This window comes from Campylobacter estrildidarum (genome assembly GCF_005406205.1).
Taxonomy (GTDB): Bacteria; Campylobacterota; Campylobacteria; order Campylobacterales; family Campylobacteraceae; genus Campylobacter_D; species Campylobacter_D estrildidarum.
The window spans coordinates 57,672-107,904 of record NZ_NXLZ01000005.1; the positions used below are offsets into that span (position 1 = coordinate 57,672).

64 protein-coding genes, 5 tRNA genes and 6 pseudogenes (1 of these 75 running past the window's edge) are annotated in these 50,233 nt (G+C 29.7%); 61 read left to right on the forward strand and 14 right to left on the reverse strand.

Annotated elements, in window-relative coordinates:
- On the reverse strand, nucleotides 1–1,051 hold the 5' portion of the coding sequence (gene rlmN / locus CQA69_RS03895) for a 23S rRNA (adenine(2503)-C(2))-methyltransferase RlmN (protein ID WP_137620516.1). The gene continues 20 nt to the left of window position 1, outside the view; 1,051 of the gene's 1,071 nt are visible here — the first part of the coding sequence; the start codon lies at nucleotides 1,049–1,051; the stop codon falls past the left edge of the window.
- Between the two features lie 13 nt (nucleotides 1,052–1,064).
- On the reverse strand, nucleotides 1,065–1,610 hold the full coding sequence (locus CQA69_RS03900) for a phosphorylase family protein (protein ID WP_137620517.1): 546 nt from the start codon (nucleotides 1,608–1,610) through the stop codon (nucleotides 1,065–1,067).
- 87 nt (nucleotides 1,611–1,697) lie between these two features.
- On the opposite strand from CQA69_RS03900, the gene rsmA reads away from it, so the two are divergent.
- From rsmA to CQA69_RS03915, 3 genes are read left to right on the forward strand one after another with little or no spacing between them, the layout of a single operon-like run.
- Nucleotides 1,698–2,486: a 16S rRNA (adenine(1518)-N(6)/adenine(1519)-N(6))-dimethyltransferase RsmA gene (gene rsmA, locus CQA69_RS03905; RefSeq protein WP_137620518.1), complete on the forward strand. Its 789-nt coding sequence runs from the start codon at nucleotides 1,698–1,700 to the stop codon at nucleotides 2,484–2,486.
- On the forward strand, nucleotides 2,467–4,479 hold the full coding sequence (locus tag CQA69_RS03910) for a ribonuclease J (RefSeq protein ID WP_137620519.1): 2,013 nt from the start codon (nucleotides 2,467–2,469) through the stop codon (nucleotides 4,477–4,479). The genes rsmA and CQA69_RS03910 overlap by 20 nt, the downstream gene beginning before the upstream one ends.
- 3 nt (nucleotides 4,480–4,482) lie before the next feature.
- Nucleotides 4,483–5,244 carry a pseudouridine synthase gene (locus CQA69_RS03915; RefSeq protein ID WP_137620520.1) on the forward strand — a complete coding sequence of 254 codons (762 nt, stop codon included), beginning with the start codon at nucleotides 4,483–4,485 and terminating at the stop codon, nucleotides 5,242–5,244.
- A gap of 27 nt (nucleotides 5,245–5,271) precedes the next feature.
- On the opposite strand, the pseudogene CQA69_RS03920 reads toward CQA69_RS03915, so the two are convergent.
- Nucleotides 5,272–5,504: pseudogene (locus CQA69_RS03920) on the reverse strand (L-asparaginase); the annotation flags it as partial.
- A gap of 276 nt (nucleotides 5,505–5,780) precedes the next feature.
- Here CQA69_RS03920 and CQA69_RS03925 point away from each other — a divergent pair.
- Nucleotides 5,781–7,043, forward strand: a complete 1,263-nt coding sequence (locus tag CQA69_RS03925) for a dicarboxylate/amino acid:cation symporter (protein WP_171000313.1) — start codon at nucleotides 5,781–5,783, stop codon at nucleotides 7,041–7,043.
- Between the two features lie 147 nt (nucleotides 7,044–7,190).
- The gene (gene dcuC / locus CQA69_RS03930) at nucleotides 7,191–8,588 is read left to right on the forward strand and encodes a C4-dicarboxylate transporter DcuC (RefSeq protein WP_137620522.1); all 1,398 of its coding nucleotides are present in this window, start codon (nucleotides 7,191–7,193) and stop codon (nucleotides 8,586–8,588) included.
- 487 nt (nucleotides 8,589–9,075) lie between these two features.
- Here the strand turns inward: dcuC and CQA69_RS03935 are convergent, their stop codons facing one another.
- Complete coding sequence (locus tag CQA69_RS03935; protein WP_137620523.1) at nucleotides 9,076–9,609, reverse strand: phosphatase PAP2 family protein; 534 nt, start codon at nucleotides 9,607–9,609, stop codon at nucleotides 9,076–9,078.
- Nucleotides 9,610–9,861: 252 nt separating this feature from the next.
- Between CQA69_RS03935 and rpsJ the strand changes: the two genes are divergently transcribed.
- The 21 genes from rpsJ to secY all read left to right on the forward strand — a co-directional run bounded on the left by rpsJ (nucleotide 9,862) and on the right by secY (nucleotide 19,631).
- The gene (rpsJ, locus tag CQA69_RS03940) at nucleotides 9,862–10,173 is read left to right on the forward strand and encodes a 30S ribosomal protein S10 (RefSeq protein WP_066779250.1); all 312 of its coding nucleotides are present in this window, start codon (nucleotides 9,862–9,864) and stop codon (nucleotides 10,171–10,173) included.
- Nucleotides 10,174–10,183: 10 nt separating this feature from the next.
- On the forward strand, nucleotides 10,184–10,759 hold the full coding sequence (rplC, locus tag CQA69_RS03945) for a 50S ribosomal protein L3 (RefSeq protein ID WP_137620524.1): 576 nt from the start codon (nucleotides 10,184–10,186) through the stop codon (nucleotides 10,757–10,759).
- Nucleotides 10,756–11,370 carry a 50S ribosomal protein L4 gene (rplD, locus tag CQA69_RS03950; protein WP_137620525.1) on the forward strand — a complete coding sequence of 205 codons (615 nt, stop codon included), beginning with the start codon at nucleotides 10,756–10,758 and terminating at the stop codon, nucleotides 11,368–11,370. Before rplC ends, rplD begins: the two co-directional genes overlap by 4 nt.
- Nucleotides 11,371–11,372: 2 nt before the next feature.
- The gene (locus tag CQA69_RS03955; protein WP_137620526.1) at nucleotides 11,373–11,654 is read left to right on the forward strand and encodes a 50S ribosomal protein L23; all 282 of its coding nucleotides are present in this window, start codon (nucleotides 11,373–11,375) and stop codon (nucleotides 11,652–11,654) included.
- Between the two features lies 1 nt (nucleotide 11,655).
- Nucleotides 11,656–12,486: a 50S ribosomal protein L2 gene (rplB, locus tag CQA69_RS03960; RefSeq protein ID WP_137620527.1), complete on the forward strand. Its 831-nt coding sequence runs from the start codon at nucleotides 11,656–11,658 to the stop codon at nucleotides 12,484–12,486.
- Between the two features lies 1 nt (nucleotide 12,487).
- Nucleotides 12,488–12,769, forward strand: a complete 282-nt coding sequence (gene rpsS / locus CQA69_RS03965) for a 30S ribosomal protein S19 (protein WP_002779444.1) — start codon at nucleotides 12,488–12,490, stop codon at nucleotides 12,767–12,769.
- A gap of 14 nt (nucleotides 12,770–12,783) precedes the next feature.
- Nucleotides 12,784–13,227, forward strand: coding sequence for a 50S ribosomal protein L22 (gene rplV / locus CQA69_RS03970; RefSeq protein WP_137620528.1), 444 nt, complete (start codon nucleotides 12,784–12,786; stop codon nucleotides 13,225–13,227).
- The gene (gene rpsC, locus CQA69_RS03975) at nucleotides 13,227–13,928 is read left to right on the forward strand and encodes a 30S ribosomal protein S3 (protein WP_137620529.1); all 702 of its coding nucleotides are present in this window, start codon (nucleotides 13,227–13,229) and stop codon (nucleotides 13,926–13,928) included. Before rplV ends, rpsC begins: the two co-directional genes overlap by 1 nt.
- A 2-nt stretch (nucleotides 13,929–13,930) precedes the next feature.
- Nucleotides 13,931–14,356, forward strand: coding sequence for a 50S ribosomal protein L16 (rplP, locus tag CQA69_RS03980; RefSeq protein ID WP_002779441.1), 426 nt, complete (start codon nucleotides 13,931–13,933; stop codon nucleotides 14,354–14,356).
- Nucleotides 14,343–14,528, forward strand: a complete 186-nt coding sequence (gene rpmC, locus CQA69_RS03985; protein WP_137620530.1) for a 50S ribosomal protein L29 — start codon at nucleotides 14,343–14,345, stop codon at nucleotides 14,526–14,528. Before rplP ends, rpmC begins: the two co-directional genes overlap by 14 nt.
- 10 nt (nucleotides 14,529–14,538) lie before the next feature.
- Nucleotides 14,539–14,790: a 30S ribosomal protein S17 gene (gene rpsQ / locus CQA69_RS03990; RefSeq protein WP_137620531.1), complete on the forward strand. Its 252-nt coding sequence runs from the start codon at nucleotides 14,539–14,541 to the stop codon at nucleotides 14,788–14,790.
- Entirely contained in the window at nucleotides 14,790–15,158 is a 369-nt protein-coding gene (gene rplN, locus CQA69_RS03995) for a 50S ribosomal protein L14 (protein WP_042965401.1), read from the forward strand. Before rpsQ ends, rplN begins: the two co-directional genes overlap by 1 nt.
- Complete coding sequence (gene rplX / locus CQA69_RS04000) at nucleotides 15,158–15,391, forward strand: 50S ribosomal protein L24 (protein WP_137620532.1); 234 nt, start codon at nucleotides 15,158–15,160, stop codon at nucleotides 15,389–15,391. Before rplN ends, rplX begins: the two co-directional genes overlap by 1 nt.
- A gap of 3 nt (nucleotides 15,392–15,394) precedes the next feature.
- Nucleotides 15,395–15,949 carry a 50S ribosomal protein L5 gene (rplE, locus tag CQA69_RS04005; RefSeq protein ID WP_137620533.1) on the forward strand — a complete coding sequence of 185 codons (555 nt, stop codon included), beginning with the start codon at nucleotides 15,395–15,397 and terminating at the stop codon, nucleotides 15,947–15,949.
- Nucleotides 15,942–16,127, forward strand: a complete 186-nt coding sequence (locus tag CQA69_RS04010) for a type Z 30S ribosomal protein S14 (protein ID WP_002779433.1) — start codon at nucleotides 15,942–15,944, stop codon at nucleotides 16,125–16,127. Before rplE ends, CQA69_RS04010 begins: the two co-directional genes overlap by 8 nt.
- A 9-nt stretch (nucleotides 16,128–16,136) precedes the next feature.
- Nucleotides 16,137–16,532 (forward strand): 30S ribosomal protein S8, encoded by a 396-nt coding sequence (gene rpsH / locus CQA69_RS04015; protein WP_137620534.1) that lies wholly within the window; start codon nucleotides 16,137–16,139, stop codon nucleotides 16,530–16,532.
- Between the two features lie 79 nt (nucleotides 16,533–16,611).
- Nucleotides 16,612–17,148 carry a 50S ribosomal protein L6 gene (gene rplF, locus CQA69_RS04020; RefSeq protein WP_137620535.1) on the forward strand — a complete coding sequence of 179 codons (537 nt, stop codon included), beginning with the start codon at nucleotides 16,612–16,614 and terminating at the stop codon, nucleotides 17,146–17,148.
- Nucleotides 17,149–17,158: 10 nt separating this feature from the next.
- On the forward strand, nucleotides 17,159–17,515 hold the full coding sequence (rplR, locus tag CQA69_RS04025; protein ID WP_137620536.1) for a 50S ribosomal protein L18: 357 nt from the start codon (nucleotides 17,159–17,161) through the stop codon (nucleotides 17,513–17,515).
- Nucleotides 17,516–17,526: 11 nt separating this feature from the next.
- Nucleotides 17,527–17,970, forward strand: coding sequence for a 30S ribosomal protein S5 (gene rpsE / locus CQA69_RS04030; RefSeq protein ID WP_004275672.1), 444 nt, complete (start codon nucleotides 17,527–17,529; stop codon nucleotides 17,968–17,970).
- Nucleotides 17,971–17,973: 3 nt separating this feature from the next.
- Nucleotides 17,974–18,366: a 50S ribosomal protein L15 gene (gene rplO, locus CQA69_RS04035; protein ID WP_137620537.1), complete on the forward strand. Its 393-nt coding sequence runs from the start codon at nucleotides 17,974–17,976 to the stop codon at nucleotides 18,364–18,366.
- Nucleotides 18,366–19,631: a preprotein translocase subunit SecY gene (gene secY / locus CQA69_RS04040; protein ID WP_137620538.1), complete on the forward strand. Its 1,266-nt coding sequence runs from the start codon at nucleotides 18,366–18,368 to the stop codon at nucleotides 19,629–19,631. Before rplO ends, secY begins: the two co-directional genes overlap by 1 nt.
- A gap of 33 nt (nucleotides 19,632–19,664) precedes the next feature.
- Here the strand turns inward: secY and CQA69_RS04045 are convergent, their stop codons facing one another.
- Entirely contained in the window at nucleotides 19,665–20,936 is a 1,272-nt protein-coding gene (locus tag CQA69_RS04045; RefSeq protein WP_137620539.1) for an MFS transporter, read from the reverse strand.
- A 176-nt stretch (nucleotides 20,937–21,112) separates the two neighbouring features.
- On the opposite strand from CQA69_RS04045, the gene topA reads away from it, so the two are divergent.
- The 6 genes from topA (at nucleotide 21,113) to CQA69_RS04075 (ending at nucleotide 28,269) form a co-directional block, all read left to right on the forward strand.
- Nucleotides 21,113–23,206, forward strand: coding sequence for a type I DNA topoisomerase (topA, locus tag CQA69_RS04050; RefSeq protein WP_137620540.1), 2,094 nt, complete (start codon nucleotides 21,113–21,115; stop codon nucleotides 23,204–23,206).
- Nucleotides 23,207–23,270: 64 nt separating this feature from the next.
- Nucleotides 23,271–24,107 carry a biotin synthase gene (locus CQA69_RS04055; RefSeq protein ID WP_137620541.1) on the forward strand — a complete coding sequence of 279 codons (837 nt, stop codon included), beginning with the start codon at nucleotides 23,271–23,273 and terminating at the stop codon, nucleotides 24,105–24,107.
- Nucleotides 24,088–25,263 carry a cation:proton antiporter gene (locus CQA69_RS04060; RefSeq protein WP_137620542.1) on the forward strand — a complete coding sequence of 392 codons (1,176 nt, stop codon included), beginning with the start codon at nucleotides 24,088–24,090 and terminating at the stop codon, nucleotides 25,261–25,263. The genes CQA69_RS04055 and CQA69_RS04060 overlap by 20 nt, the downstream gene beginning before the upstream one ends.
- Nucleotides 25,264–25,365: 102 nt before the next feature.
- A complete protein-coding gene (locus CQA69_RS04065) occupies nucleotides 25,366–26,631 on the forward strand; it encodes a citrate synthase (RefSeq protein ID WP_137620543.1) in 1,266 nt (421 codons plus the stop codon).
- 70 nt (nucleotides 26,632–26,701) lie between these two features.
- A complete protein-coding gene (locus CQA69_RS04070; protein WP_137620544.1) occupies nucleotides 26,702–27,466 on the forward strand; it encodes a 3'(2'),5'-bisphosphate nucleotidase CysQ in 765 nt (254 codons plus the stop codon).
- Nucleotides 27,467–27,513: 47 nt separating this feature from the next.
- Nucleotides 27,514–28,269 (forward strand): hypothetical protein, encoded by a 756-nt coding sequence (locus CQA69_RS04075; RefSeq protein WP_137620545.1) that lies wholly within the window; start codon nucleotides 27,514–27,516, stop codon nucleotides 28,267–28,269.
- 4 nt (nucleotides 28,270–28,273) lie between these two features.
- On the opposite strand, the gene CQA69_RS08940 is transcribed toward CQA69_RS04075, so the two are convergent.
- From CQA69_RS08940 to CQA69_RS04090, 4 genes are all read right to left on the reverse strand, one after another.
- On the reverse strand, nucleotides 28,274–28,447 hold the full coding sequence (locus tag CQA69_RS08940; RefSeq protein WP_171000315.1) for a hypothetical protein: 174 nt from the start codon (nucleotides 28,445–28,447) through the stop codon (nucleotides 28,274–28,276).
- Between the two features lie 67 nt (nucleotides 28,448–28,514).
- Nucleotides 28,515–29,291, reverse strand: a complete 777-nt coding sequence (locus CQA69_RS04080; protein ID WP_137620546.1) for a UDP-N-acetylmuramate dehydrogenase — start codon at nucleotides 29,289–29,291, stop codon at nucleotides 28,515–28,517.
- Nucleotides 29,288–29,557 (reverse strand): flagellar biosynthesis protein FliQ, encoded by a 270-nt coding sequence (gene fliQ / locus CQA69_RS04085; protein WP_137620547.1) that lies wholly within the window; start codon nucleotides 29,555–29,557, stop codon nucleotides 29,288–29,290. Before fliQ ends, CQA69_RS04080 begins: the two co-directional genes overlap by 4 nt.
- Before the next feature lie 9 nt (nucleotides 29,558–29,566).
- Nucleotides 29,567–30,430 carry a menaquinone biosynthesis family protein gene (locus tag CQA69_RS04090; protein ID WP_137620569.1) on the reverse strand — a complete coding sequence of 288 codons (864 nt, stop codon included), beginning with the start codon at nucleotides 30,428–30,430 and terminating at the stop codon, nucleotides 29,567–29,569.
- Between the two features lie 134 nt (nucleotides 30,431–30,564).
- Between CQA69_RS04090 and recA the strand changes: the two genes are divergently transcribed.
- The 17 genes and pseudogenes from recA to CQA69_RS04180 all read left to right on the forward strand — a co-directional run bounded on the left by recA (nucleotide 30,565) and on the right by CQA69_RS04180 (nucleotide 39,755).
- On the forward strand, nucleotides 30,565–31,587 hold the full coding sequence (gene recA, locus CQA69_RS04095; protein ID WP_137620548.1) for a recombinase RecA: 1,023 nt from the start codon (nucleotides 30,565–30,567) through the stop codon (nucleotides 31,585–31,587).
- An 8-nt stretch (nucleotides 31,588–31,595) separates the two neighbouring features.
- The gene (eno, locus tag CQA69_RS04100) at nucleotides 31,596–32,840 is read left to right on the forward strand and encodes a phosphopyruvate hydratase (RefSeq protein WP_137620549.1); all 1,245 of its coding nucleotides are present in this window, start codon (nucleotides 31,596–31,598) and stop codon (nucleotides 32,838–32,840) included.
- A 65-nt stretch (nucleotides 32,841–32,905) separates the two neighbouring features.
- Nucleotides 32,906–33,109, forward strand: coding sequence for a hypothetical protein (locus CQA69_RS04105; RefSeq protein WP_137620550.1), 204 nt, complete (start codon nucleotides 32,906–32,908; stop codon nucleotides 33,107–33,109).
- Entirely contained in the window at nucleotides 33,099–33,758 is a 660-nt protein-coding gene (gene cgpA / locus CQA69_RS04110) for a glycoprotein CgpA (RefSeq protein ID WP_137620551.1), read from the forward strand. The genes CQA69_RS04105 and cgpA overlap by 11 nt, the downstream gene beginning before the upstream one ends.
- Nucleotides 33,758–34,596, forward strand: a pseudogene (locus CQA69_RS04115) (DNA ligase). The gene cgpA and the pseudogene CQA69_RS04115 overlap by 1 nt, the downstream one beginning before the upstream one ends.
- Before the next feature lie 50 nt (nucleotides 34,597–34,646).
- Nucleotides 34,647–34,724, forward strand: a tRNA-Pro gene (locus CQA69_RS04120).
- 16 nt (nucleotides 34,725–34,740) lie between these two features.
- Nucleotides 34,741–34,817 (forward strand) — tRNA-His (locus CQA69_RS04125).
- A gap of 5 nt (nucleotides 34,818–34,822) precedes the next feature.
- Nucleotides 34,823–34,899: transfer RNA gene (locus CQA69_RS04130), tRNA-Arg, on the forward strand.
- Nucleotides 34,900–34,914: 15 nt separating this feature from the next.
- Nucleotides 34,915–34,991, forward strand: a tRNA-Arg gene (locus CQA69_RS04135).
- A 4-nt stretch (nucleotides 34,992–34,995) separates the two neighbouring features.
- Nucleotides 34,996–35,080 (forward strand) — tRNA-Leu (locus CQA69_RS04140).
- Nucleotides 35,081–35,375: 295 nt separating this feature from the next.
- Nucleotides 35,376–36,515 carry a tyrosine-type recombinase/integrase gene (locus CQA69_RS04145; RefSeq protein WP_137620552.1) on the forward strand — a complete coding sequence of 380 codons (1,140 nt, stop codon included), beginning with the start codon at nucleotides 35,376–35,378 and terminating at the stop codon, nucleotides 36,513–36,515.
- 334 nt (nucleotides 36,516–36,849) lie between these two features.
- On the forward strand, nucleotides 36,850–37,077 hold the full coding sequence (locus CQA69_RS04155) for a type II toxin-antitoxin system HicA family toxin (RefSeq protein ID WP_137620554.1): 228 nt from the start codon (nucleotides 36,850–36,852) through the stop codon (nucleotides 37,075–37,077).
- A complete protein-coding gene (locus tag CQA69_RS04160) occupies nucleotides 37,074–37,442 on the forward strand; it encodes a type II toxin-antitoxin system HicB family antitoxin (RefSeq protein ID WP_137620555.1) in 369 nt (122 codons plus the stop codon). The genes CQA69_RS04155 and CQA69_RS04160 overlap by 4 nt, the downstream gene beginning before the upstream one ends.
- A 495-nt stretch (nucleotides 37,443–37,937) precedes the next feature.
- On the forward strand, nucleotides 37,938–38,141 hold the full coding sequence (locus CQA69_RS04165) for a helix-turn-helix domain-containing protein (RefSeq protein ID WP_137620556.1): 204 nt from the start codon (nucleotides 37,938–37,940) through the stop codon (nucleotides 38,139–38,141).
- Between the two features lie 35 nt (nucleotides 38,142–38,176).
- Nucleotides 38,177–38,533: a hypothetical protein gene (locus tag CQA69_RS04170; RefSeq protein ID WP_137620557.1), complete on the forward strand. Its 357-nt coding sequence runs from the start codon at nucleotides 38,177–38,179 to the stop codon at nucleotides 38,531–38,533.
- Nucleotides 38,530–38,868, forward strand: a complete 339-nt coding sequence (locus tag CQA69_RS04175) for a hypothetical protein (protein ID WP_212741626.1) — start codon at nucleotides 38,530–38,532, stop codon at nucleotides 38,866–38,868. Before CQA69_RS04170 ends, CQA69_RS04175 begins: the two co-directional genes overlap by 4 nt.
- Nucleotides 38,865–39,755, forward strand: a complete 891-nt coding sequence (locus CQA69_RS04180; protein ID WP_137620558.1) for a hypothetical protein — start codon at nucleotides 38,865–38,867, stop codon at nucleotides 39,753–39,755. The genes CQA69_RS04175 and CQA69_RS04180 overlap by 4 nt, the downstream gene beginning before the upstream one ends.
- Before the next feature lie 127 nt (nucleotides 39,756–39,882).
- Here CQA69_RS04180 and CQA69_RS04185 read toward each other — a convergent pair whose 3' ends face one another.
- Both CQA69_RS04185 and CQA69_RS04190 read right to left on the reverse strand, forming a co-directional pair.
- A complete protein-coding gene (locus CQA69_RS04185; protein ID WP_137620559.1) occupies nucleotides 39,883–40,098 on the reverse strand; it encodes a helix-turn-helix domain-containing protein in 216 nt (71 codons plus the stop codon).
- A gap of 176 nt (nucleotides 40,099–40,274) precedes the next feature.
- The gene (locus CQA69_RS04190; RefSeq protein WP_137620560.1) at nucleotides 40,275–40,490 is read right to left on the reverse strand and encodes an XRE family transcriptional regulator; all 216 of its coding nucleotides are present in this window, start codon (nucleotides 40,488–40,490) and stop codon (nucleotides 40,275–40,277) included.
- Between the two features lie 165 nt (nucleotides 40,491–40,655).
- On the opposite strand from CQA69_RS04190, the gene CQA69_RS04195 reads away from it, so the two are divergent.
- From CQA69_RS04195 to CQA69_RS09320, 10 genes and pseudogenes are all read left to right on the forward strand, one after another.
- A complete protein-coding gene (locus tag CQA69_RS04195; protein WP_137620561.1) occupies nucleotides 40,656–40,901 on the forward strand; it encodes a hypothetical protein in 246 nt (81 codons plus the stop codon).
- Nucleotides 40,898–41,104: a helix-turn-helix transcriptional regulator gene (locus CQA69_RS04200; RefSeq protein WP_137620562.1), complete on the forward strand. Its 207-nt coding sequence runs from the start codon at nucleotides 40,898–40,900 to the stop codon at nucleotides 41,102–41,104. Before CQA69_RS04195 ends, CQA69_RS04200 begins: the two co-directional genes overlap by 4 nt.
- Before the next feature lie 502 nt (nucleotides 41,105–41,606).
- Nucleotides 41,607–41,897 (forward strand): hypothetical protein, encoded by a 291-nt coding sequence (locus CQA69_RS04205; RefSeq protein WP_137620563.1) that lies wholly within the window; start codon nucleotides 41,607–41,609, stop codon nucleotides 41,895–41,897.
- A 925-nt stretch (nucleotides 41,898–42,822) separates the two neighbouring features.
- Entirely contained in the window at nucleotides 42,823–43,902 is a 1,080-nt protein-coding gene (locus CQA69_RS04210) for a hypothetical protein (RefSeq protein ID WP_137620564.1), read from the forward strand.
- A gap of 553 nt (nucleotides 43,903–44,455) precedes the next feature.
- Nucleotides 44,456–44,659 (forward strand): annotated as a pseudogene (locus CQA69_RS09305) (ankyrin repeat domain-containing protein); the annotation flags it as partial.
- Entirely contained in the window at nucleotides 44,660–44,803 is a 144-nt protein-coding gene (locus CQA69_RS09135; RefSeq protein WP_246023112.1) for a hypothetical protein, read from the forward strand.
- Entirely contained in the window at nucleotides 44,776–44,907 is a 132-nt protein-coding gene (locus CQA69_RS09270) for a hypothetical protein (RefSeq protein ID WP_281275574.1), read from the forward strand. The genes CQA69_RS09135 and CQA69_RS09270 overlap by 28 nt, the downstream gene beginning before the upstream one ends.
- Nucleotides 44,908–45,035: 128 nt before the next feature.
- Nucleotides 45,036–45,320, forward strand: coding sequence for a hypothetical protein (locus tag CQA69_RS09310; RefSeq protein ID WP_342773385.1), 285 nt, complete (start codon nucleotides 45,036–45,038; stop codon nucleotides 45,318–45,320).
- 82 nt (nucleotides 45,321–45,402) lie between these two features.
- Nucleotides 45,403–45,939: a hypothetical protein gene (locus CQA69_RS09315; protein WP_342773386.1), complete on the forward strand. Its 537-nt coding sequence runs from the start codon at nucleotides 45,403–45,405 to the stop codon at nucleotides 45,937–45,939.
- On the forward strand, nucleotides 45,920–46,516 hold the full coding sequence (locus CQA69_RS09320) for a DUF2779 domain-containing protein (protein ID WP_342773387.1): 597 nt from the start codon (nucleotides 45,920–45,922) through the stop codon (nucleotides 46,514–46,516). The genes CQA69_RS09315 and CQA69_RS09320 overlap by 20 nt, the downstream gene beginning before the upstream one ends.
- A 10-nt stretch (nucleotides 46,517–46,526) precedes the next feature.
- Here the strand turns inward: CQA69_RS09320 and CQA69_RS04225 are convergent.
- The 3 genes and pseudogenes from CQA69_RS04225 to CQA69_RS04240 all read right to left on the reverse strand — a co-directional run bounded on the left by CQA69_RS04225 (nucleotide 46,527) and on the right by CQA69_RS04240 (nucleotide 48,608).
- Nucleotides 46,527–47,387, reverse strand: a pseudogene (locus CQA69_RS04225) (helix-turn-helix transcriptional regulator).
- Between the two features lie 470 nt (nucleotides 47,388–47,857).
- Entirely contained in the window at nucleotides 47,858–48,223 is a 366-nt protein-coding gene (locus tag CQA69_RS04235; RefSeq protein ID WP_137620565.1) for a hypothetical protein, read from the reverse strand.
- Nucleotides 48,171–48,608, reverse strand: a complete 438-nt coding sequence (locus CQA69_RS04240) for a hypothetical protein (protein ID WP_137620566.1) — start codon at nucleotides 48,606–48,608, stop codon at nucleotides 48,171–48,173. The genes CQA69_RS04235 and CQA69_RS04240 overlap by 53 nt, the downstream gene beginning before the upstream one ends.
- A gap of 725 nt (nucleotides 48,609–49,333) precedes the next feature.
- On the opposite strand from CQA69_RS04240, the pseudogene CQA69_RS09390 reads away from it, so the two are divergent.
- Nucleotides 49,334–49,753, forward strand: a pseudogene (locus CQA69_RS09390) (cache domain-containing protein); the annotation flags it as partial.
- 225 nt (nucleotides 49,754–49,978) lie between these two features.
- Nucleotides 49,979–50,233: pseudogene (locus CQA69_RS09395) on the forward strand (methyl-accepting chemotaxis protein); the annotation flags it as partial.

Consider the following 50,233-nt stretch of genomic DNA (forward strand, 5'->3'; position numbering starts at 1 on the left):
CTTTTAATTGTCCACAAGCGGCCGAAATATCAAGTCCTTTGCTCTCTCTTATGGTGCAAGTTACGCCTTTTTGGCTGAGTAAATCTTGAAATTTGATAGCATTTTCTAATTTAGGACGCTGGTATAAACTTCCTTCGTGTGGATTAAAAAGTATTAAATTGACTTTTGCTTTAATACCATTTAGAAGTTTGACTAATTCTTTAGCGTGCTCGATTTTGTCATTAATACCATCGATCAAGAGATACTCAAACATAACTCTTTTTCTTTGATCTATAGGAAATTTTCTTACAGCTTCCATTATCGTAGCTATGTTGTAAGCTTTATTGATCGGCATTAATTCTGTGCGAAGTTCATCATTTACCGCATGGAGCGATATGGCAAGAAGTACTCCTAAATTCATTTCTCCCAGCTCTTTGATTTGTTTAGCTAGACCACTTGTGCTGATGGTTTGCCTACGGGGACTGATGGCTAAGCCGTCGTTACAAGAGAGTATTTTAACAGCTTTAGCGACATTTTTAAGATTATCAAGTGGTTCTCCCATACCCATATAAACTATATTGATTCTTCTTTCATAGGGAATTTGATTGTCTTTTTTTATGTAAAGAATTTGGGCAACTATTTCACCTGCACTAAGATTTCTTTTAAGCCCTCCTTTTGCAGTTAGACAAAAACTACATCCACTTTTACAACCTACTTGAGATGAGACGCAGATTGTAAATTTTGCATGAGCTATTCTTTTACCTTTTTCGTCAAATTTTTCTTTTTTCATAGGTAGCAAAACACTTTCTATACGTAAGCCATCTTTTAATTCAAAAAGATATTTTATACTTCCATCTTTACTTTTTTCTTTGAAAATACATTTTAAGGCATCAAAATAATAGCTTTTATTCAATTCTTCTCTCAAATTTTTAGGTAAAGAACTCATTTCTAAGAAGTTATCGGCATATTTTTGATAAATCCATTGATAAATTTGTTTCACACGAAACATTGGTTGAATTTTATCTTCTAATTCTTCAGGAAGAAAATCTAAAATATTAATCAAATTTTGCAAATAGATTTCCTTGTTAAATATAATGATTTTCTTTTAGATAGCTTTCTAATTTTTCTTTAGCTTTTTTATGATTTTTTAGAAAATCTTCATGTGCGTTTTCATTGCAAAAATTTGTTGCACATAAAATACATTTTGCTGAAATATTGAATTTTTTAGCGACGCTAAAAACAGCAAAAGCTTCCATATTTTCAAAATCTAGTCCAAAATCAGCCAATTTTTTAGCAGCAGAAGAATTTTGACAAATATAATTTGAAGAGTTAATTTTATAAGATGTTTCCTGTGAAACATTTTTAATATTTGATTCAAAACTAATCTCATTAAGTGCCGGAGTATAAAAATTTTCACTGATTTGGGAATATTCTACATTGAAAACATGAGAACTTTCATAAATGCCAAAAATTTCTCCTTTATCATAAATTCCGCAGCTTCCTATAAAGATTAAATTATCTGGTTTTTCTTTAATGCAAAGTTCGGTTAAATTAATACCTGATTCTATGAGACCGACTCCTATACTGTTAGCAAAAGAAAAATTTTCATTACCACCTGCACAAACTATCATTAATTTCTATCCTTTTAAATATTTTTAGAGAATTTTATCCAAATAAGACTTAAAATTAAGAATTCTTAGGTAAAATAAAAAGTTATTATGATAAAAGCAAAAAAACATTATGGACAAAATTTTTTAAACGATAAAAGTATATTAGATAAAATCACTCAAGCCATACCCAATGGTGTGAAGAATATAATAGAAATTGGGCCTGGCTTAGGTGATTTAACGCAAGAGCTTTTGAAAATTTCTAATGTAAAAGCGTATGAGATTGATTCTGATCTTATACCTATTTTGCAAAATAGATTTCAAAAAGAATTAGAGTGCGGAAAGCTTAATTTGATTCATAAGGATGCAAATGAAATTGCATATCTTGATGAAAAAAAGTATTTTTTAGTTGCTAATTTACCTTACTATATAGCAAGTCATTTGATTTTGAAAGTTTTAGAAGATCAAAATTGCTCAGGTTTGATAGTAATGGTTCAAAAAGAAATGGCATTAAAATTTTGTGCTAAATGCGGAGAAAAAGATTTTTCGGCTTTAGGGATTTTAAGTGCTGTAATTTGTGATTGTGAAATACTTTTTGATGTTAGTCCTGAATATTTTTCTCCACCGCCAAAAGTGATGTCTGCGGTGATAAAAATGACTAAATTTAGGGAATACAAAGACTTTTGCCATATTGAAACTTTTAAGAGATTTTTAAAAGAATGTTTCAAATCTCCAAGAAAGCAACTTATAGGGAATTTAAAAAATCATAAGTTGAAATTAGAAGAGATTTTCCAAGAGTTGGAACTTAAATCAAACTCAAGACCACATGAAATTTGCGTTGATTCTTACCTTAAAATTTACGAGAAAGTAAAGGAAGAATATGAACGAGAACAACAATGAAAATAATGAAAATTTAGCAAATTCTAAGTCAAAAAAAAATAGATATTATAAATTTAAAAATCGTAAAAAAAAGACAACTGATTCTACGATAGATGAACATATCGAGAATTCTAAAAATGAAAATTCTAATATCAAAAATTCAAATGAAAATGCTAATTTTAAAAATTCTGAAAATACAGAAGAGCCAAAAGAAAAAAGAAAAAAGAAAAATCGTAATCTCCCAGCTAAGCTTATGGGAAATGAAGATTGGCAAATTGCTCTTGCAGAATGCATAGAGGCCAATCGTGTTTCACATGAAAACCGCTTACATCCTTTAAAGTATAATAACTCAAGTGATCATAAAATCCGCATTACTCCTCTTGGGGGACTTGGTGAAATCGGTGGAAATGTTAGTGTTTTTGAAACTAACAATGATGCTATTATTGTAGATCTTGGCATGAGTTTTCCAGATGGAACGATGCACGGAGTGGATATTATTATCCCTGATTTTGATTATGTTAGGAAGATTAAAGATAAAATTCGTGGTATTATCATAACACATGCACACGAAGATCATATTGGTGCTGTCCCTTATTTTTTTAAAGAATTTCAATTTCCTATTTATGCAACGCCTTTAGCACTTGGAATGATTTCAAATAAATTTGAAGAACACGGCTTAAAAGCTGAACGTAAATGGTTCCGTCCTGTAGAAAAACGCAAAGTATATGAAATAGGTGAATTTGATATAGAGTGGATACATATCACGCATTCTATTATCGATGCTTCAGCTCTAGCGATTAAAACTAAAGCTGGAACGATTATCCATACAGGAGATTTTAAAATCGATCAAACTCCAATCGATGGTTATCCAAGTGATTTAAATCGTTTGGCTTATTATGGAGAAGAAGGAGTTTTATGCCTTTTAAGTGATAGTACCAACTCTTATAAAGAAGGCTATACTAAAAGTGAAAGTTCAGTAGGTCCAACCTTTGATCAAATTTTTTCTAAAACCAAGGGTAGAGTGATTATGAGTACCTTTAGTTCAAATATTCATCGTATTTATCAAGCCATCACCTATGGTTTAAAATATGGTAGAAAAGTTTGTGTTATAGGTCGTTCTATGGAAAGAAACCTTTATACGACTATGGAATTAGGTTATATTAAGCTAGATCGTAAAATTTTTATCGATGCAGATGAAGTAAGTAAGTTTAAGGACAATGAAGTTCTCATAGTAACTACAGGCAGTCAAGGCGAGACTATGAGTGCACTTTATAGAATGGCAACCGATGAACATAAATTTATCAAGATTAAACCTACAGATCAAATCATCATTTCTGCTAAGGCGATTCCAGGTAATGAAGCTAATGTTTCGGCTGTGCTTGATTATCTTTTAAAAGCGGGAGCTAAGGTTGCGTATCAAGAATTTAGTGAAATTCATGTAAGTGGCCATGCAAGTATAGAAGAACAAAAGCTAATGCTAACTCTTACAAAACCTAAATTTTTCTTACCAGTGCATGGAGAATATAATCACATCTTAAAGCATAAAGAAACGGCTATGAAATGTGGGGTTTCAGAAAGAAATATCTATCTTATGAGTGATGGGGATCAGGTTGAAATTTGTCAAAAATACATCAAACGTGTTAAAACGGTTAAAACAGGAAAAGTATTTGTCGATAATCAAATCAATAAACAAATTGCCGATGATGTTGTAATCGATCGTCAAAATTTAGCAGATAATGGTATAGTTGTGATCATTGCTCAGCTTGATAAGGCAACAAAAACTCTTATTAATAAACCTAGAGTTTTTAGCTATGGTCTTGTAGCAGATAAACAAGATCACGCTTTTTCTAAAGAAATGGCAGATATTTTGAGTCAATTTTTTGCCAATGTCAAAGATGAGGTTTTAAACGATCCAAGATTTTTAGAAAACCAAATTCGTCAAGTGCTTAGAAAGCATATTTTTAGAAAAATTAAAAAATATCCGACTATAGTTCCTACTATTTTTGTGATGTAAGCAATGAGAATCAATAAATTTATATCGCACAATAGTCGCTATTCTCGTCGTGAAGCTGATGAGCTTATTAAACAGGGCTTAGTAAAAATCAATAATAAAATAGCCCTTTTAAGCGACGAGGTTAAATTTGATGATAAGGTTTTTTTAAAAGGAAAAAGATTACAAAAAAGAACGCAATTTAGTGTCATCATTTATCATAAACAAAAAGGTGAAATAGTCAGCAAAAAAGATGATCGCGGAAGAAAGACGATTTATGATACTTTACCAAAACAATTTAATACTTGGCTTAGTGTCGGAAGACTTGATTTTGCAAGTGAAGGTTTGCTTTTGTTAACCGATTCTCCTGTTATAGCTGATGCTTTAATGCATAGTGATTTAGAGCGTGAATATTATCTTAAAGTTAAAGGTGCGATCAGTAAGCAAGTTATAGAGGCGATGCAAAATGGCTTAGAGATAAAAAATGAAAAAAAGGGTGCTCATGTAAAAACCAAAATCACTTCTATGACTTTTTCTCCTTTTTTGGATTTTGAAATTTTTGGCTCTAGCGGAGGTTATACCAAATTAAGAGTAGTGATCAATGAAGGTAAAAATAGAGAGCTTAGAAGATTTTTTGGGCATTTTGATTTAGAAGTGATGGATCTTAAGCGTGTGGCTTTTGGAGCTTTGGATCTAGGTATTTTAAAAGCTGGAAAATATCGTTATTTGGAAAATGGAGAATATGATAAATTGCGAGATTTTTTAAAATCTAATGAAATTAAATATTAAAAAGCCCTTTCGGACTTTTTAATATTTTTAGTATTTTTCAAAATATTTTTGAATTTTAGCATTATCGCGAGTTTTTGTAAGAGCTAACATCAAAAGAACTCTTGCTTTTTGTGGATTTAAATTTTGAGCACTGATAAAACCTAAGTTTTGATCGCCTTTATTTACCGCTACAGATCCTGCAACCACTCTAGTGCTTACAACTACTTTTAATCCTTTTTTTTCATCAAATCCTTAACTTCTTTTTGATTTTCATGGATGCTTTATATTATTGTTTATATTAAAAGAAATCTTGAGTTTTGTTTTTGAACAAAATTTTGAAACTCAGATAAATAAAATTATAAATTTTTATGCTATAATTGCCTAATCTTTTAAGTTTGCAGTTTGCAAAATTACATTTTCAGGCATTTATTATGGAAAATTTTTTAATTAATTTTTTTCATCTCTCTCAAATTAAAAGCGTTATATTGCTTTTTTGTGTAATATGTCTTTTTATTTTGTTGCGATTTTTAAAACAAAAGCTCAGTTTTTATTGGATTATGAGTATCGCATTGGTGTTTGGTTTAGTTTGGGGTTATTTTTTGCTTTATTTAGCGGATTTTCCAAATGAAGGAATTGAAAAATTAAGCGTTTTGGATTCTTTACGTTGGCTTTGTGAGATTCATATTTGGATGAATTTTTTAAATTCTTTGTATATTAGCGTGTTAAAGCTTTTAGTTATTCCTTTAATCTTTATTTCTTTGATTTATGTTTTAATCAATTTAGATAAAAAAATTCAAATTAAATCTTTATTTTCTAGAGTCTTTTTTTGGTTTTTATTTTCTACAGCTATTTCAGCTTTAATTGGAATTTGTCTTGCAATTTTTGCAAACCTTGGAGGTAGCAACCAAGTGTTATCAAGTGCTAAAAATCTTAAAGAGATTAAAGGTTTGAATGAGGTAATTTTAAATTTTATTCCAAGTAATATTATCAGCGCTATGAATGCAAATAATATTTTAGGTGTGATTATTTTTGCCTTTATTTTATCCTTTGGAATTAGAAGTTTAAAGGAAAATCGTGGATTTAGAATATTTTCTTTATTGATAGATTTTTTACATCAGGTGATTATGAAAATCAGTCTTTATGTGATTAGAATTATGCCTTATTTTGTCATTACAATGATAGCGAATGCTTTAATTTTAAATGGCTATAAAGTACTTATTGATTCTATTTATTTCATATTTTTACTTTATATTGCTTTTATTTTAGTTTTCTTTGTTCATACAGCATTATTAGTTTTACATGGATTAAATCCTTTTATATATTATAAAAAAGCATTTCCAGCTTTATTGATGGCTTTTAGTTCAAGAAGTTCCGCAGGAACTTTGCCTGTAACGATTTCTGCTTTAAAAAATTTGGGTGTAAGTTCTACAAACGCCTCTTTTACGGCAAGTCTTGGCACAACTATGGGAATGAATGGTTGCGCGGGATATTACGCAGGAATGATCGCTGTTTTTATGTTTCATGCTTTAAACATTCCTATCGGTATAAATGAAATTTTAACCACTATAGTTTTATGTGTCATTGTTTCTTTTGGTATAGTTGGAATTCCTGGAATTACAATAATGATTATTTCTGTCATACTTTCAGGGCTTGGGATGCAAAGTCATTTTGCTTTATTGGTCTTTGTTCTAGCAATTGATCCTATACTCGATATGGCAAGAACTTGTAGTAATGTTTCAGGTGCTATGGTTGTAAGTCTTATAACGGATAAAGAAATGAAAAATTTAGATATAACAACATATCAAAAAAACGAAATATAAATTCTTATTAATGGAAAAATAAAATGATGTATTTTTTGCGATCTTTTATTTTTCTGTAAACAAAAAATATATTTAAAAATTAAAAATTAAATTTTTATTTTGTTTGGTGATAGTATAATGGTATGTATTGTTAGATAAGGAAAATTTATGCCAATTTTTATGATAGCATCCACCATATTAGCTGTATTTGTTGTATCTTATTATGTTCTTAAAAAATATAACCCTATATTTGTTTTTTTATTTTCAGGACTTATTTTATTAATTATATCTTATTATTTTGTAGGATCTAGTATACCAAAGGCACCTGTTAGAGAACATAATAATTTTTTGAATGTTTTACTTGATTCTTATTTTTTCTTGGTGGCTACTTTCAAATCTCAGCTTAGTGGAACTGGGCTTATAATAATGAGTGTGGCAGGTTTTGCAGCTTATATGAAATGTATTAATGCTTCAGCTAAACTAGCTTTTTTAGCAAATAAACCTTTAGGAAAGATCAAAAATAAATATCTGATTTTAAGCGGAACATTTGTAGTTGGTATGTTACTTAAAATAGTTATCTCAAGCTATACAGGACTTTTGCTTTTATTGTTAGCTTGCATTTATCCAGTGTTAGTGTCTCTTAAAATTCGTCCTGTAACCGCTGTTTGTGTTCTTTCTTTAATAGCACTTGACTATGGCCCAAAGGATGCTAATTCTATTACTATGGCTGGTATGGTTAATCAAAGTGACAATGTAGTAGGATTATTCTTAAATTATCAAATTTATTCCGTAATTGCTTATATAGTAACTATAGCCATTTTAATTCCAATTTATTTTTCATGGATAGATAAGAAAGATAAAGAAAAAAATTTACTACAAGATGAAGTTGGTGACATAGAAATAATAGATCCAAAATGCCCTACTTTTTATATATTTTTTCCTTGGCTTCCTGTAGTATTTTTATTTGGTTCTTATTTTTTAGGAATAAAACTTGATGTAGTGAGCGCAAATTTTATGAGTATAAGTATAGTATTTTTAATAGAATTTTTAAGACATAGAGATGCTAGAAAACTCGGCAATGATATGAGCGTTATTTTAAAAGGTATGGCTGAAATTTTTGTAAGCGTAGTAAGCATTTTAATAGCAGCTTCAGTCTTTGCAAAAGGGATAGAAAATTTGGGTGGATTGAGTGTTTTGGTAGATGCTATGAAAAGTCTTGGAGGAGCTAGTTGGGTAGCGATTTTATTTTGTATTGTTGTTTTAAGTTTCTTGGTATATTTTGCAGGAGTGATAATGGGTAGTGGCATAGCTGCATTTAACGCATTTGGAAAATTAGCTCCTGAAATAGCTACAAAATTAGGTATCGAGCCTATCACTTTAGTTTTGCCTTTAGAAATAGCTTCTTGTCTAGGAAGAGCAGCCTCGCCAATCTCGGGCGGTATCTTAGCATTGGCCGGTTTTGCGAAGTTAAATCCTATGGATATAATTAAACGCTCTACCCCTCTTCTAATAATAGGAATGATAGTTAATATAATGGTGGCTTTTTATTTAGCTACATTTAATTAGAATGTTAAAATTTACACTATATAATAGCTAGATTAAAAAATTAAAAAAGCCAAATAATAAAACCTCGAAATAATTAGAGTAAACTAACTTCTATCAGTTAGGATGCCTTTGCATAGGAAACAAAGGACAAATTATTATGTTAAAGAAGCAAATTAAACCAAAAAATAATATCAATACTTCTCTTTTGAATTTTAAACACGAGACAATTTGCTATAAACAAGTAAAGAGCACTATAATAAAAACTTTTAGCTTACACACTCAAAGAATTAAATATGAATTTATAAATCATACTTATAAATTTTTTAGTAAAATGTGCCTTAATATCTTTAATTGAAGACAGGTTTGTGATCGAATTTTTAAGATAGCTTATTTTGACTTAATATGTGCTTGAAAGTGTTCTCTAAATACTTTGATAGTAAATTTATAGCAAAGTTAAACATCTAAAGCTTAATTTTTAAACTAAGCTTTATATAGATGATGGTGTTGCTTAAAAATTTTTTGTGTATCTTAAGAAAAAACCATCAGTTTTTGGTTCCAATATTATATTGGGTGCATGATCTACTAAAATAAAATTCCAAAATCCAGCTATAGCAGCACCTGCTATAACATCTCTTGTATAGTGTTTATCTGCTTTTACGCGAGAATAAGCTGTATAGGTAGCTAACATATAAGGAATAATTGCTTGTTTGATTCCATATCTTTTATGAATAAAAGTTGCTCCAAAAAATGCCGCTGCGCTATGTCCACTAGGAAAAGATAAATGATCACTTTTATCCGGCCTTTCTTCTTTTACAATACGTTTGAGAACTTCTATACTCCCTTGAGTTGCAACAAAACTTAATGTGTAGGGAAAAAATCCATCTTTAAAATCATCATTGTAAAAAAGCAAACCAAAGGCATAAATTGGGACAATGATTTGAGTTATATCTCCTGCATTTTTAGCTTGTTTTTTATCATTAAAAATATTTGCATTTAAATTTAGATATAAAATAAGCAATAAAAAAATTTTAGTTAATTTCATACAAAATCCTATTAATAAAAATTAATTAAGATTTGTATTTTACCCTCCCCCTGAATTTAAGCTTAAAACTATATTTTTAAATCATTTTTCACGCTTGTAAATAAAATAATTTATAAATTATTTTCCTTTTTAAAAGGATAAAAATATAATTTTTTATCAATTTCTCTTGACTTTTGAAAGCTAAATTTACTATACTCTCATTTTTATTTTTGGTTAGTTTAAAACTAACGAGTTCTTTTTAAAGGAAATATTATGGAAAGAATTAGGCTTAAGCTAAAAGCTTATGACCATCGAGTACTAGACAGAACAGTTGCAGCAATTGTAGAAGCTGTTAAAAGAACAGGTGCGGATATTAGAGGTCCAATACCGATGCCTACAAAAATCAAACGCTATACAGTTTTAAAATCTCCACACATTAATAAAGATTCTCGTGAGCAGTTTGAAATTAGAATTCATGCTCGTATGTTAGATATTGTAGCAGCGACTCCAGATACAGTTGATTCTTTAACTAAGCTTGATTTAGCGCCAGAAGTGAACGTTGAAGTTAGAGCTATGGGTAAATAAAGGATAGAATATGGAATACATTGTAGAAAAAATTGGAATGAGTAGAACTATTAATAGTCCAAGTATTGCTGTAACTTTGCTAAGGATTGTTAATGCAAAAGTATGCGAGGTTGAAAACGGAAAAGCGATAGTGGCATATTCAAAAGGCAAAAGAAACAATAAATGTATCGCAGGACAACAAAAAAAATATAATCTTTCTGCAGAATTTAATCGTTTTGTAACTTTAGAAGTAGCCAATACTGAAGCGGGAGATTTGGATGAAACTCCATTAAGCGAAGCTAAAATTTTAAAAGTAAGTTTCAACTCTAAAGGTAGAGGTTATAGCGGTGTTATGAAAAGACACAATTTCGCAGGGGGTCCGGCAAGTCACGGTTCAAGATTTCATAGACGCCATGGTTCTATAGGTAATAGAGAATGGCCAGGTCGTGTTCAACCAGGTATGAAAATGGCGGGACATTATGGAAATACAAAAATAACCGTTAAAAATGAAGTTGTATCTTATGATAGTGAAAATAAGATTTTAGTTGTTAAAGGTGCAGTTCCAGGATATAATGGAGCTATGGGTAAAATAAGGATTGCAAAATGAGTAAAGTAACCGTTTTAAATGATAAACTAGAAAAAGCAGGTGAACTTGATTTGCCTTCAAAATATGCAGAAGTAAATCCACATAACCTTTACTTATATGTAAAATCTTACCTTGCTAGTCTTAGAGCAAATACGGCTCATACCAAAGGCAGAAGTGATGTAAGTGGTGGGGGTAAAAAACCTTGGAGACAAAAAGGTCGTGGTGGCGCTCGTGCAGGTTCAACTAGAACAAATGTTTGGGTAGGCGGTGCTGTTGCTTTTGGTCCAACAAATGAAAGAAATTATTTTCAAAAAGTAAATAAAAAACAAAAAAGATTAGCACTCGAAAGAGCTTTAGCGGATAAAGCAGCTAAGGGTGTATTATTTGCTGTAGATTCTTTAACTATAGAAAGTGGTAAGACTAAAGATGCAAATGCTGTTATTAAAAAGCTCGGCGTAAAAGATGCTTTAATTGTTAAAGATTTACTAGATGAAAAAACACTTTTAGCTTACAGAAATTTAGCAAATTGTTATGTTGTAGATGTAACTGAAGTGAATGCTTATTTAGTATCTGTATTTAATGCTGTTATTATGGAAAAATCGGCATTAGAATCTATTACAAAAGAAGGATAATTATGGCAGATATTACTGATATTAAAACAATACTTTATACTGAAAAAAGTTTGAATTTGCAAGAGCAAGGTGTCGTAGTTATTCAAACTTCTCCAAAAATGACTAAAACAGGCTTAAAAGCCGTTTTAAAAGAATATTTTGGTGTAACTCCACAAAGTATCAATTCTTTAAAAATGAGTGGAAAAGTTAAACGTTTCAGAGGTCGTTTAGGACAAAGAAACGATTATAAAAAATTCTATGTTAAGCTACCTGAAGGTGTTAGCTTAGAAAATATGGAGGCTTAAGATGGCAATTAAAACTTATAAACCATATACTCCAAGTAGAAGATATATCACAGGTTTAAGTTCTGAAGATATTACAGCAAAACCAAGTGTTCGTTCATTGCTTGTAAAACTTCCAGCACACGCAGGACGTAATAGCTATGGAAGAATTACTAGTCGTCATAAAGAAGCGGGCGCTAAAAAACTTTATAGAATTATAGATTTTAAACGTCGTAAATTTGGAATCGAAGGTAAAGTAGAAGCAATTGAGTATGATCCATACAGAAATTGTAGAATCGCTTTGATTGCTTATAGAGATGGAGAAAAAAGATATATTCTTCAACCACGCGGTTTAGGTGTAGGCGATATTGTCGCTGCAGCAGAAGGTGGACTTGATATTAAACCAGGTAATGCAATGAAGCTTAAAAATATTCCTGTAGGGACTATCGTTCATAATATTGAGTTAAAACCAGGAAAAGGTGGTCAAATGATCCGTTCAGCAGGTGCTTATGCTCAACTTATGGGTAAAGAAGAAAAATATGTTATCTTAAGACTTGCAAGTGGAGAAATGAGACAAGTTTTAGCTGAATGTATGGCAAGTATCGGTGAAGTAGGTAATGAAGAATGGTCTAATATCACCATAGGTAAAGCAGGTAGAAATCGCCATAGAGGTATCCGTCCTCAAACTCGTGGTTCTGCAATGAACCCAGTAGATCACCCACACGGGGGAGGTGAAGGTAAGAAAAATTCAGGACGTCATCCTGTAACTCCATGGGGTAAACCAACCAAAGGTGCTAAAACTCGTCGCAAAAAAGCTAGCGATAAATTAATAATTTCAAGAAGAAAAGGAAAGTAAGATGGCTAGATCACTAAAAAAAGGTCCTTTTGTTGATGATCATGTAATGAAAAAAGTCATCGCTGCTAAAAAGGCTAACGATAATAAACCTATAAAAACTTGGTCTCGTAGAAGCACTATTATTCCTGATATGATAGGTTTGACTTTTAATGTTCATAATGGTAAAAGTTTTATTCCAGTTTATATAACTGAAAATCATATAGGTTATAAATTGGGAGAATTTGCTCCAACACGCACATTTAAAGGGCATAAAGGCTCTGTGCAAAAGAAAATTGGTAAGTAAGGAGAGATGAAGTTATGAGTAAAGCATTGATTAAATTCATAAGATTATCTCCAACTAAGGCAAGATTAATTGCTAGAGAAGTTCAAGGGATGAATGCAGAACTTGCAATGGCCAGTTTAAAATTTATGCCAAATAAAGGCGCAAAATATATTGCAAATGCTATTTCAAGTGCAGTAGCAAATGGTGGATTTGAGGCAAATGAAGTGGTTGTAAAAAGTTGTCGTGTGGATGCAGGTGCGGTATTAAAAAGATTTAGACCACGTGCTAGAGGAAGTGCGAGTCGTATAAGAAAACCTACTTCTCATATTTTAGTAGAAGTGGCAAAAATTGAAAACAAGGCTGAAGAAAAAAAATCAGTAGCAAAAAAAGCTTCTGAAGCTAAAAAAACTACTACAACAAAAGCTCCAGCTAAAAAAACAGTAAGCACTAAAAAAGCAACAGCGAAAAAGGAAAGCTAATGGGACAAAAAGTAAATCCAATTGGTCTAAGACTAGGAATTAATAGAAATTGGGAATCAAGATGGTTTCCAACTAAGGCTAATTTAGTAGAAAATATTGGTGAAGATTATAAAATTAGAGCTTTCTTAAAAAGAAAACTTTACTACGCAGGAATTAGTCAGATTTTAGTAGAAAGAACTGCTAAAAAACTTCGTGTAACTGTGGTTGCAGCAAGACCTGGTATTATCATAGGCAAAAAAGGAAGTGATGTTGATAATCTAAGAAAAGAATTGCAAAATTTAATCGGCAAAGATGTAAATATCAATATTAAAGAAGAAAGAAAAGCAGGGGCTTCAGCTCAACTTGCTGCTGAAAGCGTAGCTACCCAACTTGAGAAAAGAATTGCTTTTAGAAGAGCAATGAAAAAAGTAATTCAAGCGGCACAAAAAGCAGGTGCTAAAGGAATTAAAGTTTCAGTTTCTGGCCGTTTGGGTGGTGCGGAAATGGCAAGAACAGAATGGTATCTTGAAGGACGCGTTCCGCTTCATACTTTAAGAGCAAAAATCGATTATGGTTTTGCTGAAGCTAGAACTACCTATGGAAATATAGGAGTGAAAGTTTGGATCTTTAAAGGTGAAGTGTTACAAAAAGGTTTTCAAACTGAAAAAACTGAAGAGAGTGCTCCGGCTAAAAAACCAAGACGCACAAGAAGGAGTAAGTAATCATGTTAATGCCAAAAAGAACAAAATATCGTAAAATGATGAAAGGGCGTAACAGAGGTTATGCTAATCGTGGGACTGAATTTACTTTCGGTGAATTTGCTTTAAAAGCAACCGAAGCAGGAAGAATCAATTCACGTCAAATTGAAGCAGCTCGTATTGCTTTAACTCGTTTTGTTAAAAGACAAGGTAAGACTTGGATAAGAGTTTTTCCTGATAAACCTTTAACCAAAAAACCTTTAGAAACTCGTATGGGTAAAGGTAAGGGTGCAGTAGAAGAATGGGTAATGAATATAAAGCCGGGTCGTATTATTTACGAAATGGCAGGAGTAAGCGAAGAAATGGCTAGAGAAGCTTTGACTTTGGCAATGCATAAATTACCATTTAAAACTAAGTTTGTTACAAGAGAGAGCCAAAATGAAATATACTGAGATAAAAGATAAAACAGCAGCTGAGCTTGCAACAATGCTAAAAGAAAAAAAGGTGCTTTTATTCACTTTAAAACAAAAGCTAAAAACAATGCAACTATCTAATCCAAAAGAGATTAGTGAAGTTAAAAAAGATATTGCTAGAATAAATACAGCAATTAACGCTTTAAAATAAGGATAGAAAAATGGCATTTAAAAGAGAAATTCAAGGCGTTGTTGTTAAAATTGCTGGAGAAAAAACAGCAAGTATTTTGGTTGAAAGAAAAGTGGTTCATCCAAGATATAGAAAAATCGTAAAACGCTTTAAAAAATATCTAATTCACGATGAAAGAAATGAAGTCAAAGTAGGTGACACTGTAATTGCAGTAGAGTGTAGACCGCTTTCTAAAAGAAAATCATTTCGCTTAAAATCTGTATTAGCGACAGGAGTTGAGTAATGATTCAAAGTTTTACAAGACTTGCAGTAGCTGATAATAGCGGTGCAAAAGAACTTATGTGTATTAAGGTTTTAGGTGGTAGCAAAAGAAGATATGCTACCGTAGGCGATGTAATTGTAGCATCTGTAAAAAAAGCTTTACCAAATGGTAAGGTTAAAAAAGGTCAAGTAGTAAAAGCAGTTATTGTTAGAACCAAAAAAGAAATTCATAGAGACAATGGATCTTTGATTCGTTTTGACGAAAATGCTGCAGTTATTCTTGATAGCAAAAGAGAACCTATAGGAACTCGTATATTTGGTCCAGTAGGCAGAGAAGTTAGATATGGTGGCTTTATGAAAATTGTTTCACTAGCACCGGAGGTGTTATAATGGCAGTTAAGTTAAAAATAAAAAAAGGTGATAATGTAAAAATTATCGCAGGAGATGATAAAGGTAAAACAGGTAAGGTTTTAGTGGTTTATCCAAAAACTCTTAAAGTAGTAGTTGAAGGATGTAAGATTGCTAAAAAAGCTATTAAGCCTAGTGATAAAAATCCAAATGGCGGTTTTGTTAATAAAGAAATGCCAATAGATATTTCTAATGTGGCAAAAATTCAGGAGTAAGCAATGATGAGATTGAAAGAAAAATATAATCAAAGCATCAAACCTGCTTTAGTTAAAGAATTTGATATTAAAAATCCTATGCTTATTCCCGCAATTGAAAAAGTAGTTATTAGTGTAGGTGCAGGTGAACTTGCTAAGGATCAAAAAGTTTTGCAAAATATTGCTGACACAATTTCTTTAATTGCCGGACAAAAAGCTGTTATTACTAAAGCAAAAAAATCTGTTGCTGGATTTAAAGTTCGTGAAGGATTTCCAGTTGGAGTTATGGTAACTTTAAGAAAAGAAAATATGTATGCTTTTCTTGATAAGTTAATCTCTATCGCTCTTCCAAGAGTAAAAGATTTTAGAGGTTTAAGTAGGGATGGCTTTGATGGGCGTGGAAATTATAATTTTGGTCTTGATGAACAGCTTATGTTTCCGGAAGTTGAGTATGATAAAATTTTAAGAACCCACGGTATGAATATCTCTATAGTTACAACAGCACAAAATGATAAAGAAGCACAAAAGTTATTAGAACTTATTGGTGTACCATTTGCAAAAGGAAGAAAAGATGGCTAAAAAATCAATGATTGCAAAAGCGGCGCGTAAGCCTAAATTTAAAGTAAGGGGCTACACTAGATGTCAAATCTGCGGGCGTCCACATTCGGTTTATAGAGATTTTGGAATTTGTAGAGTTTGCTTAAGAAAAATGGGCAATGAAGGTTTGATTCCGGGTCTTAAAAAAGCAAGTTGGTAAGGAAATAAAATGATAAATGATATAATTTCAGATTCATTAACAAGAATTCGCAATGCAGGAATGAGAAGACTTGAAACAACCAAACTTTTACATTCCAAAGTTGTTGAAGCTTTAGTAGGAATTTTTCAAGCTAAAGGTTATATTGAAAGTTTTAATGTTATCGAAGAGGATAAAAAGAAATTTATCAATGTGATCTTAAAATATGATGAAAAAGGTAAAAGCGTTATCAATGAACTCAAAAGAGTTTCAAAACCAGGTCGTCGTGTTTATAAAGGAAAAGATGAAATCAAACGCTTTAAAAATGGTTATGGTACTATTGTAGTAAGTACAAGCAAAGGTGTTTTAGCCAATGACGAAGCTTATAAAGCAGGCGTTGGTGGCGAAATTTTATGTACCATTTGGTAAAAATCTGCTTTTTATGGCATTGGGTATCCATTCTTTGACAAAAAGTAGAAATATCCTAGACAAATAAAAAGGAAAAAATATGTCTCGTATAGGTAAACAACCAGTAACTATTCCTAATGGAGTAGAGGTAAAATTAGAAGGAAATTTGCTTAAATTTAAAAAAGGAAATTTGGCAAAAGAGCTTGATACAAAAGCTAATGTTAATGTTGAGATTAAAGACAATGCTATTCTTTTTTCTCCAAAGGGTGAAGATAGACAAAGTAGAGCATACTGGGGAACTTATAGAGCCTTAGCTCACAATATAGTTATTGGCTTAACCCAAGGTTTTTCAAAAACTCTTGAAATTAATGGAGTTGGTTATAAGGCTGCTTTAAAAGGTAAAATTTTGGAATTAAGTTTGGGCTTTTCGCATCCTATCAATTATAATATTCCAGAGGGAATTGAAATTGTAGTCGATAAAAATAACATAATTGTTAAAGGAAGCGACAAACAAGCTGTTGGACAAGTAGCTGCTCAAATTCGTGAATTTAGACCACCTGAGCCTTATAAAGGAAAAGGCGTTAAATATTCAGATGAACGCATTATCCGCAAAGCTGGTAAGACATCTAAGAAATAAGGATTAGGTAATGAGAGCAAACATATTAAAAAGAAAACTAACTTTAAGAGTTAAAAGAAAGAAAAGAATTAGAGCAAAAATTTCTGGTTGTGAAAATTTTCCAAGGATTTCTGTATTTAAATCAAACAGAACTCTTTATATCCAAGCAATTGATGATGTTAAAGCTATTACTTTAGCTGCGGCAGATGGACACAAGTTGGGTGTTAAGGCAAATAAAGAAGGTGCTAAAAAAATCGCTGCTGAATTTGCAAAAACACTCAAAGCTAAAAAAATAGAGCAAGCTGTGTTTGATAGGAATGGTTATATATATCATGGAGTTATCGCAGCTTTGGCTGAATCTTTAAGAGAAAATGGCATTAGGCTATAAGGGGTAAATTTATGGAAAAATATAATAGAGAAGAATTTGAAGAAGTCATTGTTGATATTGGTAGAGTTACAAAGGTTGTTAAAGGTGGTAGAAGATTTAGATTTACCGCTTTAGTGATTGTTGGAAATCGTAAAGGTTTGGTTGGAGTTGGCTATGGAAAAGCTAAAGAAGTTCCAGATGCTATTCGTAAAGCAGTAGATGATGCATTTAAAAATATGGTTGAAGTTAAGACTAAAGGTTCGACTATTGCACACGATGTAGAAGTAAAATATAATGCAAGTAGAATTTTACTTAAACCAGCTAGCGAAGGTACAGGGGTTATTGCTGGTGGTTCTACACGCCCTATTGTAGAGCTTGCAGGTATTAAAGATATTTTAACTAAATCTTTAGGTTCAAATAATTCTGCTAATGTAGTTCGTGCTACAATTAAAGCTTTAACAATGTTAAAAGGATAAATAATGAATTTAACAAAAGCAGCGGGTTCAACGCATAAAACTAAAAGAATAGGTCGTGGTCAAGGCAGTGGTATGGGAAAAACTGCTACTAAAGGCGGTAAAGGTCAAACTGCTAGAAAAGGTTATAATGAAAAAAGAGGTTTTGAGGGAGGTCAGCAACCACTTCAAAGAAGATTACCAAAAGTGGGTTTTACTTCTAAAATAGAAAAACCTTATGTGATTAATGTTGAAAAAATTACAGCTGTAAAAGATCTTAGCGAAATTACAATTGAAAATATCAAGGGCGTCCATAAGCTTTCAAAATCTATTAAAAAAGTAAAACTTATTGGTGCTAGTGCTAAGAGCTTAGTGTCAAAAATTAAAGATGAGAATATAAGCGTTACTGGAATAAAATAATGAATAGAGCATTGACGAATAAGATTTTAATCACTTTAGCTTTTTTATTTGCTTATAGGGTTCTGGCTTATGTTCCAGTTCCTGGCGTCAATGCTGATGTGATTGCAGAATTTTTTAATCATAATCAAAATAATGCTTTGGGTTTGTTTAATGTTTTTAGCGGAGGAGCAGCACAACGCTTTTCTATTATTTCTTTAGGAATTATGCCTTATATTACTGCTTCTATTATAATGGAACTCTTTGCAGCAACCTTTCCAAGTATTGGCAAAATGAAAAAAGAACGTGATAGTATGCAAAAATATATGCAAATTATTCGTTATGCAACTATATTGATTACTTTAGCTCAAAGTATAGGTGTAGCCATAGGCTTACAAAGCTTACATGGTAGAGGTGGATCAAGTGCTATTATGATAGAAGATTTAAATATGTTTATCGCACTTTGTGCTATTTCAATGCTTGCTGGAACTATGCTTTTAATGTGGCTTGGCGAACAAATTACACAAAAAGGTATAGGAAATGGTATTTCTTTAATTATTTTTGCAGGTATTGTTTCGGGTATTCCAAGAGCAATTTCAGGAACTGTAGGACAGATCAATTCAGGAGAGATGAATTTCTTAACCGCTTTTGCTATTTTTGTTTTGATTTTGATTACAATAGGTGCGATTATTTATGTAGAACTTGGAGAACGTAGAATTCCTATTTCTTATTCTCGTAAAGTGGTTATGCAAAATCAAAATAAACGCATTATGAATTATATTCCAATTAAAATCAATCTTAGTGGAGTGATTCCTCCAATCTTTGCAAGTGCAATTTTGATGTTTCCAGCAACAATTTTACAAACTAGTACAAACCCTTATATACAGGCTGTTAACGATTTTTTAAACCCTAATGGATATGTGTTTCATATTTTAACTTTTATTTTTGTAATTTTCTTTGCTTATTTTTATGCCTCTATAGCTTTTAATGCTAAAGATATTGCTGAAAATCTTAAAAAACAAGGTGGTTTTATTCCTGGAATTCGTCCTGGAGAAGGAACTTCAAACTATTTAAATGAAGTGGCTTCTCGTTTGACTTTATCAGGTTCCATTTATCTAGGGATTATAGCAACTCTACCTTGGGTTTTAGTGAAATTTATGGGCGTGCCTTTCCAATTTGGTGGAACTTCAGTACTTATTGTAGTACAGGTCGCACTTGATACAATGAGAAAAATTGAAGCTCAAATTTATATGAGCAAATATCAAACCTTGAATGCGGTAGGCTTGTAAAATCAATTCTAAAATTTTTTTTGGGATTGATTTTTAGCTTATTTTCTTTTTTTGTTTTAAAAATACAAATATTATACAAACTACAAAAATAACAATAGCCCATATTAAAAAAGCATCAATAAGTCCTAATTTTCTTACTATAGGTTGAGAAATAATAGGACTTAGAAATTGTCCTAAAAAAACACAACTTGCAAGTATTCCATAAGCCCTAGCTCTTGCATCTTCAGGACATATAGAAAAAAGGTAAGCGGAGTTATTTACAAGCATTATTCCTCCACCCGTTCCTAATAGTGCTAATGCAATTAATACGGATATAAAGTTATGGATTAAAAACAATAACAAAAAAGAACATCCTACTATAAATAAGGTTAAGATATAGATTTTTTTAATGCTCAAAAAACGTATAATATATTTATAACTAAGCGAAAAAACTCCATAGCAAAGAGCAGAAACAGACATAGAAATTCCGATGTATTTAGGATCTAATCCTAAATGTTCTTCGATATAATAAGGAAGTTGCGTTGGAGAAATATAATACACCACCATAATAAAAAAACCAATGAAATAAATCGGAGTAAATTGCCAATAATTTGTTTTAGCTTCAACTTTGGTATGATTATAGAATTTAAATTTACGTGGTTCAAAGAGATAAATTATAGCTATAAGAGTGATTAATATGCCAAGACCATAAACTAAAAAAGGATAACGCCAAGAATAGCCAGAAACAAAACCCGCAATAGAAATAAAAATCGCTCCACCAAATGCACAGAAAAATCCCTGCAAGCTCAAGGCATTTTCGCGACGATTAAAACCTCCGTGACTATAATAATCCCCAAGTAAAGCTGAAGCTCCAGTCATAATAAAGGCTGTAGCCATTCCAAAAATAGCTCTTGAAATCAAAATAGCATAGATATCATTTAAAAAAAATCCACTTACTCCAGATATAGTCCATATTACCATCGCAGGAAAAACAAATTTTAATTTGCCAAATTTATCCATTAAAATTCCTGCAAAAGGAGATAAGATAACGACAAAGATCGCAGGCATGGTTAAAACTAATCTTACCAAGATATCAAGATGGGCTAAGGTAAAACTTGTTGAGCTTGTAGCACCAGCTTGTATTAAAAGATTTTCAAAATGTTTATTGATAGCAGGCAGAGCAGAGGCGATAACTACACTTCCTAGCATAGTCATTGCTGCCATAGAGAATACTGCAGTTTTAAAAGTCGACTTTTCGGTAATTTCAACAATTTTTTTATCTAATTTTGTATCATTAGGATGGAATTTATAAGTTTTTTTTCGCATTTTTAAGCCTTTTTGTTTATTATACTCCAAATTTTTGTTTAGATTTGAAATATTTTATGTTTATTTTTTTATATACTTTTTTATAAGTAAAATTTTAAAGTTTTTTAGCTAAATTCAATTTTTTATTTAATTAAGAAGATAACATTTTGCTATCTAGAAATTTGAGGTAATAACTCATGAAGAAGAATTTAATCATAGTAGAATCTCCCGCTAAAGCTAAAACCATAGGGAATTTTTTAGGGAAAAATTATGAGGTTATAGCTTCTAAAGGGCACATAAGAGATCTACCTAAAACAAGCTTTGGTATAAAAATAGAAAATGATGAATTTATACCAGAATACAGAATAACAAGTGATCATAGTAGTTTAGTTAAGGAACTTAAAGAGAAAGCAAAAAATGCCTCACAAGTATATCTTGCAACCGATGAAGATAGGGAGGGTGAAGCTATAGCATATCATATTGCAAAAGCTATAGGTAAAGATGAAAATCTTTTACCTCGCATTGTATTTCATGAGATCACCAAAAGTGCGATTGAAGATGCTTTAAAAAATCCAAGAAAACTCAATATGCATTCAGTTAATGCTCAACAAACTAGGCGTTTATTAGATCGTATCGTGGGTTATAAGCTTAGTCCTTTATTGGGACAAAAAATTCAAAGAGGCTTGAGTGCTGGACGTGTTCAAAGTGCAGCTTTAAAAATCATAGTCGATAGGGAAAAGGAAATTCGTGCTTTTGTTCCGCTAGAATATTTTAGTATTGATATGATTTTTAATTCTAATTTAGATGCTGAGTTGGTTGAATTTGATAAGGCAAAAATTGAAAAACTTACTATTACCAATAAAGATCGTGCAAAATTGATTCTTGAGACTTGTAAAAATGGTGATTATGTTATAGAAAATATAGAAAGCAAAGAAAGAAAAATCGCTCCACCGCCTCCTTTCATGACTTCAACTTTACAGCAAAGCGCAAGCAATCGCTTAGGGTTTAATCCTAAAAAAACAATGATGTTGGCTCAAAAACTTTATGAAGGGGTTAATACTCACCAAGGTATGATGGGTGTGATCACTTATATGAGAACTGATAGTTTGAATTTGGCCAAAGAAGCGGTTGATAAGGTAAGAAAATTAATCCAAAAAGATTTTGGAAAAGATTATTTGCCTAGCAAAGCTAATGTTTATGTAACAAAAGCAAAAGGAGCACAAGAAGCACATGAGGCTATCCGTCCTACAAATTTGGAATTTACACCGCAAATTGCGGCTAAATTTTTAGACAAGGATGAATTAAGGCTTTATACACTCATTTATAATCGTTTTTTGGCTTGTCAAATGAATCCTGCTATTTCTCAAACGCAAAATGTTTTTGTAAAAAATGATAGGGCTTTATTTAAGATAAGCGGCAGAAAAATTCTTTTTGATGGGTATTATAAAGTTTATGGAGATATGGATAAGGATAAAATTTTGCCTAACCTTCAAAAAGGTGAGAAATTGAAAATTCAAAAATTAGAAATGAATTCACATTTTACTGAACCTCCTTCAAGATATTCTGAAGCAGGCCTTGTAAAGAAATTGGAAAGTTTGGGTATAGGCCGTCCATCGACTTATGCTCCAACTATTTCCATACTTACAAGTCGTGATTATGTTAAAATCGATAAAAAACAACTCATTCCTAGCGATATCGCTTTTAATGTTACTGAAGTACTTGAAAAGAATTTTAGTGATATTGTGGATAGTAAATTCACTTCAAATCTTGAAAATACTTTAGATGAAATTGCTGAAGATAAAGCAGATTGGCAAAATATCTTGAAAGAATTTTATTACCCTTTTATGAGAAAAATTGAAGAAGGAAAGACTAAGATTGCAAGTCAAAAAACAGTAGTAAAACTAGGTGAAACTTGTCCTGAATGTGGCGGAGAACTTGCTATAAGAAAAGGACGTTTTGGTGAATTTGTAGCTTGTTTAAATTTTCCAAAATGTAAATATTCTAGAAATTTAAAAAATAAAACAAATGAAGAAAATAGTCCTACAAAAAAAATCAATAGCATAGGTATGATTTGTCCTAGTTGTCAAAAGGGTGAAGTTGTTGAACGTTTTTCTAAGCGCGGAAAATTTTATGGTTGTAGTGCTTACCCGAAGTGTAATTTTATTTCAAAATATAAGCCAAGTGATGAAAAATGTGAAGAGTGTGGTGAAAATTTAGTGATTAAAGAGCTTAAAAAGGGCACTTTTTTAGAATGTCTTAAATGCAAAATCAAAAAGGAAATGAAAGAATAAAAGAAATTTATTTAAGTCTCTTTTTGTTAGAATATGGGTTTTAATTGTTAAATTAGGAGAAACGATGCAAATTATGCTTTGTGCTATTTCTAATATAGCAAGCGGAAATTGCTCAGAAGATTGCAAATACTGTACTCAAAGCGCCTATGTAAAAACAGATATTCACAAATATAGACGTAAAGAAATTTCTCAAATTGTTTTAGAGGCAAAAATAGCTAAAAAAAACGAGGCTTTAGGATTTTGTTTAGTAACTGCTGGACTTGGACTTGATGATGAAAAATTAGAATATGTTTGCGAGGCTGCAAGAGCGGTTAAAAAAGAAGTTCCCGATTTACTCCTTATAGCTTGTAATGGCATAGCTAACGTGGAACAACTTAAGGAATTAAAAAAAGCAGGAATTTTTTCTTATAATCATAATCTTGAAACCTCTAAAGAATTTTTTCCTCAAATTTGCACCACTCATACTTGGGAAAGTCGTTTTCAAACCAATCTTAATGCCAAAGAAGCGGGACTTATGCTTTGCTGTGGTGGAATTTATGGTATGGGTGAAAGCTTTGAAGATAGAATAAGTTTTAGAAAATCTTTGCAAGAGTTGCAACCTTTTTCAAGCCCGATCAATTTTTTTATTGCTAATGATAATTTGAATTTAAAAGTTCCCAAATTAGATGTAGATGAAGCTTTAAAAATCATCAGCGATACCAAAGAGGCTTTACCACAAACTGTAATTATGGTTGCAGGTGGAAGGGAGGTTGTTTTAGGTAAAAGACAATATGAAATTTTTAAAGCAGGTGCCAGTGCTATTGTTATAGGAGATTATCTTACGACAAAGGGAGAAGAACCAAGTCGTGATATAGTCGAGCTAAAAAAGATGGGATTTACATTTGCATCAGAATGTCATTGATACTCAAGGTTTAATCGACTTAAAAATTCTTATAGCTATAGCGCTTTGTTTATTGTTTTCCCCGTATATTGCTAAAGTTTTACGCTTGCCAATTTCTGCGACGGAAATCATTTTAGGATCGATTGTGGCTTATTTTGGATTTATTGGTAAGAGTGAAAATTTTTCAATTTTAGCTAATGTTGGTTTTTATTATTTGATGTTTATCGCGGGTATGGAAATCAATTTAAGAACTTTTTTTAGCTTAGAAAAAGAGATCATTAAAAAAAGTTTTTTATATATTATTTTGCTTTATTTATCGTCTTTGTTTATAGTATGGATTTTTAAACTTTCTTTTGTTTTTGTTTTGATTATACCTGTTATGAGTGTAGGGCTTTTATCTTTGCTTTATAAGGATTTTGGAAAAGAGTGTTATTGGTTAAATATAGCTATGATAGTTGCAACTTTAGCTGAGGTTATTTCCATAGTTCTTCTGACAATAGCTGGAGCATTTTTAAAAGAAGGTACAAGTATAGTTGATGTAATGCAAAGTGTATTGTATCTTGGCATCTTTTTGGGTCTTTGTTTGCTTGGATTTAAAATTCTTGGAGTGCTTTTATGGTGGTATCCACAGATTAAAGTTATACTGATGCCATGGGAAGACAAAAATGAAAAAGATATCAGATTTTGCATGGCAATTTTTATTTTAATTATAGTAGCTATGATTATTGCAAAACTTGAAATTGTTTTAGGTTCTTTTATAGCGGGTTCTTTTATAGCAACTTTTTTTAGTCATAAAAAAGATTTAGAACATAAAATTTCAACCTTTGGCTATGGCTTTTTGATTCCGATTTTTTTTATTTATATAGGCTCAACTTTTGATTTTAAAATGATTTTAGAATACAAAATTGTTTTAAATGCCGTTTTATTAATGTTGGTCATGGTAGGCTTAAGAATTTTATGTGCTAGCGTTTTTGTAAAAAAAATAGGTTTTAAAAGTATGATTTTATTTGGTCTAGGGCATTCTATGCCTTTGACTTTACTTATTGCAACTGCTACGCTTGGATATTCGGCAAAGGTACTTGATCAAGAAATTTATTCAGCGTTAGTATTAACTGCTTTATTTGAAGCTATAATTGTAATGAGTGTGATTAAATTTATATCAAATATCAAATATTAAGTTACCTTTTTACCCAAATAAATTAACAAAATTGAAAAAATAAAAACAAAAAAGCTTATTCTCATTCTTTTTTTATTAGAATAAAATAAAAAAGGGGTAAAAATGTCAAATTCTGTCACTATAACCGATAATAGAAATGGCAAAAGCTATGATTTTCCTATATATGAAGGTTCTATGGGACCAAGTGTTGTTGATATGGGAAGTTTTTATAAACAAACTGGGATGTTTTGCTATGATGAAGGCTTAACCTCTACTGCAACTTGTAAATCCGAAATCACTTATATTGACGGAGAAAATGGCGTACTAATGCATCGTGGTTATCCTATAGAATGGTTAGCTGAAAACAAGCTTTTTTTGGATGTAGTGTATCTATTGCTCTATAAAGAACTTCCAAGTAAAGAAAGATTAGAATCTTTTAGATATGAACTTAAAAAACGTTCTTATATCCATGAAGGAATGCATCGTCTTTTTGATTCTTTTCCAGATGGGGCTCATCCTATGGCTGTTTTACAAGGAGCTGTTTCTTCTCTTTCAGCTTTTTATCCTGATCATTTAAATATGAACATTAAAGAAGAATATATGGAGATGGCAGCGCGTATTGTAGCTAAAATTCCAACCATAATAGCAACCGCCTATCGTTATAAGCAAGGATTTCCCATGGCTTATCCAAATTTAGATCGAGGCTTTACTGAAAATTTTTTGTATATGCTAAGAACTTATCCTTATGATCATGTAGAGTTAAAACCTATAGAAGTAAAAGCACTTGATACAGTCTTTATGCTTCATGCCGATCACGAGCAAAATGCTTCTACTTCAACAGTTCGTGCGGTTGGTTCAACTCAGGCACATCCTTACGCGTGTATCGCAGCGGGCATAGGAGCACTTTGGGGTCATGCACACGGAGGTGCTAATGAAGGTGTTATTAGAATGCTCGAACAAATCGGTAATGTAGATAGAGTGGATGAATTTATAAAAAAAGCTAAAGATAAAAATGATCCATTTCGCTTAATGGGATTTGGACATCGTGTTTATAAAAATTTTGATCCAAGGGCTAAGGTGCTTAAGAAACTAAGAGATCAGCTTATCGATGAACTAGGAATCGATACAAATTTAATCAAAGTTGCAACTCGTATTGAAGAAATTGCTTTACAAGATGATTATTTTATGACAAGAGGTCTTTATCCGAATGTAGATTTTCATAGCGGTTTAATTTTAAAGGCTCTAGGAATTCCAAATGAAATGTTCGCAACTCTTTTTGTTATTGGTCGTACTCCAGGTTGGATAGCACAATGGATAGAGCAAAAAGAACAAGAGAATTTAAAGATAGTTCGTCCAAGACAGCTTTATTGCGGAGAAACAAAAAGATAAAATTATTTTTCTTATAAGTATAAGAAAAATTCTGTTTTAAATTTTGAAAACAAAATTTTTTGGGAATAATATGCAAAATTTAGATACTTTAATGCAAATAGCTATTGATGCAGCAAATAAGGCATCAGTAGCTATAATAGAAGAACGAAAACATTTAAAAAATTGGGAAAAAGATGATGGCACCGCATTAACTTCAGCGGATTTAGCATCTAATGAAATTTTAAACGAGAGTTTAAAAAAAACAGATATTAAGGTTTTGTCCGAAGAAAAAATTCTAAGCCAAAAAGAGAGCGAGAATTTGCAAACTTTTTGGCTGATCGATCCACTTGATGGAACAAGTGGATTTTTAAAAGGTTCAAATGAATTTTGCATTATGATTTCTTTAATTGATCAAAATCGTCCTATTTTATCTCTTATTAAAAACCCTTCAAATGGCGATATTTTTTATGGACATAGTCATACAAAAGTTTATAAAAATGATCAAATTTTAAGCATAGATGAAAAAGAATTTAAAAATAATCAATTCAAAGCACTTTTAAGCGTCAATCATTTAAATAGTGAAGATTTAAAATTCGCAAAAAAATATGATCTTGAAGCCATAAATATAGGTTCAGGGCTTAAATTTTGCGTTCTTTTAGAAGGTAAAGCAGGGATTTATAGACGCCTTGAAAGATTAAATATTTGGGATATAGCAGCTGGAGATTTTTTGGTAAATCAAAATGGTGGTTTTATGGGAATGCTAGATCAAAAACCTATTTTATATAATGCTTTGGAGCATAGGTCTCAATTTTTTATTTGTGTTTCTCAAAAAAGTTTTTTAAAAGATTTTTTATAAATATTTTTTAGTTATAATTTCATTTGAGTTTTTTATGAGGATAAAGAATGAAATTTTTTATTATTATATGTTTGAGTATTTTTTTAAGTTCTAATCTTTTTTCAAATGATTTTGCGCAAAAAAAAATTGTAAAAATTCAGCAAAATGAAGATGATTTTAAACTTATTGATCTTCAGCAAAATGTTATAAATTCAAATTTAGATGAACAAGAAGCTTTATTTGATAGTTCAACTTTGATTGAAAAAAAGCCTAGTATAATTAAAGACAAAGACAAAGATTTTGCTATCGTCTTAAGTTTTAGACAAAATTTTGGCTATTTTTCAGATGGGATAAAAGTTGATGCTAAAGATTTTTCAACTGAATTTTCTAAGAAGTTAATTAATGATTTAAGTTTAAATTTTACAAATTCGGCAGCAAATGGGCTTTATCAAAGTAGCGATGTTTTGTTAAAATTTAGTCCTAAAGATTCCAAATTTGTCAATGTAGCCCCTTTTTTAAAACAAGAATTGGATAAAAATAAAATTTATTCCAAGTTTATTGATTATCTTATTATAGTTAATTTAGATGATTTTTATGTCATTACTACGAATTATTTTATTGCTGTAACAAAAAATGCGATTGCAAAAGTAAATTTTAAGATCATTTCTTTAGATAAAGGTAGGGTTATTGTAGCAAAGAATGCGAGATTGAGCTTGGCCCTTGATGCAAAAGATTCTAAAAAAAATTATCAAAATGTTTCAGAGCAAATGCCTAAAATGTTGTCAAAGATTATTAACAAAGAGCTTATTAGTTTTATTCATTAAATTTTTAATTATTGATTTTTTTAATTCTTTCTTGAAGCTCTTCTATACTTGGAAATTCTTGCCTTAATTCTTTTGCTATTTCGTGCGCAGTTATAGGATCAAGATAAGACAAAATTTTCTTAATTTCATTAGTAATTTGCCATTTATCCATTTCTTCTAAATTTATATTAATTTGCATTTTTATCACCTTGTTTTTTCAAATTATAAAGTTCATTTTTAGATTGTTTATTTTTTATCATATAAAACTAAATTACAATCACTTCATTTTCTAACATTATTCCAAATTCTTCAAATACTTTTTTTCTTGCAAGTTCGATTAAAAAGATTGCATCTTCATAACTCGCGTTTTTTTTATTGATAAGAAAATTAGCGTGTTTATCGCTTAGCATAGCATCGCCTTTGCGAAAACCTTTTAACCCAACAGCTTCAATCAAACGTCCTGCAAAATCTCCTTTGGGATTTTTAAAGATGGATCCAAAACTTGCCCCGCTAGGTTGGTTATTTCTAGCATTTTTTAAATTTTCATCTTTGAAACAATCAAAACCAAAACCTAATTTAAATTCAGCCCAAAAAAATGGTATCTTTAAAGGGCAAAACCTATAATCAAAATCTATATCTTCACGTAAAATTTCACCTTTTGATGTGGCGATTTTGACCAAATTTTGACTGATGCACTCTCCTTTAAGCCCAGCATTCATTTTTAAAAGCCCCCCTAAAGTGCCAGGAATTTTGCTAAGATATTCGAAACCATAAAGATTATTTTCTTTAGCAAAGCGATACAATTTTTTAGAATTTGTTTTACAACCTATACGAATATGTATAAAATCTTTATCTTGATTTAAAATCTCTATAAAATCAAATTTTTCACCTAAAATTCCTATATTTTTTGGCTTAGGGCTTACAAGTAAATTGTTAGCTCCTCCTATTAAAAAACCTTCAAAATCACAAATTTTATCTAAGATCTGCACTTCAAATTCATTGCCAATGCGAACGGATGAATACTTTTTAAAATCAATAATCATTTAATAAAAGTTGGAATTTGATTGAGAATATTTTGCGTAAAGTCAATCATAGTAGTTGTCATCCAGGGCATTAAAAAAATTATAACAATAACAACTAAGATGATTTTAGGAACAAAAGAAAGAGTCATTTCATTGATTTGCGTTGTAGCTTGAAAAATGCTTATAAGTAAACCGGCAATCAAACCCGCTAACAACATAGGCAAGGATAGTAAAAGTGTGATTTTAAAAGTTTGAACTCCAAGTTCAACTAAAGTACTTTCTTCCATTTTATTCCTTTAAGAATTCCGTGCTTGTTCATATTCACTAGGTATAAGGTAATCATTTACATTTATAATCTTATCATAAAATTTATAATCATATCCTAATTTAAAAAGTGTATCGACTGCATATAATTGTTTTTCGTTCATACTGATAGAATTTTTATTTGCGTAAAGATTAAGATAAGTGTCAAGTTTTTTCTCATCAACTCGAATGAGATTTCTTTCTAATAACATAGGAGCTATCACTTGGCGATTAGAATCAGCTATTTTTACAGCATTGGTTAAATCCTTTTCAATCTTAATCGCATCGCTTAAAGGTAAAGATCTACGCAAGGCCATTCCCCCTAAAGGCAAAGGTAAATCGTCTTTAACAAGTTCCATCCATATATCCCATATTTCAGCTTCTACACAAAGGTTTTGATCAAAGTCTAAAATACTTTCGTGTATTAAAACTCCAGCATCTACTTCTCCGCTTAAGACCGTATTTTCAATATCTAAAAAATTTTTATAGATGATTCTAGCTTCAGGATATTTCATACGGAAAATTAAAGCATTGGTTGTATTAGCCCCACTAAGAGCGACTTTGAAATTTCTTTTTAGTTGAGTATCTTTTTTTTTGATAAGTTTAGGACCATAACCTTGTCCAAAACTTACTGCAGTCCTTAAAAGTGCATATTCTTTAGCGATTAAAGGATAAAGTCCAAAAGAAATTGCTGTAGCATCAAATTCGTTTTTTAAAGCAAATTCATTTAAACTTTGTATATCTAAGGCTGTATTTTTATAAATGAAGTCATTACCTATCCATCCAAAATGGATTGCCATATACATAAATATATCATCTGCATCAGGAGAGTGTGCAATTGTTACTACTTTTTTTATCACGTAAATCAACCTCGATAATTTTTTCTTCAATTATTGTATAAAATTTCATTTAAAAATTTATAAAAAAATAAAACATTATTTAATTTTATTTTGTTAGAATTCTTAAGTATTGAAAATTTTTAAGGAATATAATGGACGATAATAAGAAAAAATCTTTAGATGCGGCCTTAAAAAGTCTTGATAAAGCTTTTGGAAAAGGCACTATTTTAAGACTTGGAGATAAAGAAGTCGAGCAAATTGATAGTATAAGTACTGGATCAGTTGGTTTGGATCTTGCTTTAGGTATAGGCGGTGTTCCAAAAGGCAGGATTATTGAAATTTATGGACCAGAAAGTTCAGGAAAAACGACTTTAACTCTGCATATTATAGCAGAATGTCAAAAAGCAGGTGGAGTTTGTGCTTTTATCGATGCAGAACACGCATTAGATGTTAAGTATGCTAAAAATTTAGGAGTAGATACGGATAATCTTTATATCTCTCAACCTGATTTTGGTGAACAGGCTTTAGAAATTGTAGAAACTATTGCTAGAAGTGGAGCGATTGATCTTATAGTTGTTGATAGTGTGGCTGCTTTAACCCCAAAAGCAGAAATTGAAGGAGATATGGGTGATCAACACGTAGGACTTCAAGCAAGATTGATGTCGCAGGCTTTAAGAAAGCTTACCGGTATAGTCCATAAAATGAATACAACTGTGATTTTTATCAATCAAATTCGTATGAAAATAGGTGCTATGGGTTATGGCACTCCAGAAACTACAACAGGAGGTAATGCGCTTAAATTTTACGCTTCTGTGCGTTTAGATGTAAGAAAAGTAGCTACACTTAAACAAAATGAGGAACCTATCGGTAATCGCGTAAAGGTAAAAGTTGTAAAAAATAAGGTTGCTCCTCCATTTAGACAAGCTGAATTTGACGTGATGTTTGGAGAGGGATTGAGTCGAGAGGGCGAGTTGATTGACTATGGTGTAAAACTAGATATTATAGATAAAAGTGGTGCTTGGTTTTCTTACAAGGATAAAAAATTAGGACAAGGTAGAGAAAATTCAAAAGCATTTTTAAAAGAAAATCCAGAAATAGTAGATGAAATTACTAAGGCTATTCAAAATTCTATAGGGATAGAAGGTATGATTAGTGCTAGTGAAGATGAAGATTAGGAATATTTATGTTGGCAATTGAAGACGTTCGTGCCTATGAAGTACTTGATAGTAGAGGAAATCCGACAATCAAAACCGAAATTACTTTAAGTGATGGAAGTATGGGCTTAGCTATAGTTCCAAGCGGTGCTAGTACAGGTTCAAAAGAAGCTTTAGAGCTTAGAGATAACGATGAAAGGTTTGGAGGCAAGGGCGTTTTAAAAGCAGTTTCTAATGTAAATGAAACTATAGCTGATGAAATTATAGGGCTTGATGCTTTCAATCAAACGCAGCTAGATGATACCTTGCGTGAGCTTGATGGCACTCATAATTATGCAAATTTAGGTGCAAATGCGACTTTAAGTGTCTCTATGGCAACAGCTCGTGCTGCTGCTAATGCTTTGCAAATTCCTTTATATCGTTATTTGGGTGGGGCAAATGCAAGTATTTTGCCTGTACCGATGTGCAATATCATTAATGGTGGAGCTCATGCTAATAATAACGTTGATTTTCAAGAATTTATGATTATGCCTTTTGGTTTTTCTAGTTTTAAAGAAGCTTTACGTTCAGTTTGTGAAATTTATGCTGTCCTTAAAAAGGAACTTGGAAACACTGGACATTCTACTGCTTTAGGAGATGAAGGAGGTTTTGCTCCGAATTTAAAAAACAACCAAGAGCCGATTGAATTTTTAATGACTTGCATTAAAAAAGCGGGTTATGAAAATCGTATAAGAATTGCTTTAGATATAGCAAGTACTGAATTTTTTAAAGATGGAAAATATCATATAGAAGGTAAAAATTTTTCAAGTGAAGATTTGATCGAATATTATATAGAGCTTTGTTTAAAATATCCAATTTGTAGCATAGAAGATGGTTTGGCTGAAAATGATTTTGATGGATGGATTAAGCTTACTCAAAAATTGGGTGATAAAATTCAGCTTGTAGGAGACGATTTATTTGTCACTAATGAAGAAATTTTGCAAGAAGGCATCATCAAAAAAATGGCCAATGCTGTTTTGATAAAGCCAAATCAAATCGGTACCATCACTCAAACCATGAGAACAGTGCGTTTAGCTCAAAGAAACAATTATAAATGCATTATGTCTCATAGAAGTGGAGAGAGCGAAGATACTTTTATAGCAGATTTTGCAGTCGCTTTAAATACAGGACAAATTAAAACTGGAGCCTTGGCAAGGAGTGAAAGAACTGCAAAATATAATCGTTTGCTTGAAATAGAGCTTGATAATGACGGATATTTAGGAGAGAAACTCTGAGCGATTTACTCAAAGAATATGATGAAAGCACTAAAAAGAAGAGCTTTTATATACATATTGCAAAAATGTTTTGTTGGGCTTTTCTTGTTGTTATAGGAGCAATTTATTTTGGAAATATGTTTTTTGGGCAATATTCTTTAGATACTTTGATTTCTTTGGAAACAACTAAGGAAAATTTAAACAAAAGGATATCTTTGCTTAAAAAGCAAAATGCCAAAGCTCAAAAAGATTATTTTGAATTAAAAGGATTATATCCAAATGAAAACTAAAATTTTAGGAATATTTTTAATTTTTCTTTCTTTTTTAAATGCTGAAGAAAATCCTTTTCAAGTTGAAAAAAATGCAAGTATGATTATGCCGCCGGATTTTCAAAAAGAAGATGTAAAATTTGATTCTAATGCAAGAATTTTAAAAAGTATCACTTTTAATTATGTAAAGGTTGACGGAAGCGAGGATAGTTTAGAAGTAGATATCAATAAAAGTATAGATTGGCACAATATTTATACCATTGCAAGTTCTAAAAGCCCAGATCCTTCAAAAGTTTTAGATGTTTCAGTTACTATACCAGAAAACAATTCCAAACAAGAGTCTAACGCGACAGCAAATATAGAAATTCCTTTACAAATTGCTAAAATTTATGATTTTATTTCTTATGCTGTTTATAAAAACAAAATCAAATTAAATACAAGCGATGAACTTATCAGTGATTTTTCTGTAGGAAATCCTAGTAAGATTGTTATTGATTTTAAATCAAATTCCATTAGCCCTACAAAAAATATACGTCTTAAAAATTCAATTTTTAAACGCATTGATTTTGGTTCCCATAAAGGGTATTATAGACTTGTAATTTATCTTGATGGGATATATAATTATTCCATACAAAAAGATGCTACGGGCTATATGGTTATTTTATCTTGATTAAAATTATTTTTACAGCTTGTTTTATATCTTTTTCTTTTGCGAGTGAAATTTTACTTCTTAGTAAATTTCATATGGAGGATTTTAAAAACAAAAATTTTAATGACTATTTGATGAGTGAAAAACTTGATGGAGTACGTGGAATTTGGAATGGAAGCTATTTGCATACACGCCAAAATCAAACGATCAAAACCCCTTCATTTTTTATAAAAAATTTTCCACCCTTTGCTCTTGATGGGGAGCTTTGGATCAGAAGGAATCAATTTGATGCGATTTCTTCTCTTATAAGAAGCGATAATGCCAATATAAAGCTTTGGAAGAGAGTAACTTATAATATTTTGATGTGCCTAATGCTTGTGAGGAATTCAAACTCAAGCCTTGTACTTTAGAAAATAGACTTCAAGTTTTAAAAAAATATTTGCAAAAAAATCCTAATCCATATATAAAAATCATTCCTCAAATTCCTATAAAAGACAAAAGCCATTTAAATGATTTTTATAAAAATATTATAAAAAATAAAGGTGAGGGAGTAGTAATACGTAAAAATTTAAGCCCTTATGAAAAAGGTAGGAGTAAAGAAGCTTTAAAATTAAAGCCTTATGAAGATGCAGAATGTGAAGTAATTGGCTATACAAAAGGTAAAGGCAAATTTGAAAATCAAGTAGGTTCTTTGCTTTGTAAAATGCCTAATAATAAAATCATAAAAATAGGCAGCGGCTTAAAAGATGAAGATAGAAAAAATCCTCCTAAAATAGGCGCTATTATCACTTATAAATTTAACGGATTGACTAAAAATTCACTCCCTCGTTTTCCCGTATTTTTACGGGTTAGAAGGTAACTTTTCTTGACTTATATCAACTTTTATGTTACAATGCGAGTTTTTTAACTCGGGGTGTAGCGCAGTCTGGTTAGCGCACTTGGTTTGGGACCAAGGGGCCGAAGGTTCGAATCCTTTCACCCCGACCATTTTAACCATAAAATGGTGAGTGTAGCTCAGTCGGTTAGAGCATCAGATTGTGGTCCTGAGGGTCGTGGGTTCGATTCCCATCACTCACCCCATCAGAGCGCCCGTAGCTCAACTGGATAGAGCGACAGACTTCGGATCTGTAGGTTATGGGTTCAATTCCTATCGGGCGTACCAACCCTTCTTTTGTATGCGTTCATAGCTCAGCTGGATAGAGCAACGGCCTTCTAAGCCGTAGGTCAGAGGTTCGAATCCTCTTGAGCGTACCACTTTGCGGATGTGGTGAAATTGGCAGACACGCCAGACTTAGGATCTGGTGCAGCAATGCGTGAAGGTTCAAGTCCTTTCATCCGCACCACTCTAAACACTATTTTACCATACTTTGACGATTTTTGCTTAAAATATATTGAAATCGTTAAAATCCCTTTATACTATTTCAAACTATTTAAAAAAGGTAACCTTTTAGCAGGTAACTTTTAATAAAAAATATTTGTAATGATAGTCAAAAAATCGTCCTTTTATTCCATTTAAGCTTAGCAGTAAAAAAGGGTAAATTTCACTTTAACCTTAAATAAAAGGTAACCTATGATAATTTTATTAAGTTTATAATACTTTGAAATACGTTATAATATAACAAAATAACAAGGTTAAAAGTGGCAGTTAATAGAAAAGATTATAATATACTTATAGGAAAAGGAACACATTTAAAAAGACATAAAGATAAAATAAACTCCTTTTTATTTAGAATACAAAATGGTGGCAAAGAAAAACAACACGCCTTTACAATCCCTTTGCGTCCTACGTGGAATGAAAATGAATATATAAGAATAGCATTAAATAGGGCAAAAGAGTATGAAAACGAATTCAAAAAGCTTTTTAGCACTGGCTACGCTTTAAACTCTGGCATTTTATTAAAAAACCTTTTTGAAGTATTTATGAAAACAAATTACAATGTTAGAGAATTAAACGAGCAACACAAGGGGCATATTAGAAATTTAATAAGCATTTTCAATAATCATATTTTAGAGCCCTTGGGGGATATACATTTAGACGAGCTTACATTATATAAGGTGCAAGAATTTTATAATAATATGAAAAATAAAGGATTGGAGCCAAAAACATACAATAGAGTTATTAAAGAAGTATTAAGCCCTATGATTAAATACGCCATAAAAAATAAGTGGATTAATGAAAATGTTACAACTGGTTTAAAGCTTGACAAGGTTAAAAATAAAAAGCTTGTTATCAATCCAAAAGGCAAGTATAATGCTATTTTGAATACTATTTTAGAGTTATACAAAGATAATTTACTTTATAAGGCTTTATTTTTACTTATACATAGCGGAAGGCGTAGAGACGAGGTTTTAAGTTTGCTTTGGCAAAATGTAGATTTAGAAAGAAAAACTATATTCTTACCAAAAACAAAAAACGGAGAGGCACAAGAACACGCCTTAGACGAGGAATGCTACAAGGCATTAAAAGCTTTAAAAGATGAGGTTAAACAAGAAAAGGGATTGATTTTTGTTTCTAGTATCACAGGTAAAAAAATAACAAATTTAGCAAGACAAGAAGCCAAAATAAGAAAGCTTAGCGGTGTAAAAGAATGGACACCGCATTTTTCAAGACACATAAAAGCTACTTTATTATTACAAAGTGGAGTTAATCCTGCCATCATTAGCGGAACTTTAGGGCATAGAGATTTAAGCACTATAAACATTTACGCAACTAACGACACCCTTAAGGCAAGTCAAAAAGCTAATGAAGCTTTAAAAGAATTACAAGGAAAAGAATAAAATGTGTGATTAGGGGCAGTTGCTGGTTTAATAAGAGAATATAAAGTGCAAAATAAGATTTTTAACTTAAAGACTTTTGATTTTAGAAAATATAGTAGTAGTAATAGAAACTTTTTTATTTATGAAAATACAAAACAAGGTTTTGATAATATAGATAAAGTTAATATTATTTTGAATTTATTGCATACTTTAAGAAACAGGACGCGCTATTTTGAAAATCTTTTAAAGATAAATAAAGTCAATAATGAGTCATATAATAAAACATAAAATACATTTAACGGCTTTGAAAACATTTAAATTATTTTAAGATAATTATATATATAATATACATACTATGAGTAATAAAGAGAAGCTAATAAAAGAACTAGAAAACAATCCAAAAAACGCAAGTTTTGCTAATGTAGAAAAGCTTTTAAGCTGGTATGATTATAAGCTTGTTAGTATCAAAGGAAGTCATCATAAATTTAAAAAGAAAGAAAAAAGCATTATCATTCCAAAACATAAACCTATAAAAGAAATTTATATAAAGCAAATATTAAAACTTTTAAAGGATGAAAAATGAAAAAAGATATAAATTATTATTTGAATTTACCTTATAAGATTAATTTAGTAAAGCTAGAAGATGGCGATTATTACGCACAATTTGACGATAAAGAATTAAATAAACTTGTTTTGATGGCTGGAGATGGTAAAACACCTAACGAGGCAATAGAAGATTTAAAAAATGCCTTTGTGTGTTATTTAGAGGAGGCTTTAGCTAGTAATGAATTTATCCCTGAACCTGTCCAAAAAGATAAAAGCAAAAATTTAGCTATTACTTTAAAACATAGTCTTATAGACGAAATAGATTTTTATTCTAAAAAAATGGGATTATCGCGTAGTGCATTTTTAGCAGTATCAGCTAAGGCATATATTAAGACACTTTAAAGGATTAGAAATTAACTTGATTTAAAATATAAACTAAAAGCTTATAAGGAATATTTAGCAAGTGATTTGCAATGATGAGGTTTTAGCATTAAAATATAAAGCTTTATCACTTAATCAAGATAAAATTACTAAAAAAATTCAAAAAAAATTATAAATTTTCACTCATTTTTTAAGGAATAAAACTCTATAAAAATACTTTAAAAATTAAAATCAAGCAAAAACAATTAAAATAAACTAAAAAAACATATTTTCAATTAAGGCGAAAAATCTTCAAAACTGATAAAATACTACTTATGATTTTAAATAATTTAAAGTCTTTTGATATTTTAGAAAGTGCGTTTTAATCAAGTCGCCAAACAAAGAATTAAAACGCACATTTTCATAAATTAAGAGCCTTAAGTTTAAGCCCTTAAAAAGAATTGTATTAAATTTAAACTTATCAACTCCTTTTTAAAGGCTTTATTAATCTAAGTAAAATTTAAAAAGGAGTGTAAATTGGAAAATTTAAACAATGAAAAAGTTTTAGCGGTAAAAAAATATCTCACTATTAAAGATTTAGAAATCCTTTACAACATAAAAAGAAACACGCAAAATAAATACAGAACAGAAAAGAAAATCCCTTATTTTAAAGTAGGTAAAAACATATTTTACGATAGACAAGAAATAGATAAATGGTTTTTAAGTCATAGAGTGAATTAACTATGTCTTTAAAACAAGTCAAAAAGGCATTAGTTTTGCGTAATGCTTTCTGTGTATATAGGGATTTTAAAAATGAATTTTTAGAGCTTTTCAAATATAGGAAGAAAGGCAAGGCACCAAAACTAACATTGCCGAAAACTAACAAGGATAAATTTTATACCGAAGCTTTGGAAAAATTAGAAAGTTTTTTAGATGCTTTTAGTGTAGTATCTAAAGGCTTATTAGAAGCAGATATTAAAGACTTAAAAGATGATTTAAAAGACTTAGAAGTAAGCAAAGACATTTACGTAAAAGCATTAATGGCTTGTGAGCTTGTAAGGTTTTATGAGTTTAGATTAGACTTAGTTGTTAATGCAATTTTAAGCGATAATTTAGAAGTGAAAATATTATGAGTTTTACCCCTTATTATGATAATTTAGAAATTCTCAAACATTTCAAAAATGAATTAGATTTTATTTTTAACAAGCGTTTTAGATATTTTGATTATGAGATTTTTATAATCTTGCAAGAAAGACTACAAAGATTTACAAAAAAAGCAATGTTTGCTGATGAGGTTTTATACCTCATCGATAAATTAGAGCAAGAAAAAAAGCTATTTTTACACCACAAAGGCAAGTTTATAAAAGATAGTCAAAAAAGACAAAGATTAATAAATTTATGCCTTAGTGTTAGCAATGAACTTACTTTAAAAATAGAAAAGATAAAGTCAAAAAAAGGCTTTAATTGAATAATGATACAAAAATTTTAGATGAGTTATTTAACCGCGTAGGATTAGATAGTATAAGCTTTATTATTCCAGCCGTAGCATTTGGAAAGTTTTTAAAAAAATTTGATTTTAGAAAACGCCTTAACAAAACAACAAGAAACATACAATTAAAAGAATATTGCGACGATAAATTTAAAAGTTATAATGCAAAAGATAAAAAAGCACCTTTTGAAATAAGATATATTAATTTTATTAAAGGAAATAAAAGCCTTTCTAATACAGCTATTGTATTATATAACAGCAAAAAAGCCTTAGAATTATCAAAGAAAAACAAAAAAGCAAAAGGTTATTACATAGAAGTGATAATCAATGGTATCAATCAGCCAAGTAAAAATATAGCTAAAGAAACAATGGCATTTCTAACAAGATTAATAAGGCGTTTTAAAACTGATAATATAGATTTATCTTTAGATTTTATAGGTAATTTTGATATAAAAGAACACAGCACTAAAAAAGCTATAGATACTTTTTCAAATTTAGATTTTAAAGGCGATTTGTTAGAATATAACAAAAGCCTTTATATTAATAAAGCAACAAACGAGCAATTACCACAACTTCAAAGGGTGCTTTTATATGATAAATTTTATAAGCAGAAATACTACCATAAGCAAAATATAGACAATAAGTTTAAAAAATGGAAAAGATTAGAATTTAGAATAATGATTAAAGATAAATTGCTGAGGTCGTTAAATATAATCAAAGACGCTTTAAGGCTTTTTAACCTGTTTTTAAAAGACATAAACAATCAGAGCATTACAAGAAGCTTTTTAAATTTGCAATTTGGTATTTTTAAAGATTTAAGAAAGAATAGAGATTTTAAAGCCCTTGATATTTTTCAAACTTCTTAGGGGTGTGCCCAAATTTGAGCATAGAATATAAAAACAACAAAAAACGCATTTAAAATGATTTTATTTTGAAGTAATAAAAAGATATTATTAAGTCCTAGTTTTTTGATTTATGGCGTAATTTTGTTAATCAATCAATATCATTTTTAATCATCTCTTTTATTTTATTGTATTTTTGAGCTTTTATATAGTTTTCAAGCCAAGATTTAACCCAATAGGGATAATCTCTGCCATTAGTCCCCCAGCTATTTATAGCATTATAACTTACTTCTAATTTTTCGGCAAAATCTTTTTTAGATAAATTCGCATTAAACATTAATTCTTTAAATTCATCTTTACTTAACATAGTTACCCCGCCTCTCATCATTTTAAATATAAAATTATATCATAATAATTAGTTTTAAATACAAATATACTTTAATTAAGCTATTTATAAATATAAATATATATAATTTTAAAATAAAATAAATACATTTGTATTTTAATCATATAACAAAAGGATGCAAAAATGGAAAACATAATTTATTTTATATTTTCAATTTCAAAAACTTTATTTTTTAACTCTTCATAACTTTGAGCTTTAATATAGTTTTCTAATAAAAAGGTTATATATTGTGGATAAGGAGTAGTTGAACCCCAAGCGTTAATCGTAGGATAAGGAATACCGCTTATTTCTGCTAATTTTCTTTTGTTTAAATTAGCTTGTTTTAAAAGCTGGTTAAATTTTTCTTTAGTCATATTAAACCTTTATAATTTTAGATAAATTATATAATTACAATACTAAACATAAAATAAAAATATTAAAACGATATTTATTAAAGATATTTTTAAGTATCAATACTATATTATTTTTATTTAAAAAATATCAAAACAATATAAAATTAATAACAAAAGGATACAAAAATGGAAAACATATTTTTAGATAGCGATTTAGAGTTTTTACCGGATGGTTTAGATGGTCTAAGTGTTTTAGTTAGTGCCTTAAGTTTATCGTGTGAGAGCTACGACACCGACGATATACATAAGGCGTTATCAATCATCAACGAAAGATTAGTGCAATTTACAGCAAATAGCAGGGAATTAATAGATTTAATCCTTAAGCTACTAAATGAACGAGACGCCTACATAAAACAGGAGGTGCAAGAATGAAAAAGTTATTATCAACTAAAGAAGTAGCAGAGTGTTTAGGGCTTAGCCAAAATACAATACGCAAAATGAGAATGCGAAAAAATCAAAGCAAATATAATTTTCCAAAAGGTTATAAAATCGGAGGCACTATAAAATACGAAAAATCAGAGAATATTAAACCTTGTAATCTTTTTATTGTCTTACTAATAACCTCAACAATCTAAAATCCAATCTTATATTTATCCTAATAATCAAACATCGCTAATTATAAAATCAATCCTCTTTTATTTGAAACACCCACGCATTTATAGAAAATATAAATAATAGATATTATACGTCTTTTTAAACTTAAAGTCCGATGAATTTAAACATTAGAAATAAACTTAAAATCCGATTAAAACAAGTATTATTTTTAATGATTAAAATCCGATTAAACTAAATATCTCTTACGCTTAAAATCCGATGAATTTAACTACCATCAAAAACGCAAATCAAAGCTTATTAGATGGTTTGTTATAAAAGATTTATTTTTTACATTTTTACACTTTGCTTTCTTAGTTAGAGCGAGAATTTAAAATAAAAAAATACAAAAAATAAAAGATAAAAAATGTAAAAAAATATCTATAAAAAAAAGAATATAAATTTGAAACATTTTTTGTTATAATTTTTAATTTATTTTTAGAAGAACTTTATTAAGCTACCTTTCAACTTATCAAAGAATATAAAATGTTTAACAAAGATGATATTATTAATAATGCAATTCCAGTAAAAACTTTTGCAACTAATATAGGTTTGTATGATAATTTTTACAGAAATGTAAATGATATTAGAAGTGGTTTTAAAATTAAACAAGTAGGAAACAATTATTTTGTTTTACTACCTGAATGGTTTGTTAGATTGCTAGAGATTAACTATGACTGCTATGTAATAAAACCTTATGAAAGCTTTGATTATGAATTTAAAGTAAAGATTACTAAAAAAACTGAAATAGGATTTTATAAACTATGCGAGGGGTAGGGGGTGCAAATCTCTATGAAGCCGAAATTTATACACCGAAACGGCAGACTTAAAAAAATGTGAGCCATTTTTTTTACATTACGTTGAACTTGACTAACAAATTAACTAATTAAATAAAGTATTTTAGGTATTTAGAGATATATTTCAAAATATGCTTAAAATGGTGTCTTCAATTTTGAAGATACTTATTTTTAAATCCAAAATTGGATTTTGTGTATTTATTTTTAGTATCCAAAATTGGAGATACCCACAAAACAACAAAAAATGTATTTAAAATGATTTTATTTTGAAGTAATAAAAAGATATTATTAAGACTTAATTTTAGTATAATAATAAGAATTTATAACAGGGGGGGGGATTGTTTGCAATATTTATAGCTACCTAAATAATACCTTGCCTTTTTAAGCTTTTGCAAAAAATGCGTTTAAGTTTAGCACTAAAAAAGAGCAAAAAAGCAAGAAAACTTAAAGAAAAAATCCGTGAAACATTCCATTTAAGCTAAACGAGCTTAAACGACTTTAAAAAAACCTTAATTAATTTTTTTAAAAATACCATAAAATAGGGTTTTGATAGCAATATTAATATAAAAAGTTTGAAAACTGAACTTTTCAAAATTTATTTAAGTTTTCAGGAATAAATTTAAATATTTTTATACACATAAAAGGTAACTATTATATAAATATTATAAAATAGTAATTTATTTTTAATTATATATTTCAAGTCCTTTCATCCGCACCACTTAAGTATTTTTTCTCGCTTTCAAAACTGTACTTAAAAAATTAAAGTATAATAAAACTAGTTTGATTAAAGAACTTACAAAAATATACTTATTTAATTTTTATTAAAAGTAAAAAACAATAAATATGTGCTAAAATATACTAAATAATATTAGTATATGATATGAATATTAAAAAAGGGAAAAACCATGAAAAAATTACCAGCTAACTTAAAAGATATATTTAATATAAAAAAAGAAGCTTTGTGTGAATATAATAGTTTTATACTGTATTTAATAAGAGTTTTATTTAATAATGATAGAGAGAGAACTCTTACTGAGTATGATATAATGTCTAGTACAACATTTATAAACCTTGTAAACCCAGAACTACCTGTTATAGAATTAGATGATTATCAAGGGGTTTCTTCAATACAGGGATTTTATTATACTTTGAATTTTTTTAAAGTATTTAAATTAAATCATCCAGCTATTAAATTCACTGAGTATATTTGGTATGATAGTATATCATCGGATACTATGTTTGTAAATGAGTCTTATAATAATCTTGTTAATACTAGAATACCATATTTTGATCCTGATTATAATGGTTTAGACTATGTAAATATTGATAGAAGTGAATTTAATAAGTTAATAAACAAAACCCATAAGCTAAAATTGACGTTAAATAAATATAAAAATCTAAAACTAGATAATCATGTTAAAAACAATATTGAAGCCATTATTTGCTTATTGTGTATTTATTGTAATGAATTGGCAGATGATATTGAAGTATCCTCCTTTAACGAGGATAGAATAATATTTAATATAGCGGGGTATTTTAGCATAATCATTTTTAAATATAATCTATTTAAACCAAGTTATATTAAGATCATAGGACATTATGATGTAAAAAAGGATATTAAAAACGACAAATTAAATATATATACGCTTAATGATGAGTGTATAACATTATTTGGATTTATCAAATTTATCACTTTGGTGAATTATCTGTACAAAATGAAAAAAGATGTAATGGATTATATTATAAAAAACAAGATAGATATTGATTCATTAGATACAAAAAATCCTAATATAATAAATAATACGGAGTTTGCGACTATTTATAAAATTATTTTAGAGAAATATATAAATAATTATAAGAAAGTTGTGGCTAAAAATAAATTTAAAATAGATAAAAATAGCTATTTTTATAAAAGGTTTATAAAAATCGCTGAAGATATATCTATATTAATTACATTGGATATTATATCTAGTATTAAAAAATAGTTTTGAGGTATTTAGATATAAGAATAATTTATATTAATTAAACAACATAAGGAAACCCAAATAACTAACGAAAAAATCATCTCTTATGAAGAAGTTCAAGCTAATCCTATGCTTAAATGGTTTTTTATGAAGAATGTAGCATCAAAGATAAGTATTATCAAGAATGGCAAGAATATGTTAAAAAGACAGATTTAAATACAATCTATATCATATCAGATCCAAAAGGTAACTTATATCCAGTCCAAAGACCTTACTATAGCCTATTACCTATTTCACTTCCATAAGGCATATGATCATGAATTTCATGAATTTATTTTGCAATTCATAAAGGGTCAAAAATGGTTGAATTTTTTATTGGCTTGTATTAGTTTTACAATAGAAGGTGAAGATCATCACATAGTTTTAGAAAAAACAAAAAAATTATTAAACTTTTAGTGGATAAGGGAGCTAATATCAATGCTTGCTTTTATCGGGGTGAGGAAGGGCGATATGAACCTTTGATTTTTAAAACCAATTATTTTCGTGATTTCACTAAGATAGAAAGGGCTAATAAATTAGAACTTTTGTATTTTTTCTAGAACTTGGAGCAGATCCTAATCTTAAAAATTCAGAAGGTGAAAATTTATTACACAAATTTCTTCCTAGAGAAGAGCAAAAATTTGCCAATGTTTTAATTGATAGCGGTAAAATAAAAGATATCAATGAGATCATAGAATATGATAAAGGATCAAATCGTTATGGAGAGAGTGCTTTGATATTGGCAGTAGAAAATTGTTATTCTAGCACAGTTAAAAAACTCATTGAAGCAGGAGCTAAAAGTTCTTTAGAGCTTTTAGGCAGTGAAGAAAAATATAGAGAATTTAAAAATGAAATGTGGAAAAAAATATACAATATGAAATAAATGAAATAAGATTAGAACACGAAAAACAACTTGAGGAAAATTATCTTGCTATTTTAGAAAAAACTCCTTTGGCTTTTAGAGGAAGTATAGAAGTTACTGAATAACTCTAATATAAAAAATCTTAGGATGAAAACAGTAAAAAATAATCGTAGCAATAAAATCTAATAATCTAAAAGTAAGAATTTTGTTAGGATAGAGGTAGTTATACAAGAAAGAGTTTAAGAATTAAATAATGTTTTTATCAAAGTCAAGATATATAAGAGCCTTGCAGTGTGTGAAATCCTTATGGCTGAAAACCTACAAAAGTGAAGTTTTGGATACGCCAAATGAAAATGTTTTGGCTAAATTTAGCACAGGGGATAAAGTAGGTGAATTAGCTTATAGTTTATTTTCAAAAGGTGTGAAAATAGAATTTGAAAGCAGCACTTTTGAAGAAAAATGCCAACTTACCAAGGATTTGATCAATCAAGATCAAGAGATAATATATGAGGCCACTTTTTTTATAGAGGCATTGTAGCCATGGTAGATATCTTGCAAAATACAAAATCAGGATTGATTATCAATGAGGTAAAAAGCTCCACTTCTTTAAAGATGTTTATTTGGATGATTGTGCTTTGCAATATTATGTTTTATCAAATTTAGGCTATAGTGTTGATCGGGTTAATTTGATTTATATCAATAAAAATTATATTAGGGAAGATGAGCTTAATTTAGATGAGTTGTTTATCGTGGATGATATTACACAGCAGGTTGCATCTAAACAAAGACAAGTGGAACAAAATTTGATCGATTTTGAACAAATATTAGCCTTAGAAGAGGAACCTAATATCGATATAGGAAAACAATGCCATCATCCTTATAAATGCGATGCTTATACTTATTGTTGGGATAAACAAAGAAATTTGTGTCATCATGAAAATATTTTTAATATCGCAAGATTAGATCAAGATAAGAAATTTAGTCTTTACAAGCAAAATATTATTAATTTTTCAGATATTAAAGATTTATCCATCTTTAATGTGCAGCAGCAAATTCAAATCAAAGCTTGTTTAAATCAAGAAATCATCATAAATAAAGATAAAATTAAAGCTTTTTTTAGCGACGTTAAGTTATCCTATGTATCATTTGGACTTTGAAACTTTTTCTCAAGCTATCCCAGAATTTAAAGGAGCTAGGCCATATGAACAAATTCCTTTTCAATTTTCTTTACATATTGATAATAAGGATAAATTAGAGCATAGAGAATTTTTATCTCAATGCGGAGTCGATCCTAGGGAGCAGTTGGTTAAAAATTTGATCGCTTATATACCAAAAGATGTATGCGTTCTTGCTTATAATGCAAGTTTTGAAAAAGGAGTTATAAGAAAATTAGCGGATTTATATCCTGAATTTAGGGAGCATTTATTAAATATAGAAAGCAATATTAAAGACTTGATGATACCTTTTCAAAATAAAGATTATTATCATTATAAAATGCAAGGGATCTATTCTATAAAAATGGTTTTACCTGCTTTAATTCCACAAATGGAACAAGCCTATAAAGATTTGTCTTTGATCCACAATGGAAGTGAGGCAATGCAGAGTTTTGAGCTGATGAAAAATATGGATGAGTCGACTCAAAAACCATACCGAAAAGCTTTGCTTGAGTACTGCAAGCTTGATACTTTGGCAATGGTAAAAATTTTGCAGCATTTAGAAGAGGTTGTAAAATAAGATTTTAAATTTATTTTTTTAAATATGCTTTTAAAATATTTTCAAGTTTGGTTTTTAATTCTATAGGAGAGATGATTTTTATATAAGGGATCCATTGTTTGATTAAATTTAAAATTTCATCATCATAAGAAATTTTTGCATTCAAAATATAAGATTTTTCATTTTCATTTATGATTTTGTAATTACTTAAAACCTTTTTTCTGAAAAAATACTCTTTTAGCATTTTTATCTAGTTCTAAAATAACTTCTATTTTTTCTTCCAGCCAAATATTTTTACCTTGATTGATGAGTTCTTTTAAATTTTCATCGGGCTGAAATTTCTTATCACTGATGCTTATATTGATGATTTTGCTAAAATTAAAATGTTTGAGTTTGTGGTTTTCATCTGCTAAAAGATACCAAATTCCTTTATAATTGACAAGTTTATAAGGATTTACTTCGCGTTTTTTTCTTTGTAATTAAAATATAAAATATTGTGATTGGGTATGGCTGCTGCTATATTTTCAAAGGTGTTATGATCTTTTTGAAAACCTTCATTTTTTACCACTAAAACATTATTAATCTTTTGGCTTAATAAATCGGTAATAAAATGTTGATCTAGTGTAGGATAGAGTTCACTAATGCCACTCAAAGAAGCAAAATTTTGTATATCTTTAAAGCTTAATTGTCCCAAAGCAAAAGATTCAAGAAAGTATTTTCCATTTTCTTTTTGAATAGGCATAAAGGAGAGCCTTTCGTTTAAGTCTCTTTGTATAGTTCTTGTATCGACATTAAATTCTTGTGCAAGCTCTTCTATACTCAATCTTTCCCCATCGTTGAATTTGCATAAAATTTGTGCTAAACGAATGGCTAATTTGTCGTGCTCTTTCATGGTTATTTTTCTCAAGCACCACAATCCTTACATTTCCTTTTTTCCGTTTAATGAAAGTTCTTTGTCTGTAAATGGAATTTTCTGCCAATTGTGACGAGTGGCTCCTAATTTTGTATCTCCGCAACGTCTGCATTTTTCTATAATTTGACATTTATCATTTTTTCGACTCCTTCATAGTTATGAAAGGAATCATATTCTTTAAAATGACAATATACGCATTCTCTATACCCATTACAATTGCTAGAATTTGTTATTACATATTTGCCAAAAGAATGTTTCCATTTGGAAACATATGAATTACAATCAGGACATATTTTTGAAAAAAAGCATTCAGGGTTTTTATATTCTCTGGAATGCCACCCGATTGCACATTTAGCAGTTAAAGCTAATGATTTTAAAGTATTAAGCACTTTCACAGTTTTCCTTTAATTTTATTTAGATACTTTAATTTATTGTTTCTTTGGCTAAAGTCATAAGTAAATTAGCCAAAAATTTAATATCATTGTTATAATGCAAAGTATAAGGGCAATGCTTGATACAGTATTTGCGAAAATATTTTTTTTATTTAAATTGGCTTGCAACTCATTGATTTTTAATGTTTGCTCTTTGATAATTTGATCATAATGTTTTTTATATTCTATATTTTTTTGAATTATATCTTTGGCTTCTGTAATATCCTTTTCTAAATCCTCTATTTTTTGTTTTGTTTCTTGAAGATCTTTGATTCTTTGTTTAGCGTGATCAAGAATTTCTTTTTTGATTTTTGAAGCTATTTTTAAGGCATCATCGGATAGATCCGAAATAGAATCGGTTAGATCCTTGTCTTGACTTATCATTGTTGAAGCCATTTCTTCTATCATTAAATTTGCAAATACCATGTCGCAGCAAATTAGTTTTATAGTTTCTTTGTATAAGTTCATTTTGTTCTTTTGAAATATTGTTCAAGTCTTCTTTTATATTTAAATTTGAAGTATGACTAGATAAGTATTCGACTTTATTGTATAAAATTTCATCAATTTTATCAAAGATTTTAAGAGCTTTGTCATCTAAAGCATCTATTTTTTCTTCAGCGACTTTGGTAGCATTGCAAATCATTTCAGAAATAACATCCTTAGGACTATCTATCCAGTAAGCATTTTCCTCTTTTGTTTGATCATACCATTTTTTAAGTTTAACTCCCGCATAGCCTATAGCGCCTATTCCTAATATTAAAGGTAACATTTTTTCTCCTTGATTTAAAATTACAAGGAAAGTATAAGATACTCTTGCGACAGGTTATGTCATGAAAATTTTTATTTTTAAAATTTTTAGACACAACCTTTACGTATTTTTTATTAAAATAACTTAATTAAAGGAGAATTTATGTTATCGGTGATTTTATTTTTATCTTGAGTTTGATTTATTTTGTTATGACGGGAATTTTCTGGGGAACAATTTTATTATTATTTTTCATTTTTACATTAATAGTATTTTTTACAAGTAAATATGGCTTTTTAAATGTCATCGAATTTTTATTGTTATTTGTGGGCATTATATGGTTGTTTAAACAATGTAAATGATTCCTAAAAGTAACGATATTAAAATTTCAGCACCTAATTTGTTTAAATTTGTCCTTAAGTTGCAAAAAAAAATATTATGTTAAAATAAAAAAGATATTTTTTATCTGAATTATACTTAAGGAGTTGATTGATGAAAAGTTTAAAAATTAAACTCTCTTTGATCGCAAATATTATAGCCATTATTGCTTTGATCACCTTGGGAGTTGTTGGGTTTATTTTACAAAAGATGCTTTGTTTGAAGCTGTAAAAAGATCTGAAATTAGTTCTATTAAAGTAGCTAAAGTTGATATGGAAAATTTTCGAACCGAGAATATTACCTTATTAAAAAAATTAGGAGAAGATGTTTTATCTATGCCTATTGAAAAACTAAATTCTCAAGATGCTTTAATGAGTAATGTGGGAGATTTGTTTAAATCTTATAAACGTTCAAGTAATCTTTTAGCAGCTTATATAGGTTTAGAAAATGGAAGTAATGTTGTTAGTGATGTTGAATCTGATAAAATGGCTAAAGATTTAAGAATTAACGGTAAAAATAATGGATATGATGCTACAACTAGACAATGGTATAAAGGTGCCAAAAATAGTAACTCAGTTTATGTACAACCTTTTTATCTTGACCCTGTAAGTCACGATTCTGTTTTTACTTACTCTAAAGCTCTTTATAAAGATGGTAAATTTATAGGTGTTTTAGCCATAGATGTGGGTGTTGAAAAATTACAAAAACAATTTGAAGCTAAACCAGGAAATGCTTTTTTAATTGACAATGATAAAAATATATTTGTTGCTTCAAAGCCTTCTCAAATAAAAGATGGTTCCCAAAATACCACTTTATTATTGGATAATTTAAAACAATATGGAGAATTTACTCCTTTTTCTATTCCTGTTGCAGGTGTTCCAAATTTAGGTATGTGTGTTCCAGTTTTTCAGTATACTGCTTGTATTACTGAACCAACTGATAAAGTTTATAAATCAATTAATAAATTCGCAATTATTCAAATTATTTTAGTTTTGGTTATAGTAGTTTTAAGTATGATTTTAATGTATTTCATAGTTTCTCGTTATCTCTCCCCACTCACCACCATCCAAACTGGTCTTAACTCATTCTTTGATTTCATCAATCATAAAACAAAGAATGTCTCTACTATTAATATAAAAACTAATGATGAGTTTGGTCAAATCTCAAAAGCTATCAATGAAAACATCCTTGCTACTAAACAAGGTTTAGAACAAGATAACCAAGCTGTAAAAGAATCAGTCTCTACAGTTCAAACAGTAGAAAGAGGAGAT

What these genes read in the sequence shown, in the direction of transcription:
- CQA69_RS03900 (WP_137620517.1), bottom strand. Translation starts at nt 1,610, where the DNA reads ATGATAGTTTGTGCAGGTGGTAATGAAAATTTTTCTTTTGCTAACAGT.
- rsmA (WP_137620518.1), top strand. Translation starts at nt 1,698, where the DNA reads ATGATAAAAGCAAAAAAACATTATGGACAAAATTTTTTAAACGATAAA.
- CQA69_RS03910 (WP_137620519.1), top strand. Translation starts at nt 2,467, where the DNA reads ATGAACGAGAACAACAATGAAAATAATGAAAATTTAGCAAATTCTAAG.
- CQA69_RS03915 (WP_137620520.1), top strand. Translation starts at nt 4,483, where the DNA reads ATGAGAATCAATAAATTTATATCGCACAATAGTCGCTATTCTCGTCGT.
- CQA69_RS03925 (WP_171000313.1), top strand. Translation starts at nt 5,781, where the DNA reads ATGAGTATCGCATTGGTGTTTGGTTTAGTTTGGGGTTATTTTTTGCTT.
- dcuC (WP_137620522.1), top strand. Translation starts at nt 7,191, where the DNA reads ATGCCAATTTTTATGATAGCATCCACCATATTAGCTGTATTTGTTGTA.
- CQA69_RS03935 (WP_137620523.1), bottom strand. Translation starts at nt 9,609, where the DNA reads ATGAAATTAACTAAAATTTTTTTATTGCTTATTTTATATCTAAATTTA.
- rpsJ (WP_066779250.1), top strand. Translation starts at nt 9,862, where the DNA reads ATGGAAAGAATTAGGCTTAAGCTAAAAGCTTATGACCATCGAGTACTA.
- rplC (WP_137620524.1), top strand. Translation starts at nt 10,184, where the DNA reads ATGGAATACATTGTAGAAAAAATTGGAATGAGTAGAACTATTAATAGT.
- rplD (WP_137620525.1), top strand. Translation starts at nt 10,756, where the DNA reads ATGAGTAAAGTAACCGTTTTAAATGATAAACTAGAAAAAGCAGGTGAA.
- CQA69_RS03955 (WP_137620526.1), top strand. Translation starts at nt 11,373, where the DNA reads ATGGCAGATATTACTGATATTAAAACAATACTTTATACTGAAAAAAGT.
- rplB (WP_137620527.1), top strand. Translation starts at nt 11,656, where the DNA reads ATGGCAATTAAAACTTATAAACCATATACTCCAAGTAGAAGATATATC.
- rpsS (WP_002779444.1), top strand. Translation starts at nt 12,488, where the DNA reads ATGGCTAGATCACTAAAAAAAGGTCCTTTTGTTGATGATCATGTAATG.
- rplV (WP_137620528.1), top strand. Translation starts at nt 12,784, where the DNA reads ATGAGTAAAGCATTGATTAAATTCATAAGATTATCTCCAACTAAGGCA.
- rpsC (WP_137620529.1), top strand. Translation starts at nt 13,227, where the DNA reads ATGGGACAAAAAGTAAATCCAATTGGTCTAAGACTAGGAATTAATAGA.
- rplP (WP_002779441.1), top strand. Translation starts at nt 13,931, where the DNA reads ATGTTAATGCCAAAAAGAACAAAATATCGTAAAATGATGAAAGGGCGT.
- rpmC (WP_137620530.1), top strand. Translation starts at nt 14,343, where the DNA reads ATGAAATATACTGAGATAAAAGATAAAACAGCAGCTGAGCTTGCAACA.
- rpsQ (WP_137620531.1), top strand. Translation starts at nt 14,539, where the DNA reads ATGGCATTTAAAAGAGAAATTCAAGGCGTTGTTGTTAAAATTGCTGGA.
- rplN (WP_042965401.1), top strand. Translation starts at nt 14,790, where the DNA reads ATGATTCAAAGTTTTACAAGACTTGCAGTAGCTGATAATAGCGGTGCA.
- rplX (WP_137620532.1), top strand. Translation starts at nt 15,158, where the DNA reads ATGGCAGTTAAGTTAAAAATAAAAAAAGGTGATAATGTAAAAATTATC.
- rplE (WP_137620533.1), top strand. Translation starts at nt 15,395, where the DNA reads ATGATGAGATTGAAAGAAAAATATAATCAAAGCATCAAACCTGCTTTA.
- CQA69_RS04010 (WP_002779433.1), top strand. Translation starts at nt 15,942, where the DNA reads ATGGCTAAAAAATCAATGATTGCAAAAGCGGCGCGTAAGCCTAAATTT.
- rpsH (WP_137620534.1), top strand. Translation starts at nt 16,137, where the DNA reads ATGATAAATGATATAATTTCAGATTCATTAACAAGAATTCGCAATGCA.
- rplF (WP_137620535.1), top strand. Translation starts at nt 16,612, where the DNA reads ATGTCTCGTATAGGTAAACAACCAGTAACTATTCCTAATGGAGTAGAG.
- rplR (WP_137620536.1), top strand. Translation starts at nt 17,159, where the DNA reads ATGAGAGCAAACATATTAAAAAGAAAACTAACTTTAAGAGTTAAAAGA.
- rpsE (WP_004275672.1), top strand. Translation starts at nt 17,527, where the DNA reads ATGGAAAAATATAATAGAGAAGAATTTGAAGAAGTCATTGTTGATATT.
- rplO (WP_137620537.1), top strand. Translation starts at nt 17,974, where the DNA reads ATGAATTTAACAAAAGCAGCGGGTTCAACGCATAAAACTAAAAGAATA.
- secY (WP_137620538.1), top strand. Translation starts at nt 18,366, where the DNA reads ATGAATAGAGCATTGACGAATAAGATTTTAATCACTTTAGCTTTTTTA.
- CQA69_RS04045 (WP_137620539.1), bottom strand. Translation starts at nt 20,936, where the DNA reads ATGCGAAAAAAAACTTATAAATTCCATCCTAATGATACAAAATTAGAT.
- topA (WP_137620540.1), top strand. Translation starts at nt 21,113, where the DNA reads ATGAAGAAGAATTTAATCATAGTAGAATCTCCCGCTAAAGCTAAAACC.
- CQA69_RS04055 (WP_137620541.1), top strand. Translation starts at nt 23,271, where the DNA reads ATGCAAATTATGCTTTGTGCTATTTCTAATATAGCAAGCGGAAATTGC.
- CQA69_RS04065 (WP_137620543.1), top strand. Translation starts at nt 25,366, where the DNA reads ATGTCAAATTCTGTCACTATAACCGATAATAGAAATGGCAAAAGCTAT.
- CQA69_RS04070 (WP_137620544.1), top strand. Translation starts at nt 26,702, where the DNA reads ATGCAAAATTTAGATACTTTAATGCAAATAGCTATTGATGCAGCAAAT.
- CQA69_RS04075 (WP_137620545.1), top strand. Translation starts at nt 27,514, where the DNA reads ATGAAATTTTTTATTATTATATGTTTGAGTATTTTTTTAAGTTCTAAT.
- CQA69_RS08940 (WP_171000315.1), bottom strand. Translation starts at nt 28,447, where the DNA reads ATGCAAATTAATATAAATTTAGAAGAAATGGATAAATGGCAAATTACT.
- CQA69_RS04080 (WP_137620546.1), bottom strand. Translation starts at nt 29,291, where the DNA reads ATGATTATTGATTTTAAAAAGTATTCATCCGTTCGCATTGGCAATGAA.
- fliQ (WP_137620547.1), bottom strand. Translation starts at nt 29,557, where the DNA reads ATGGAAGAAAGTACTTTAGTTGAACTTGGAGTTCAAACTTTTAAAATC.
- recA (WP_137620548.1), top strand. Translation starts at nt 30,565, where the DNA reads ATGGACGATAATAAGAAAAAATCTTTAGATGCGGCCTTAAAAAGTCTT.
- eno (WP_137620549.1), top strand. Translation starts at nt 31,596, where the DNA reads ATGTTGGCAATTGAAGACGTTCGTGCCTATGAAGTACTTGATAGTAGA.
- CQA69_RS04105 (WP_137620550.1), top strand. Translation starts at nt 32,906, where the DNA reads ATGTTTTGTTGGGCTTTTCTTGTTGTTATAGGAGCAATTTATTTTGGA.
- cgpA (WP_137620551.1), top strand. Translation starts at nt 33,099, where the DNA reads ATGAAAACTAAAATTTTAGGAATATTTTTAATTTTTCTTTCTTTTTTA.
- CQA69_RS04155 (WP_137620554.1), top strand. Translation starts at nt 36,850, where the DNA reads ATGAGTAATAAAGAGAAGCTAATAAAAGAACTAGAAAACAATCCAAAA.
- CQA69_RS04160 (WP_137620555.1), top strand. Translation starts at nt 37,074, where the DNA reads ATGAAAAAAGATATAAATTATTATTTGAATTTACCTTATAAGATTAAT.
- CQA69_RS04175 (WP_212741626.1), top strand. Translation starts at nt 38,530, where the DNA reads ATGAGTTTTACCCCTTATTATGATAATTTAGAAATTCTCAAACATTTC.
- CQA69_RS04185 (WP_137620559.1), bottom strand. Translation starts at nt 40,098, where the DNA reads ATGTTAAGTAAAGATGAATTTAAAGAATTAATGTTTAATGCGAATTTA.
- CQA69_RS04190 (WP_137620560.1), bottom strand. Translation starts at nt 40,490, where the DNA reads ATGACTAAAGAAAAATTTAACCAGCTTTTAAAACAAGCTAATTTAAAC.
- CQA69_RS04195 (WP_137620561.1), top strand. Translation starts at nt 40,656, where the DNA reads ATGGAAAACATATTTTTAGATAGCGATTTAGAGTTTTTACCGGATGGT.
- CQA69_RS04200 (WP_137620562.1), top strand. Translation starts at nt 40,898, where the DNA reads ATGAAAAAGTTATTATCAACTAAAGAAGTAGCAGAGTGTTTAGGGCTT.
- CQA69_RS04205 (WP_137620563.1), top strand. Translation starts at nt 41,607, where the DNA reads ATGTTTAACAAAGATGATATTATTAATAATGCAATTCCAGTAAAAACT.
- CQA69_RS04210 (WP_137620564.1), top strand. Translation starts at nt 42,823, where the DNA reads ATGAAAAAATTACCAGCTAACTTAAAAGATATATTTAATATAAAAAAA.
- CQA69_RS09310 (WP_342773385.1), top strand. Translation starts at nt 45,036, where the DNA reads ATGTTTTTATCAAAGTCAAGATATATAAGAGCCTTGCAGTGTGTGAAA.
- CQA69_RS09320 (WP_342773387.1), top strand. Translation starts at nt 45,920, where the DNA reads ATGTATCATTTGGACTTTGAAACTTTTTCTCAAGCTATCCCAGAATTT.
- CQA69_RS04235 (WP_137620565.1), bottom strand. Translation starts at nt 48,223, where the DNA reads ATGATAAGTCAAGACAAGGATCTAACCGATTCTATTTCGGATCTATCC.
- CQA69_RS04240 (WP_137620566.1), bottom strand. Translation starts at nt 48,608, where the DNA reads ATGTTACCTTTAATATTAGGAATAGGCGCTATAGGCTATGCGGGAGTT.